The organism is Moraxella bovoculi 237 (assembly GCF_000696305.2).
Classification (GTDB): domain Bacteria; phylum Pseudomonadota; class Gammaproteobacteria; order Pseudomonadales; family Moraxellaceae; genus Moraxella; species Moraxella bovoculi.
In genome coordinates this window covers 1-57,671 of the sequence record NZ_AOMT01000022.1, presented here as the reverse complement: position 1 = coordinate 57,671, position 57,671 = coordinate 1, and the positions used below count along the sequence as shown (strand labels likewise).

The window sequence follows — 57,671 nt, the reverse complement described above, 5'->3', positions numbered from 1 at the left end:
GCTTTTCCAAATCTCTTCTAAGTCATTGTATTCTTTGGTTAATTCGTCAATTTGGGTTTGCAACTGCTTAACCTGTGCAAGGCTACCTGTATCGTCTTCTTTTTTGACAGTTTCTAACTGCATTTTTAATTGAATGATACGTCTTTCAAGCTTGTCAAGACTTTCAGGCTTGCTGTCAAGCTCCATTTTTATGCGAGACGCTGCTTCATCAATCAAATCAATCGCCTTATCAGGGAGCTTACGGTCAGTGATGTAGCGGTGCGACATTTTGGCGGCGGCGATGATGGCACTATCAAGGATTTTGACCCCGTGATGTAGCTCATACCGTTCTTTTAGCCCACGCAAAATAGCAATGGTATCCTCTACGCTTGGCTCGTCCACCAGCACCTTTTGAAAACGTCTCTCCAAGGCAGGGTCTTTTTCAATGTATTGGCGGTATTCATCAAGGGTTGTCGCCCCCACACAGCGTAACTCGCCACGGGCTAGGGCAGGTTTTAGCATATTGCCTGCGTCCATTGCCCCACTGGTCTTGCCTGCCCCCACCATGGTGTGTAGCTCGTCAATAAATAGGATAATGTTGCCGTCTTGTTTGGCAAGGTCATTTAGCACGCCTTTTAGGCGCTCTTCAAACTCGCCATGATATTTCGCCCCTGCGATGAGCGAACCCATGTCAAGCGATAGCACTTCTTTATTTTTTAGGCTTTCAGGTACTTCGCCATTGACGATACGGCTTGCCAAGCCTTCGACAATGGCGGTTTTACCCACCCCCGGCTCACCTATTAAAACGGGGTTGTTTTTGGTGCGTCTTGACAAAACTTGAACAGTACGGCGAATCTCATCGTCCCGCCCGATGACAGGGTCAAGTTTGCCGTCACGGGCTCTATCGGTGAGATTGACGGTGTATTTTTCTAGGGCGTGTCTGGTGTCTTCGGCATTTTGAGTGTTCACGGTATCTCCCCCACGGATATGATTAATGATAGCTTGTAATTTTTGGGTATCTACGCCTGCATCTGTCAAGACTTTTTTGGTGTCGCCTGTCTGACTTAGGGCGAACAGCACCCATTCGCTTGGCACAAAGCTGTCGCCTGCCTTGGTGGCGAATTTATCGGCAAGGTTTAGCACCTGTGCCAAATCAGGAGCAAGATTCGCTTGACCTGTGGGCGTGGATAAGGTCGCCAAATCGTCTAATTTTTTGGCGGTGTCATGATTTAGCCTGTTGATGTCCGCCCCTGCTTGGCTTAGCATGGCGACATTGCTCTCATCTTGGAGCATGACGGACAATACGTGCATGGCAAAAATCGCTGTATTATCACGCCCCACCGCTAGGGATTGGGCGGATTGCAGAGTTTTTTGGGCTTTTTGGGTGAGTTTATCAAAATTCATGTTTTACCTTTTTTCGTTTATTTTTTGCATTTGGGAAAAGTTTTTCCCGCTTGTCAAATATATGCTTGACAAATGCAAAATTTTCAATAACAAAAAATTATCTAAACCATAAAATTTCTATAAACTATTGATTTTTATATAAATTTATAAATTTTTAAAAATCCCTTGTAATTTTTACACCCATTCCCATATAGGTTTTGTTACTTTAACTCAACTCAAAACATGAATTGCTTCTGCCAAAGTTAAGAAGCAATGAATTAGGAGAACTACATGACTCGTCTAGCCCTACATACCGTTGATACCGCCCCCGAAAAAGCCAAAGAGCGTGTTGAAGCGGTACAAAAAGCCAACGGCTTTATTCCAAATCTTATCGGCGTACTTGCCAACTCACCGCAAGCCCTTGAAATGTATCAAGAAGTGAGTAAACTAAACAGCAAAAACTCGCTGACTGACGAAGAGATTGAAGTCATCCAAATCACCGCTGCTGTTCATAACGGCTGTGATTTTTGTGTGGCAGGACACACCAAGATCGCCGAAGTTCGCCTACAAATGTCGCCTGAGGTCGTAGAAGCCCTGCGTACTCGCACGGGCATTGACGAAAACGCCAAATATCAAGCCCTAGCCCAGTTCACCATGCAACTTATCGACAAACGTGGTCAAGTCTCTGACGAAGAGCTAGAAGCCTTTAAATCAGCCGGCTACAATGACCAAAATGTCCTAGATGTCATCATGGGCGTGGCACTGTCCACTCTGTGCAACTACGCTAACACCGTTGCCAAGACTGACATCAACCCAGAGCTGGCTGCCTTTGGCCCAAACCGTTAATTCATTGATTTATCAATACATTTAACTAAAAAAATAAACCTGCTCATTGGCAGGTTTATTTTTTGTGTACTTTTAGTCGAATACGACAGTCTTATTACCATCGACGATGATGTGATCTTCTAGATGCCATCTGACAGCGCGCGCCAATACATCACGCTCGATATCACGCCCGATCTCACGAAGCTCAGGCACACTATAAGCATGGCTCACACGCTGCACGCCCTGCTCAATGATGGGGCCTTTATCCAGTTCGCTCGTCACATAGCGCGCGGTAGCACCGATGAGCTTCACCCCTTTATCAAATGCTTGCTTATATGGATTGGCGCCCACAAAGGCAGGTAAGAACGAATGATGAATATTAATCACTCTACCCGCCCAAGTATCGACGAATTTTGAGCTTAGGATCTGCATATAACGCGCCAAGACCAAAAGATCATTACCCTGCATCACCTCAGTGATCTTATCATAGGTTGATTCTTTGTCGTCTTTATTGATAGGAAGGCGCAGCGACAGTGCGCACGAAAGTCTCAGACAATGTGGCTTTTTTATTTGCTAAATCTTCTAAATGAAACTCTACACGCATGAAATATTTACCGCCACAAGCCTTGTTCGTGTGCTAATCCAATGAAACGATATTCGCCCCATGATGATACAAAAATCCCGATACCGCCTGCACGATGCCAGAACGATCCTGACAAGTCACCAACAGACGCACGAGATTGTCATCACATTCAAAACAATTCGTCATAATTACTCTATTTTTTGGCTATGTTAATCATAAAAATAAAATTAGGTTTGGCAAATACCAAACCTAATCCTTGGAAAAATCTCATCACATTTCACGCTCAGTGCGGATGAAAAAGCTCAAAATGATAAACCAGCGCCAAGCCGATCGCCCACACTAATGCCTGAAAGATTAGCACGAAGCGTTTTTGACCTTGGTTAGCATTCACCATTTTATTACCTGTCTTGATGCTGATAAAATCAGCCAGCACCGACAGCACCCCGCACAGCGCGAACGCATGATAGGCATAGCCATTATTCTGAGTGATGCTAATTGCAATCGCCATCACGCCAATAAAGAACAAAGTCAAAGACAGCACATTGGCAAAACGCTTATTCATAAAAATCCTTTTATCGCTCGCTTATCCTAACAATAGCGCATCATCCGCCACTTTCTCACCACGCGTGCGCTCAAACATATCCAATAGATCCTGAACCATCATGCCGCGACGCTCTTCACCTGAGACATCAAGCACGACCTGACCTTGGTGCAGCATGACTGTGCGCGTACCATGAGTCAGCGCCTGTTGCATGGAGTGAGTTACCATCATCGTGGTTAGTTTGTTGTCATTGACGATCTTATCGGTCAAATCAAGCACGAAAGCCGCTGTCTTTGGGTCAAGTGCAGCGGTGTGCTCATCCAAAAGAAGAATCTTCGAAGGCTGTAAGCTTGCCATTAGCAGGCTCACCGCTTGACGCTGACCACCTGATAACAAGCCCATGCGGTCGGTCAGACGATTCTCAAGACCGAGCTTTAGCACGGATAATTTTTCGCGGAAAATATCACGGTTCTGACCATTTAGCGCGCCTTTTAGGGTGCGAGGATTACCACGTTTGAAGGCAAGCGCCATATTCTCTTCGATGGTTAGTGCTTCACACGTACCCGCCATTGGATCCTGGAACACTCTTGCAACCAGATGGCTGCGCTTATGTGTTGGTCGATTGGTCACATCAACACCATCGATCACCACAGAACCACTATCAGGGCGAATCGCCCCGCTCACAGTATTTAAGAAGGTGGATTTACCTGCACCGTTGGTGCCGATGACGGTCACAAACTCGCCCTCAGCGATGTTTAAACTAATGCCGCGCAAAGCTGGGTTCTCAATCGGTGTGCCTTTATTGAACGTTAAACGTAAGTCACTTGCTTGCATCATAAGAATTTTCTCCGTTAACATTCATTTATTGGATTGATTTTTTACCAAATTTTGCAAACAGTCTGGCACGAAACTTAGGCAACATGAGCACAATCACCACAAGCAATGCCGTGACAAGGTTCAAATCTTGTGGCCCAAAGCCAATGCTACGCAGTGTCTGGCTAGATAACGCAATCTGAATGAACAGCTTATAAAGCACCGCACCAATTATCACTGATAAGGTAATCCAAAAAGTACGCTTCGCGGTCAGCACAGTCTCACCAATGATGACCGCAGCCAGACCAATGACGATCGTACCAATACCAATCGACACATCGGCACCGCCTTGAGTCTGTACACGAATAACGCACCCGACAGCGCAATCAGGCCATTACTGATCGCGATACCAAGCACGATCATCCATGAGGTGTTAATGCCTTGCGCTTGTGCCATCTTGGTGTTAGAACCTGTGGCGCGCATGGCAAGACCTGTCTGGGTGCTAAAGAACCAATCCAAGAACAGCTTAGCAATCACCACCACACCCAGCGCCACAAGCACTCGCACCCACACGCCATTACTGCCTTGGATGAACGGCGCAAATACGGTCGGCTCACCCAAGAGCGATAGGTTTGGCGCGCCCATGATGCGCAAATTCACCGAATACAATGCTGTCATCACAAGGATGCCCGACAACAGATGCAAAATGCCTAATTTGACGTTTAATAATGCCGTGACTGTTCCTGCTGCCGCACCGGCAAACATCCCTAGGATACAAGCCATCCAAGGATTGATGCCCGAGACGATGGCAAGCGCTGCCACCGCGCCGCCCAAAGGAAAGCTGCCGTCAGCGGTCAAATCTGGAAAATCCAAAATTCGAAAAGAAATCAGCACGCCAAGCGCCATCAGCGCATAAATCAAGCCACTTTCTAACGCCCCAAAAAAGGCAATCATCGACATAAAAACGCCCCTAAACTAAATAAAAACACACACCACGAGCGTCTTCGGGCGTGTGTTCTTTAAAAAACGTGCAATATTTTACCATTTTACGACATATTTTTGTATGTTAAATTTATCAGATGCACGAATGACTTGTCCATCATGTCACGCATCGTCATACAAAAATATTATTCAACAACTTTCTGCGCGCGATCAATGATAGATTGTGGCACGGTGATGCCTTGTTCAGCTGCGTATTTTTTGCTAACGAACAGATCTAGCTTTTGGGCTGCATATACAGGGATGTCGCCTGCTTTTTCACCTTTTAGGATGCGCGCTGTGATTTTACCTGTCTCACGTCCTAGGTCTAGATAGTTTACGCCCAGCGCCACAGCAGCACCACGCTCAACCGTGCTTGGCTCAGATGACAAAAGTGGAATCTTAGCTTCTTTGGCAACTTGAGCCAATGCTTCATAAGCGGTGATGACGTTATTGTCAGTTGAGGTGTAGATCACATCAACTTTACCCACCAGACTTTGGGTTGCCATGGCGACGTCGCTTGATTTTTGGGCAGGTGCTTCAACGATATTAATGCCTTGATTGCTTGTGATGGCTTTTAGGTTTTTAAGAGTTACGGTTGAGTTGACTTCACCTGGGCTATATACAAAGCCGATGTTCTTAACGTTAGGCAGTAGTTCTTTGATCAGATCAACTTGTGGCTCAAGTGGCAATACGTCTGATGCGCCAGTTACGTTCGTGCCAGAACCGTCTAGTTTTGGCACAAGCTTGGCTTCAACTGGCTCTGTCACCGCTGAGAAAATCACAGGAATGTCGCTCGTGCCTGATACAACTGCTTGCGCTGATGGTGTAGCGATGGCAATGATGGCATCGGGATTATCCGCAACGAACTGCTTAGCGATCTGACCTGCTGTTGCCATGTTACCTTGGGCTGATTGGAAGTTGATGGTTAGGTTCTCACCTTCTTTATAACCTGCCGCACCAAGCTCTTCGATGGCACCTTGACGCACCGCATCTAAGGCAGGATGTTCAACAATGGCAGTGATGGCGACAGTTTTTGCATCTGCTTTGGCATCAGGTGCAGCTGCCTTGTCATCATTACCGCAGCCAAACAATGCCGCACTTAATAAAGTTACGCCCAATAATTTAGAAAATCCATTAATACGATTTGGGTTGAACATCTCCATCTCCATAGCTTTGCCCACTTGGGCTGTTAATCAAAAAGTGATTCATGATAAACAAAATATCACGAAATTTCAATCATCGATCAGCAAAATCACTCGTAAAGCAGCTAAGGCGACGAACATTTGTTAAAAAAACCTACAATCCGCCGCCAGCTCATGGATGTCTTAGTGTGAACGTGGTGTCGCATCCACGTCGATCGCGTCTTTCTTAACTTCATCGGTAAGAGTCACGCCTTGATCGACAGCATGTTTTGGGCTGATGTACAGTGTTAGTGTGTTCATGACTTCAGGCGTGATGTCTGCTGGGTTTTTTCCATCTAGGATGCCTGCGACCAGCTTAGCGGTCGTCACCCCAAAATCAAAGTCATTCACGCCCAAGGCAGCCGTTGCGCCGCGACGTACTGAGAATTCATCGGACGCAATGATCGGCAAATCAAGCTCATTAGCCACCTGCACCATCGCTTCCATCGCTGACGCGACGTTATTATCCAAAGACGTATAGATAAGATCAGCACGTCCATCTAATGCGCGTGTCGCACTTGCCACGTCAGCAGAGCGGTTGGCAGGAATGTCCACCAAGCTCATGCCATACTTAGGCAGAATCTTGATCAATTGATCTTTTAGAGCGACCGAATTCGCCTCACCTGGGCTATAGACATAGCCGATACGCTTGGCATCAGGCTTAACTTTAGTGAACAGCTCAATCTGTGGCTCGAGTGGTAGCTGGCTTGATAGGCCTGTGATATTCGCCTGTGTGGCGACGTTGTTGTTATCGATCAGCTTAGCCGCGACAGGGTCTGACACAGCAGTATATACCAAAGGAATGGTTTGAGTGGCAGCAGCCAGACTCTGCGCGGTTGGCGTAGAGATAGCGACGATCGCATCAGGATTCTCGGAGGCGAACTGCTTGGCGATTTGGCTTGCGGTTGCCATGTTGCCTTGAGCTGATTGGAAATTGACGGTTAGATTCTGACCATCTTTATAGCCCAAATCCGCCAAGCCTGAGACGATGCCACGACGAATATCATCCAACGAAGGATGCTCAACGATGGCAGAGATGGCGATGGTTTTGGGTTGTTTGGTGTTGTCTTGGGTGGTTTTGTCCGCTGCGGCTGGTTGGGCGGTTGTTTTTTCTTGATTGCAGCCAGCCAAAGCGAGAGCTGTTAATGCAATGGCTGATAATTGCAGTTTAAAAGTTTGCATCTTTTTCTCCAAAAGGAATCTGCCTAGGCAAATTCGACACTATGAAATTATTCCGTTGTGCTAATACGTTTTGACAAACTGCCATTTTATCATATTATTAAGACAATTTTAAAAACACCCATAAAAAATCCCGAATATTATTCGGGATTTTTGGCATTGCTAAATCAATAAGTGTCGTTGCTCTCAACGATTGTCAGTTCGACATTCTCATCAGCAACCGACTGTTGAGCCGGTGCAGGTGCAGGATCTGGCTCAGCTTGCTTCTGTGGTCGTGCAGCTTGACTCGGTGCAACCGGTTCAGCCTTAGGACGTGCCTGCTCTTGGGTTCTTTGGCGCGGCGTCTCTTTCTTTGGTGCTTCTGCTTGATCGCGTGGTAGTGACTCAGGACGAGATTGGGTGCGTGGCTCTGCTTGAGCTGGACGCTGCTGTGGCTGTTCTTGATGAACCGTTTGGGTAGGTCTTGCTGTTGGCGCCGTCTCTTCACGCTCTTGGATGCGTGGTGCAGCGATCGGTTGGACAGGCTCTAGGCGTACAGCTGGGGCATTTTGTGCATTGGCGTGCGATTCACCTGCCATGCCATGAACAGCCGCCACCAAAGTCTTAGCCACCAGACTTAGCACCGCGTTATCGGTACCGATGACTGCTTTATTATCCTCGATGGTATATGCAAAGTCCTTGGCAATCAGGCGGTTACCACCGACCAATGCAGCACCTGCCTCTGCCGCCTGCTCATCAAGCTCAGTCAGACCATTATTCTTGAATGTGCTGTTGGCGTAAGCGATGTCTTGAGCTGGCAGTGTAAAATGCACGTCAGCACGGCACGTCGCACCCGATGCAGTGACATTCTGCAGATTGATGTCCACGCCAGTGAGCTTTTGGCGAACCTGCTGCTCAAGTCCTAGGCGCGTCGCATCATCATAACCTTGCACTTCAAGTAGTGCGCTGTCAAGCAGACCAACCTGCAATGAATCCACCAAGCGATTGCGCAGGCTTGGCTCATCACATACCGCTTGAATCTCTTGGATGACAGGCTCTGCCACCACGATGTCCGCCTCTTGAGCGTTGTTTGGTTCTTCGTTTTTGGTACAAGCGGTCAAAGCAAGCGCCACCACAGAGGCGCCCACCGCATATTTTACTGCGCTTAGTGTTTTCATAGAATACCCGAATCTTTAAATTTAAGCATGGAGCTGGGCAAGTCTGCAAGCATCTTGGCATTTTTATGATAAAATAACGCATCAATCGCCCAACAAAATTGTCGGCATTATATCACAGCTATTGTCACTTTTTAAGCAAGCAACAAAGCAAAAGTATGCCTGCTTAACAGTTATCCAATTATTTTTTATTCATTTTTACAAAATACTACCAAATCATGACAATTCAATCAGCCAATTTGCACCACTCTGATCGCAATTTTGACCCCATCGCCGATCATTTCGCCAAAAAAGTCTATGGCGGTTTAAAAGGACAGATCCGCCTTGCCGTCCTTGAGCGTGACATCAGCCAAATGTTAAGTGCGCTGGCTGGCACGTTAAATCGTCCGCTTAGAATACTGGATGTGGGCGCAGGACTTGCCCAAATCAGTCTAAATCTCGCCAAACATCATCACTGCACGATCAATGACATCTCTGCCAACATGATCGATAAGGCAAAACAAAGCTCTGCCGACCAAGGCCTAAATGACATTCGCTTTATCGTCTGTCCTTATCAAGAGCTGCCATCTGCCATTCAGGGTGAGAAATTTGACCTCATCTTATGCCATGCAGTATTGGAGTGGCTCGGGGAGCCTGAGCAAATCATGGATTTTTTTGATGAATTTTTGGTGGATGGTGGCGCGCTGTCTTTGTGTTTTTATAATCCTGCCAGTTTGATTTATCGTAATTTGGTGATGGGTAATTTTTATCAGCTGGACAAACCAAAACCCGCTGACAACAAGTCTCTCACCCCGAATAATCCTGTCAGTAGCGATGACGTTGAATCATGGCTATCCGCTCGCCATTATCATATAAAAGCACGCTCTGGCATTCGCGTGTTTTCCGATTATGCACCCTTAAAGCGCGGCGGTCTGAACAACCCTGATGACGTCATCGCGATGGAGCTGAAATACTCAACGCAGCTGCCATTTCGCCTAATGGGGCGATATCTGCACATCATCGCCACCAAATTTACTAAGACAGATACCGACCAAGCACAGCATTGACCGCGCTTTCGGTGCGAAGTATGCGCTGTCCTAGCCCTAACGCTGTCACACCAACCGACGCCAACAGCTCAATCTCATAAGGGATGAATCCGCCCTCAGCGCCAATGACGATCAAGTCTGGCAACCCATGCACTTGACTGTATGCATAAAAGTTCTCATCCGCATAAGGATGACACACCACCGCACGATCTCGTATCAGGCTGGGTAATTCATCCTGCACAAAGGGCTTAAAACGCTTCGCTAGAGTAATCTTCGGTGCGATGGTGTCCACACCCTGCTGCAACCCTTCTTGGACAAATTCATCTAGGCGCGCCAATAATGGCGACCCCCAATAGCTCTTATCGGTTCGATAGCTGTTCACCAGCACGATATGGTTCACACCTATGGCAGTCATGTCCATGATTAGGCGTCTTAGCACCTTAGGACGCGGCAAAGCAAGCACGAGCGTCACACCTAGCTTTGTCGGAGGCGGTGCATCAAGGCGCACTTCCCTTAACACAACTTTATCATCAATAAAGTCAATCACACCCGTACCAAGCTGTCCGCCCAACTCGCCAATCTTTAAGGTATCGCCAACATCTGCATTTAGCACGTGCTTGATGTGTTCGACTTGGGCGGCATCTTGCATCATAGCTGTCTGACCATCGATGTCATGAGCACTTAGTAATAATACATTCATCTTACACCTGCCAATATGTCAAGCAGAACCTGAGTTTGCTTATCAGCGGCGTGCTGCTTATCCATCACAAGATCCCTGCCGGCTTGACCGGCCTTGACCGCTAAGTCCTTATCGAATAACCATTTGCTTAAGGCTTTGGCAATATCATCCACAGAATCATCCGTCTGTACTAGTGCGCCAACGCCTGATAATTCTTGCACCAATATCTCACAGTTCTTGGTATACCGACCCATAACCACAGGCCTGCCAAGGCTCGCAGGTTCGATTGGGTTGTGTCCGCCTTTATCCACCAAAGACCCCGCCACGAGCGCAACATCAGCCACCTGATACCACCCTAGCAGCTCGCCCATACTATCCGCTAGATATACTTGGGTGTCATAATGGATGGTGTCATTCTTTGAGCGTCTTTTTGTGTTAAATCCCATCTCATCGCACAGGCGCGCAACTTCATCAAATCTCTCAGGATGTCTAGGCACCAAGATCAACAAAGCTGATGCATTCATCGCCATCAGCTCCTGAAACACCTGTAGCACCAAACGTTCCTCGCCTTCATGGGTGCTGGCGGCGATCCATATGGGTCTGCGCCCGTCCTTATGATCACTTAGCTGCCAAGTGTTCGCCTCGGCTGCCAGCTCGTCATGCTTATCATCAAGCTGACCAAAGCTAGACCATTTTAAAGAGTCAATCACAACAACCTTATCATCCGATGCGCCAAGCTGTCGGAATCTCTTAGCAGATTCTTCATCTTGGGCGATGATGGCGCTAAGGTTTGCCATCATGCTACGGCTTAATTTGCTGAATCTGGCATAGCCTTCATAGGATTTTTGGGTCAGTCGTGCATTCACCATGACACTAGGAATGTCTTGCTGGCTTAGCTCATGTAGCATCGTCGCCCACAGCTCAGTCTCAATAAATATCGCCATCACAGGACAGACATGATTGATGAATCTCTGCACAACAGCTAAGTTATCCACAGGCACGAAGCTATGATTGACTACCACGCCCAGCTTATCTGCGAACAACTGCGATACACGATTAAATCCCGTCTGCGTGGTACTCGTAATCCATAGTTTAAACCCTTGATTTATTAGGTTTTTTAATAGTGGGTAAGCGGTGTTTAGCTCGCCAAGACTCACCGCATGACACCAGATGACACCTCTTGAAAAGTCTTGATTGATGGCATCCGAACCAGACTTATCCACAGCCTTATCAACAATAGTTTGCGATGAACCATTTGGCACAGGTTGATAATGTTCGCCAAAACGCTCATTCAACTCTCTATCCAAAGTCGGCAAATGGCGTGATTTTTTTTTGACCATCTGGCGGTAAATCGGCATGGCAAGACGTATGGCGATGGGGTAATAAATGGGCGGCTTCATTATGTTATTCATTCTACTGTAAACCATGTCATTGTAAAAGAAACTTCACCAATAAGCAAAAAATATACGGCAAGAATGACCTGCCGTATATTTTAAATGAGTCTCGCTGGCTTATCATGCATTAATGATGCTGCTCAGCGACTCTAGAACGTTCTTAGATTTTACGAATTTTTGCAGATTTGTGAGTGCTTCTTTTACCATAGCCTTATCAGTTTCGCCAAGCGTGTACCAACGCGACAGTGACGACACCATACGCGCTGCCAATGTTGGGTTCAATGCGTCCAGTGATGCTATCGCGGTCAAAAATAGCTCAATGCCTTCTTTTGTCCATAGCTGGGTTGGTTTGGCTGCTAAGCCCAGCAGTGTGCTACGGACTCGGTTTGGTGTATTCCAATCATAATCCTCTCTGGTCATGAGCTGCTTAATGAATCGTACATCACGACTGTCAGCGCGCGCCTGCACACTAAACCATGAATCAATCACCAAATCTTCATCGCTAAATCGATCATAAAAATCAGCCACATAATCATCACTGCGCGCCAAATCAAACTCGACCATCGCGGACAGCGCGCCTAAGCGCTCACTCATGCAGCTGGCATTGTCATACTGCGCATATGCCCAGTCTTCTGCCTCTGCCACACTTGCCGCTAGGGCGATGTTTAGCAGGACATTTCTTAGTTGACGACGTCCTCTCGCTTCAGGCTCATCTTGATAAGTCTCAATAGGCAGTGCCTGATACCAATCACCAACGAAGTCTTTTAGGCTTGCCGCGATTGATTGTTTAAGAGCGTCGCGTTTTTGCTTGACGAGTGTCGGCTGATAATTCGACTCGTAAGCTGCCGCAAGCTCTTGCTCACTTGGTATGTCAAACAGACGCGCCGCCAGCATGGCATCCGTTTTCATAAGCTCAGGGATGACCTTGGGCAGAGTTTGGGTTAGTAGTGATACATTATCAGATTTGCCAAGCAATAGGCGATTGACCAATGTCTGCAGCGCCTGCCAACGGTTAAACCCTTCAGTCTCAAAAGCCACCAACTTCACCAGATCTTCATCACTATATTCAAAGTCAAGCTTCACAGGCGCAGAGAAATTGCGCAGCACTGAGACAATCGGACGCGCACCCGATGATAAGTTAATGTCTTCAAAGACAAAACTGTCGCGCTCTTTGGTCAATAACAGCATTTTTTGCGCCAATAATTTACCAGTATTGCCATCAAAAATCGCTGTATCCACAGGGATTGGTAATGCAGCAGGTGCATCATAGCCAGCCACATGGCGAGTTTTTTGGGATAGATTGACAATCACACGACTGTCATTCACCACAAAGCCACCCGACACCTCGGGCGTGCCAGGCTGACGATACCAAGCCAAAAAGTCGAGCACTCTTTCATCGCCGATTGATAGCGCTGATAAGAAATCCTCAATCGTCACTGCTTGCCCATCATGGCGACGAAAGTACTCATCCGTGCCTTGGCGATATTTATCCTTGCCCAGCAGATTCGCGATCATGCGTACAATCTCTGCGCCTTTTTCGTAGATGGTCAAGGTGTAGAAGTTATTAATCTCCACAAAGCTCTCGGGGCGCACAGGGTGCGATAATGGACCTGCATCTTCAACGAACTGATGCGCGCGCAATACAGCAACATCTTCGATGCGCTGCACAGCCTTTGAGCGAAAATCGCCCGAGAAACTCTGATCTCGAAATACAGTCAAGCCCTCTTTGAGACAAAGCTGAAACCAATCACGACACGTCACGCGATTACCCGTCCAGTTATGAAAATATTCATGCGCAATGACAGACTTCACCTGAAAAATTCGCTCATCCGTGGTCGTCTCGGGACTGGCAAGCACGCATGATGTATTAAAGATATTTAAGCCCTTATTCTCCATCGCACCCATGTTAAACTGACCTGTCGCCACAATCATATAGCGATCTAGATCATACGCACAGCCGTAATTATCCTCATCCCACTTCATCGAATCCTTAAGCGCCTGCATGGCAATGTGGCACTTATCCAAATCATGCTTGGTGGCGTAGATTTCTAGTAGTACTTCGCGACCTTCACTGGTCGTATAATGATCCTGCATGACCTCAAGATTAGCGATCACACAGGCGAACAGATAGCTTGGCTTTAGCGTAGGATCGTGCCAGATGCTATAATGACGATCACCCAGCTCACCACTTTCAATTAAGTTTCCGTTGGCAAGTAAAGTTTTGTATTTTTTGTCAGCCTCCACGCGAGTGGTAAATTCAGCCAACACATCAGGGCGGTCAGGATAGAAGGTAATTTTGCGAAAACCCTCAGGCTCACACTGTGTGACGAACATCACCTCATCGCCCGTACCCGCTTGATACAAGCCTTCTAGTTCGGTATTGGTCTGCGGCCAGATTTTTACCGAAGTCTCAATCATCGCCTCATCAGGCAACTCATGGATAATCAGCTGCTCATCGTCCAAACTGTATTGGTCATCAGACAATGGCGCACCATCTACTGATATCTCTAATAGCTCAAGTCCGCGACCCAATAGTACAAGCTTACCATCATGTTCACGCTTTACGGATAAGCGAGCATCCACGGTGGCATGATCATCATACAGCTTAATGTCAAGGTTAATGGCCGTCACCTGATAAGCAGGTGGCGTATAATCTTTAAGATAAACTTTGGTCAAGGCGTTGTCAGTCATCATAAACTCCATCATCAAAATCCCACCATACTACCAAAAATCCAACACCAAAAAAAGCCTTCATTGTTATTATTTTATTAATCACTACGATCAATTTTATCTTTAAGATCAGCACCTAACAGCAATACAAATCCATGCCAATCACCAACCACCACAAAAAAGTCACTTGTAAAATTTTCTTAACTTTGTCATCATAAGCATACCATTTTAAACATTCATTCACATTGGAGTTACCATGTCATCACGCATTAAGGCAGCCCTATTGGGCGCAGCCATCATTGCACTAACTGCAGGCTGTGCCAACAAGCCAAAAAGCCAAGAAGTTCTCGTTGCCCCTATCAGCATCTCAGGCTATACTGGTCCTGCCTATCATGGCGGCAAACTTGTTAATAACAGCGATGAAATCAAAGCTGTCGCTGCCAACTTGCAAGGCGTGGTGTATTTTGACTTTGATTCAGATGCCATCCGCACTTCTGCCGCACAAACATTAAACGCCCAAGCTGACTTTTTGAAAGCCAATAGCGGTGCTCGCGTGCTGATCGCAGGTCATACTGACGAGCGCGGTTCACGTGAATATAACATCTCACTGGGCGAGCGTCGCGCTGCTGCGGTGCGTGCTTACCTAGCTGCTCAAGGCGTCAATCCTTCACACATTGAGATCATAAGCTTTGGTGAAGAGCGCCCTGTAGCTGTGGGCACTGGTGAAGCCAATTGGTCACAGAACCGCCGCGCTGAATTGTCTTACTAAGTTAAAGTAACAACAAATAAACCCAAGAGATTATCTTGGGTTTATTCTATTGCACAAAGTGCATTTCTTAGAATGCCAAAAAAACAGCCCGAATTAACGGGCTGTTTTTTATCAAAAAGTCTGATTAGAAGCGGTAAGTTGCACCAACTTTGACGATTGGGAACCAGTTTGCATAGTCTTTAGCTTCGATGTCACGCTCTGCTTGAGCGGCTAGAGCATTCGCTCTTGCTTGAGAAGCCTCTGTGCCATCGCCACTTGCGGTGATATTAGCATCTGCTTTACCTAGATAGGTAGCACCCACTTCACCAAATACACCCCAGTTATTGCCGATGTTTGGACGGAAGCCAACGGTCAAATAAGGCGCTAATTTGTTGCGGTGCTCAAGGGTACCTTTCAAAGTGCCAACTTCATTTTGATCATAATCCACACCACCGATACGATAAGTACCATTGCTACTTGGATTAGCACGTACTTTGATTTCGTTATCAGGGACAATCACACCTGCACCAACGGTAAACCAGTTCGCCGCTGGACGAAGCTGTACGCCCAAGTATGGGTTAGAAAAATCAGTCTCTACTTGGTAGTTTACGCCATTAGCATCGAAGTTATCGTTGATGGCTTCTGCGATGTTACCACCAGCCCAACCGGCTTGCAGTTCAACGCGATCGTTGGCAGCCCAAGCGATGTTAGCACCGTAGCCTAACGAACCTACTTCTAGGCTCACTGCTGCAGGGTTGGTTGCAGTTTTAAAGAATGTCTTGGTGCCATCCACCAAAGTTGTACCAGTATCGGTCACAATATTTGCCATCGCGCTGGTTGATAGCAGTACAGCTGCACCAAACATTGATAGTTTAAGGGTTTTCATAGATTTCTCCTAAAATACAAACCATGTAAGCCTAACTTATTTAAGCTTACATTTAGCGTGTTGCTTGTTGTGAGTTTATTTAAAACGATTTTAGCGAATTTGTCCAGAGATGTTATTGATGGTTTTGTATAGTTTTGTATAGCTTTGTATGATTTATAATCAGTGTTGTACGCAGTCGGGTAACAAAAGCCAAATCACTTACATAAGCTATACAAAGCTCATAATGCTCAAGCCTACCGCGATCGCTATCAGAAAATTATATTTTTTATAACCCAATAAGCCTTTATTTAAAATTCAACCAATCAAAAAATCTATTCTTAATAATTATCGCCTATATTTCGTACATCATACCAACGTGTCGGACGAATGGTGCGAAGTATTTGTATGGCAAGCGAGTTATTCTCAGCATTGGACTCATCAAAATCATTCATATCAACGCCATCAATATTCAATCGATCATCCGCACTTGGGCGCAATAATTGCCAAGACATCACGCCGCTATGGGCATTTACCATCGCGCCTGCCGTCCAGCCGCCTTGAATGATGGGTGATATCAATGCACTTTGATTATTGATTGGTACATCATTCTGATTGGAGAGTAACGACGTATCGCGCGAGCACACACCAAATGGCAAACAATAAGTCTGTAGCTGACTTATCGTGTCAGACGGGCAAGTCTTAGGCTGAATCACACTTAACTGATACATACCATGCACGCCGCGCTTAGATGAGCGTTTGGATGTTGGTACAACAACCCCTGCGCCCATAACAGTCACCGCATCATTGCCGTTAATCTGAAGCTTATGATACCAGCCTGCAGAATGTGCGATGGATCTTTGTGATGGTGCGCTTGCAGGGCTGATGGGTTCGAGCTGATTTTTTGAGATGGTAGAATAACGCTTACGATTGATCAATCCTTTATCAAAGATGCCATAAACATGATTTGGCTTGCCATCTACGATACTTTGATCATTTGAAGCGACGGTTATCAGCGCAAATCGCTTAGCGTCCATTTGTGCAGCGTAATCGCCAGAGGGGTAAATGCTGACGATGGGTTTTTGATAAAAATGGGCGCGATTTTTATCAAATATCGGCAAGTTGTTATTATTGACATGAAAGATACGCATTGCTTGCGCATTCATAAAATCAGCACCGACATCAATACGAAAAATTTGCCCGCCCAAATCTGCGGCATAGACATGGTCAAACATACCATCGCGCTGTCGATCCACCAAGGTCAGCTCACCGCCGAAGCTGTGGCGCATGTCTTGAAGATTCAAGCTGTCATTTTGCCATTTGGCTATTTTCTGACCAGTTACTGCATCGATAACATAAATGACGGCACCATTCGCGGCAGACTTTTGGCAACTCGCTACATTGTTCTCATAGCAGCCATCCACGCCGCCACCAAAGACAAATACCGCACGGCTCTGATCCGTCTGTCTAATATATCCCAAAGAAATGGGCGCATGAATATAGCTTAGACGATCGAAGCTAGCATTTGGTGCGATGTCATAGAGCACCTTGGGCGAACCGCCTTTGGTGACATCAGTTACATCCAATGCCATCATTCCTGAGGCACTCCGACCAAAACCACCAATTGCAATTAGTCTTGATTTATCATCCGTGCGCACCTCATGCAGCGACCATTGCGCATCCACACCAAGTTGCGCACCAAGAATTCGGCGAGGCATGTACGCCATGATTTGCCCACCTGTCGACGCATCCACCATGCGCAGCACGCCCAATGAATCACCATAGATCATCACACCTGTAGGCGCATGAATGCTCGGCGGGTAGATAACCGCACCAATCGGTACGGTGGACGAATCAATACCGACAGCGCGCCTGATGTGTTGCAATTCATCATCTGTATAGCCTGATGGCAAATTGACACTGTCGGGGGACACCTTGATAAGCTTGTTGCTACTTTTATCAGCAGACATCCACAAATGACCATCCGACTTATGCCGCGACAGCATGCCTTTAGCGCCAAATTGATCAAAGTTCGCGCCCACCGCCCAAAGGTCAGCACTCAAAAATACGGACCCATTACGATAAATGGGTAGATTATTTCTATCCATAATAACGCCTGATTGGGTTCGATATTTTAGAAGATTGCCCTGCGGACCATATTTTGTAGGATACACTGTAGTGACATAGGCATGATTGTCATGCGTCATCATACTGGTTAGTGACGGAGCGCTCAGACAAGATTCATCCGCCAATACACTTTGGGTGAATAACTGCGCCCAACTCGTCGAGATGCCAAAGATCATTATCAAGACCGCCAAACTAGCCTTAACAAGCCGATTATTCATAACCATAATAAAACTCCTGCACCAACATCTGATGCATGACACCTTCATCCGTAAGACATCGCTTGACTTGCATCGGCTCGCCAGTACAGCTGGCACCTATCTGTCGCTCAGCTGCAAACGCATGCATCGTAAGATGATAATTGGTCAAATCAACACCATCCACCATCTGCAAATCATCCAATGGCACACCTGATGGCACATGACTAAAATCATCCGCATCGCCCGTACTTGCACGCAAAGACAGCCAAAGCAATACTTGATTATCTTGGCATGTCATGGAAGCAGGCGCTATCACCATTCTAGATGGCACAAAATTACCCCGACCTAACGCTAGGTCATAGCATAAATGCGCAATCACAAGGTTGTCATCGCTTGGTAGATTCTGATGGTAAGAGATAAGCTTATCAAGCATGCCTTGATCGACGGTTAATATCCATCCATCTTTTACCATCGCCAATGGCGCATCTGCCGCCACAAACAGCTCATTTGCTTTACCTGTGGTAAAAGACAATCGTGCATCATTAAGGCTTTGGCGAATGGCTAACGCAGAGATACCGACAACCAACAGCACTGCCACCAGTACAATTAACAGCACAAACCCGCCCTCTTGCCTGCGATACCCATATCTCATGGTGCATCTCCTGCATACTTGGCATTTCTTAGGGCGATACTTATCTGATGGAGCTGTCTGTCGTAATTGGCGACGCCCTCGCTTACATGAACCATCGTGCCAAATACATCAAACGATTGTGCTGGTGCCTCACCATCAGACAATGGCGTTACCGAACGGCTCAGCAGTGCCAGATTGATCGTCACAATCGGTTCTTGTATTTTTGATTTTTGATAATCTGCTATGGTCATCAGGCGAATACCGTCGGGCATTTGGACGCCCAATTGCACCCACAATCCCTCCACGTGACTCGCCATGATTGCACCTTGCCTGCCCAGTCCGTATACGACATTAGCCTTTTTGGTATCTTTGGCATCAGCGTCGATGATGGCATTAATGTAGCTTGTTGAACTTTGGGAGAATTTACGATCTCTTGTGCTGTCGCGCTTAATACTCTCAGGCGCAAACCGAGCGGCATCACAGCGTAGATTCATCACACCATCATCTGCCTGCACAAAATACCGCTCTATCACCACTTGCCCATCCACCTGCGCCATCTCGCCACCCTTTAGACGCACACGTCTAGGGCCTAGCGCAATATCACCCTCGCAGTCCCACATGTCCTGCGGTGCACGATAGATGATGGTAAGCTGTTCAGATGGGATATTGATCCGATTGACTCGGCTTGCCCTAGATGCGCCTGTCAGATAGCGGTCGATGTTGTTAGGGGTTTCTTGTCTTGAAAGCTGATCTGCATCAATCAGCACGCCCATAGGATTCGGACGATCTAGCACCGAGCCATCAATACCCAACCCAGCTAAGCGCACATTACTAATCATATTGGGCAACACAAAGGACTGATGATTAATCTCTTCGGCAGCGCGCTCTTGGCTTATCGCTGTGCGCATGCTTAATATGTATAATTGCCCTGCCATCAATGCAATCACCACACCAATGAATAGTGCCACCATCATCTCAATTAAGGTAAATCCACGCGCATGCTTCATCTAGTACACCACCATGGTCATGCACGTCGCACCTGGGTTGATGCTGCCATTTGCATTCATACAACCATCAGCGGCAATACGTGCAGGTGTCTCGCCCCACGCTGCGATGAGACATCGCTGATTATCACATGGTAAGATATTAAGACGAATGCCGTGCACGGCGGCAGCCTTGGCGATCTGCAATCCTTGATGTCGAATAAACATCTCTTCGCTACAGCTCTTGACATGACATGGCAGGCTCACCGCTAGGATGGATTTTTGATAATGGTTCATCTGATCAATCCCTGCGCCTTGGTTTAAGTGATTGAGCAGTCGCTCGTGCCCATCTCGAGCATCGTCCGACACATCTCTTAACAACTCTGCCTGAGCACTCATCGCTGATACTGCATGTGCGCGCATGGTAGCGCTTTGGCTTTGGTGCAGTGATTTCATTTGCACCATCAAAAAGCCAAGCACTACCATAGACAGAATCAATATCGCCACCAACACCTCAATTAGACTAAAGCCCTTCTGCGCGCGCATCATCCCTCCTTGGTCTGTAGCAGCGACATCTGTGCCGTACCATGTGCGACACACACTGCGATGATTCTTGTATCTGGGGAATGTCGCATGATTGTACCTGCAGCCGCTTGAATCGTCGTACCCGTGGTCGCCACGTCATCAAATAATATCAGCTGCCTGACAGGCGGCGCATCATTTAACACAAAAGCATCTTGAATATTGTCAAGTCGCGCCTGCCGATTCAGACCTCGCTGACGATTACTGTCAGCGATACGACCCAAGCCCTGCCAGATCGACAACCCCCAATGGTGCGCCAGCCATTTGGCGAGCACCATCACAGGATGAAAACCACGCTTGACCAAGCGCTTATCAGTGGTCGGCATGGGGACGATGGCGGTGTTCTTGGCATGACAGCCCACGGGTTTTGGCAATTGGCGCAGCGCATGAATCAATATCATTAACGCAGAGAGGCTCTCATGATCTTTAAATTGATTAAGCGCTTGATTGGTAGGATATTGATAATACGTGGCAAAATATAAATGAAAAAATGAAGGATTGTCAGAGACGCCAGTTAATGCTTTTAGACGAACAGGTGGCAGTCGCCATGTCATTAGTTGATGGCAAGTATCACACAACAGGTGGGTATTAGCCATACTTTTGAACAGTTTAAATCTACCAAGCTTAGCGCGATCATCTTTAGATGCATGGCATACATAAGAATAAACAGGTTCATGACATAAGGCACAAAGGCGATGCCATCTTTGCGCCTGTACTGCCAAAAAATAAGGAGGTACGCGCACCAATGTGGTACGCGCAGAGTGATTTAGGCGCCTATTTATAGACCCATCCAGTCGTTTAACATCACACCCACACCGATCGATGTGGCCTCGTGGTTGTAGTCGATCAGCGACTGACCATAACCTTGGAACAGCTGCACATAGCCGCTGATGCCTTTACCGATAGGATGTACGTAGTCTAGCTGTAGCGCACCTTTTCCTGTTTTTGGGTTGTAGCGCGCTGTGCCTGAGATGTTTTTGTTATTGTCCAGTTGATAAAGGAATTTTACATCGCCGTAGCCGTAGTAATCTAGGATGTCTGGGTTGTCGTCAGGCTGCGCGTCATTACCCTCTTTTAAGATGCGACCCCATAGACGCGGCATGACAGTCAGCTTACCCCATTCCATGCCTGCCATCATGTAGGCACGATTCCATGAGCGTGACAACCGCTCCCCTTCGCCATTAGAGTGATGCACCAAGCCACCACCAAGCATTCTTAGACGACCACCAAATGGCAGATCCGCCGATACAGGCTGCGTAACAAATACTTCTGGCTCATAGTCATGGGCGTGGAATGGGCGAGAATTATCCTCATTATAAACCTGCCAGTGCGCCAGGTGGGTATAGCCAAACCATAGGTCTGCATTCGTCCCAAAGACATCCTCCATCATTTTTGATTTCAATGATAATTGGAATTTTAGCTCCAGGGCGCGCTGCTCATTAGGTGTATAATGCCAGGTTTCTTGAGTTGGTGTGCCAGGATGACGGTTTGGCTTGCCATGAAGATACATCGGCAGGATATACACAGGGTTATGTGGGCGTGCACGCCACAGTCCTGCTTCACTGTTTTTGTCCAAATCATAGCTTAGTGACAGCGGTGTATGTTTGCTGGCCAGACGCTGCACTTCGGCTTCATTGATTGCTACATTGGCATTGCTATCAGTCGTGTGCTCAACAGTATCTTGGGCGAATGGCTCAGCGAACACCACTTGGCGCTTACCAGTAATGCTACGGATGGTCTCACCCAATGCGATTGGTTGTTTTTGTTGAAGCACGGCAGGCGTGTTGCCTTTAGCGATCGAATCAAAACACGCCAAACGCGCCGCACCACTGACCACCGCCATACACTCATAAAACAACGACTCGCTCTCAACACGACTCTTAATCGGCGCATCAATGACGTCGGTCGCCGCAACATCAACAACCTCTGTCGCTACTTCAGGCGTGGCAGTTAGTACGGTTTCAACACCATCGTTAGCAATCGCATTCATCGCAATCAATAGCGTCGCTGCGAGCGCTGTTTTTGTAAAGATATGAGTATTCATAATGATACCTAGTTTTAAAAAATCTTTGATTACGCTTATTCAAAGCGCTCACCTTGATGTTCGATATAGCCACCTTGATGACGACCCGCTGGATCATGATGCGTCCAATGCACCACACCGCCTTTATCGGTGTATTCATATTCACCATAAAACCCCACGTCATCGCCTTTTTTGAGCTTCGCCACTCGCGGTGCAAGGTCGATATTATGCGCAATCAGCACCGTGTGTTTGCTGTCTTCTAGGCGGACGATGAATTTTTGATGGCGAGAGCCCTTATTGTCATCAGGCAATATCGCTGCCACACCACCACAGCCTCGCACTTGGATGTCTGAACGCTGCTGATGATAGCTATCGATGATAAGCTGATTATTGCAAAATTGCTGTGCAGATGATTGCTGAGTCTTGGCAGAAATTGACTCAGCGACATGTTGCTTTTGGGTTGGGTTGTCTAATTCACAGCCTGATAGCGTCAATACGCCTAGGACAAATACAGACAACACCTTAGCCATTACATTCATAGGCATGTCATCATTGGGCAAAATAGGTATATTTTAGCTTGATTTTTATCAGTTTTATATCAAAACTTAGAGATTTTTAACAAATCACTACATTTAAATGTCGATTGACAGCGCTTTATCAAGTAAGATTCGCCCTTTTGGTGTGCGCTGAATGTAGCCTTGCTGAATCAAATAAGGCTCGATCACATCTTCTAGCGTCCCTCTGTCTTCTGCCATCGCCGCAGCAATCGCCTCCACGCCCGCAGGTCTGCCATCGAAGCGATCTTTTAGCATGAGTAAATAGCGTCTATCAAGATGATCAAGTCCTTGCTTGTCCACTGACAGCATGTCTAGCGCTGAACTTGCCATGTACTCGGTTACCAAACCATCGCCCTTCACCTCTGCATAGTCGCGAACACGACGCAGCAGACGATTGGCGATACGAGGCGTGCCACGACTTCGACGAGCCACCTCGATCGCCCCGCCTTTGTCCATGGCAATACCCATCAGTCTCGCCGCACGCTCAACAATGGTCGTCAAATCAGCCACATTATAAAATTCAAGTCGCTGCACGATACCAAATCGATCTCGTAAAGGCGCGGTCAACAGCCCTGCACGTGTGGTCGCTGCCACTAGAGTAAAAGGCGGTAAATCAAGCTTAATCGAACGCGCGGCAGGGCCTTCGCCAATCATGATATCAAGCTGATAATCTTCCATCGCAGGGTATAGTATCTCTTCGATGACAGGACTTAGCCGATGAATTTCATCAATGAATAACACATCGCCTTCTTCAAGATTGGTCAGCATCGCCGCCAGATCCCCAGCCCGCTCAAGTACAGGACCTGATGTTGAACGTAGATTACCGCCCATTTCACGAGCGATGATGTTAGCAAGCGTTGTCTTACCCAACCCTGGCGGTCCAAAAATAAGCGTATGATCAAGAGCTTCTTGGCGTTGTCTGGCCGCTGTAATAAAGACCTCCATCTGCTCACGAACCTTAGGTTGTCCGATATAATCAGACAAAGTTGCAGGGCGTATCGCACGATCTAATGCGTCGTCTTTTTTTGGATTGGGGTCGATTAGGCGGTTTTGACTCATTGTGACTCTTGTTCTTAGCGTGTTCTAAAAATAACAAATAGTATAAAGGATTTTTGGTTTTTTGTCGCCACCATTCTTGGCAAGGCATTGTCCGTATCGCACTTTATGGATAAAGCCAAATCTGTCAAATTGTAATCATCTGTTAATGTATAAGACAGATTGTCGCCATGGTGATTATTTTTAAATCATAAAATAATCATAACTTTCAATGATTTATCAATAAATGATTAAAGTTAATATTACCAAATTTACACTCGTGTTGCTAATTTTTGAGGAAATAAACAATAACACAACACTTTCACCAAGGATTTTATATGACTTTTTTGGCGTGAAGATTTATTATATACGCAGCTTAAATTTAGCGTATTTTTTGCATGGTCATCACTAAAGTCTCAAACGCCTTGTCATCGCCATCCATCGCGCGCTCATTCGGCGTTGTTCGTACTCATCTTAATGTGAAGTCAATCATATGCATGATGATGGCTTTGGCGAGCGTGATGAATTTTGCCCACGCCAATCCACGCTTCATGGCGACTCACGGCACGTCTTATCAGTCATCTGAGCCGGATTTGGCGGTGACGCATTATGAGCTTGCTTTGGTGCAGGTGTTGTCTGAGATCTGTCCGCCCATGCTGACTGCCAATCAGCGCATTGCATTTACCCGCGCTTATAACCAACAATTACGCTCATTCATTCCAACATCCGCCAGCCCAAACGACACACTGCGCCGAATGCATTCACAGCGCAATTATCGCAGTGCCCTAAATAGCGTGCGCGCATGGACAGCAAGCTATCCAAAAGCCCAAAATCGCAAATTATGCCTACAGTTCGCTGAAGTTGAATTCTAAATCTATTATTATAAGAAGCCGTCTAAAAGTCGGCTTTTTTATTTGTCAAAATTTTGATAAGATAAGCAAAAAATAATCACATAACAATACTGAGAATCATCATGTCAAATCACACCTTTAATCGTCAATTCCCCCTGACTCGCATGAGACGCCTGCGCGTGTCTGATGGCATTCGAGACATGGTCGCTGAGACACACCTAAAGCCTTGTCATCTCATTGCGCCGCTGTTCGTGATCGAGGGCAAGAACGAACGCCAAAGCATCAAAAGCATGCCTGACGTTGAGCGATTGTCGATTGATCTGACCATAGATTACGTCAAGCAGCTATATAATGAGGGCGTGCGCATGGTGGATATTTTCCCTGTGATTGACCCTGTATTAAAAAGCCCTAATGGCGAAAATGCCTATCACTCAGACACGCTTGCTGTGCGCGCCGTTCGCAAGATTAAAGACGCCTGTCCTGATATGATTGTCATGACCGATGTCGCCCTTGACCCTTATACCACACACGGTCAAGACGGCATCATCGACACCACAGGGTATGTGCTAAATGATGAGACCATAGAAGCTTTGGTCAAACAAACTCTGACTCATGCAGCAGCAGGGGCAGATGTAATCTCGCCAAGCGACATGATGGACGGTCGCATTCGTGCGATGCGTGAGGCACTGGAGTCTGAGGGTCATCACAACACCGCCATCATGGCATACTCTGCCAAATATGCTTCTGCTTATTATGGACCATTCCGTGATGCTGTCGGCAGTGCTGGCAATCTTAAAGGGCATAAAAAAGGCTATCAGATGAACCCTGCCAATCGAAGCGAGGCTCTGCACGAGGTGGCTTTGGACATCAGTGAAGGGGCAGACATGGTGATGGTCAAGCCTGGTCAGCCCTATTTAGATGTCGTGCGTGAGGTCAAGGACAACTTCGGTGTACCGACTTTTGCCTATCAAGTCTCTGGCGAATACGCCATGCACATGGCAGCCATTCAAAACGGCTGGCTGGCTGATAGCGTGATTTTAGAAAGCCTGCTGGGATTTAGGCGTGCAGGTTGTGATGGCATTTTGACTTATTTTGCCCTAAAAGCAGCTCGAATGATGAATGCCTGATTTTCACAATGGGTGCTGATGGCACACCAGCTTTTGCAAGCTGTCTGATTCGTCAGCCCTACTCACTTGATTTATCCTTCGCTGGTCTTAATGAGCCAGACTTATACCCACATCACCTCTATTTTTTTATTTATTAGGAAAGAAACATGACCGCCATCGTGGTATTTTTTGTGATTTTTTTTGCCATTCGTTTGTATTTTTTGAGCATCTCCATCAAACATGAAAAGGCTCTCATCAAAAAAGGTGCAACCCAAGTTGGTGAACGCCATTCCAAATTGCTTGCTACTGCACACATCGTTTATTATTTTTCTGCGTTGGTGAGTGCTGTCGTCGCTGGCGTACAGTTTAATGTCATCTCTGCCGTTGGTGCAGCGATGGTGGGCGCTTCTTTGCTTGTGCTTTGGTTCATCATCAAGGCACTTGGCGAGATTTGGACAGTCAAAGTCTACATTTTGCCCAATCACACCATCAACCGCTCATGGTTGTTTCGCACTTTCAAACACCCCAATTATTTTTTGAACATCATACCAGAACTCATTGGTATCGCCCTGCTTTGTCAGGCTTGGTGGGTTTTATTCATCGGCTTGCCCATCTATGGCGTACTGCTTTTTATTCGTATTCGTCAAGAAGAACTGGCGATGAAGCATCTGTTTTGATTCAGCTGCGAATCACGTAGCTTATCAGTTCACGCTTGTATCACCCCCACGGCCTAGTGCTGATGGGGGATTTTTTAAAGGCTGAGGTTTTAAAAAAAAGAACAAACGCATCATGGCGTCTGACACAGGGCGGCTTTGTGATGCCAAACCCATCAATCACTGTCATCATGCCAAAAGCTGGGGTGAATGCGTTGATTTTTGTCTTTTTGATGTACTACTTTCTTGGACAAGTGGCATCTTTTTGCCATCAATCAGACCTAGCACCACTCCAAAAATCATGCTAGAATAAACCCGTTAATTTTCACAAAAAATCAGGAAAACTCCATGTCCCAACAAAATGTCTCAAATCAGGACAAAACACAAGATACCGCATTTCAATCTGACGTTGATGCTCAGCGTTTACAATTCGAACAAAACGCCCTGCATTATCACGAAAACCCTCGCCCAGGTAAAATCTCCGTCACTCCAACCAAACAAATCGCCAACCAGCGCGACCTAGCTCTAGCCTACTCTCCTGGCGTCGCCGTGCCATGTCTTGAGATCGAAAAAGATCCAAAACTTGCCGCTAAATACACCGCTCGCTCTAACTTAGTTGGCGTCATCACCAATGGTACCGCTGTACTTGGCTTAGGCAACATTGGCGCACTGGCATCAAAACCTGTGATGGAAGGTAAGGGCGTACTGTTTAAGAAATTCGCAGGCATTGATGTATTTGACATCGAAATCAACGAAAACGATCCAGATAAATTCATCGAGACCGTTGCAAGCTTAGAGCCAACCTTTGGCGGTATTAACCTAGAAGACATCAAGGCGCCAGAATGCTTTAAAATTGAGCGCGAACTTCGTAGCCGCATGAACATCCCTGTGTTCCATGACGACCAACATGGCACAGCGATCATCTCGGCAGCCGCTCTACTTAACGCCCTAAAATTAAACGGTAAAAACATCAGCGACATCACGCTGGTCTGTTCAGGCGCAGGCGCAGCAGCCATCTCATGTCTTGATCTGGCAGTCGCTTTGGGCGTACGCAAAGAAAACATCTACGTACTAGACTCAAAAGGCGTCATCACCTCGAGCCGCGAGAACCTGGACGAATCAAAACAACGCTACGCACGCGACACAGATAAAGTCACTTTGGCAGAAGTTATGGTCAATGCAGACGTATTCTTAGGCCTGTCAGGTCCTGGTATCGTCTCTCAAGACATGGTGCGTTCGATGGCACGAGATCCAATCATCTTCGCGCTAGCCAACCCAACCCCAGAGATCATGCCAGAGCTTGCCCACGCGGTACGTTCAGATGTGATCATGGCGACAGGTCGTTCAGATTATCCGAACCAAGTAAATAACGCGCTTTGCTTCCCGTATATCTTCCGCGGTGCGCTAGATGTAGGCGCAACAGTTGTGAACGAAGAGATGAAGCTTGCCTGCGTGCACGCCATCGCAGCCATGGCACACACAGAATCTACCGAACTAGAAGATGACGGCAAATCTGCCAAATCATTCGGTCGTGAGTACCTAATCCCTGGCCCGCTAGAGCCAAACCTAATCCTAGAGATTGCCCCTGCCGTTGCAAAAGCGGCGATGGATACAGGCGTTGCGACACTGCCTATCAAAGACTTCGATGCGTATCGTCAGACGCTGTCTGAATTCGTGTACAACACTGCACTTGCGATGAAGCCTGTATTCAATAAGGCCAAACGCAATCCAAAACGCATCGTCTATGCAGAAGGCGAAGACATCAACGTACTGCGCGCTGTGCAAGTTGTGGTTGATGAGAAGATCGCTACGCCAATTCTTGTTGGCCGTCCTGAGGTTATTAAGCAAGAAATCAATGCACTTGGTCTGCGTCTGATCGACGGTGAGAGCATCACCATCATCGATCCGAACAACAACCCACGCTACGAAGAATACAGTCAGCATCACTACACTACCAACCAGCGCAACGGCATCAGCCTAGAACTGGCTCGTCGTGATGTACGTCGCAAGACAACACTGATCGCATCGTTGATGGTAGAGCTTGGTGACGCTGACGGTCTGATTTGTGGTACGTTTGGTTTCTACCATCTGCATCTAAAATACCTAAACCAAGTCATCGGCAAAAAAGAAGGCATCAGCAACTTCTACGCGATGAGCGCCGTATTAATGCAAAACCGCAACCTATTCATCGCCGATACCTACATCAATGACGACCCAACCGCAGAAGAGTTGGCTGAGATGACCGTCTTGGCAGCCAAGAGCGTGCGCCGCTTTGGCATCACACCAAAAGTTGCCCTGCTGTCACATTCAAACTTCGGCACGTCAGACCGTGAATCTGCTGTGAAGATGCGTAAAGTTCATGACATCCTAACTCAGATGAATGTTGATTTTGAATTTGATGGCGAAATGCACGGTGACATCGCATTGGATGAGCGCATGCGTAAGCAAAGCTATCCATTTAGCTCACTCCAAGGTTCAGCGAACCTGCTAATCCTACCGACGCTAGATGCTGCAAACATCGCTTTCAACCTTCTAAAAACTGCCACAGGTTCGGCCGCACTAGGTCCGATTCTACTAGGTGCAGACAAGCCTGTACACATTCTTACCCCATCGGCCACCGCACGTCGTATCGTCAACATGACGGCACTGACTGTGAACGATGCTCAAGAAATGCAAGCTTAAGCATACCCATAGACGAAAAGACCTTGCCACACAGGGTCTTTTTTCTATGTCAGAAAAAACAGTACAATCAAACAAATTTCAATGGTGATTCATCGATGCAAATTTATCTGGTAGGCGGTGCGGTGCGCGATACCCTGCTAAACCTCCCTATTAAAGACAAGGATTTTATGGTTGTGGGTGGTTCGGCTGAGCAGATGCTGGCGCAAGGCTTTGAGCAGGTGGGGGCAGATTTTCCTGTATTCTTACACCCCATCACTCACGCTGAATATGCCCTAGCCCGTACCGAAAGAAAAAGCGGACACGGTTATCAAGGCTTTAGTGTAAGCACGAATAACGTCAGCCTAGAAGACGATCTCATGCGCCGAGACCTTACCATAAATGCAATGGCGATGTCTGTGCGATCGCTTTTTGATGATGCATTGACAGGTCAGATTGTAGACCCTTATGGCGGGCAAGACGATCTTGGCAAAAAAGTCTTACGCCACATCTCGCCTGCCTTTAGCGAAGATCCGCTTAGGGTGCTTAGGGTAGCGCGGTTTTATGCGCGGTTTTATGACATAGGCTTTGTGGTGGCAGATGAGACCGCCGCACTCATGCAAAGCATCGCCAAAGATGGCGAGCTAAACCACCTAAGTCGCGAACGCATATGGAGCGAATCTGCGCGCGCCTTAGGCGAGAAGCACGGATACGCGTATTTTAAGCTGCTATTAGAGCTTGGTATTTTAAAATACATCTTGCCAGAACTGTCTGACAGCCTGCAAGACAAAGTGCGACGAGAATCCGCCTTTGCTGCACTTGAATACCATTCAGATGCGTCTTTAACAATCAAATTCGCCTTGCTCATGTCGGTATTTTTGGGCGACCCTGATGCCTTGGACAAACTACAACACACCACCAATCGCCTGATGACTCCCAATCACATCAAGAACTTTGCCAAGGCGTTCATTACGCATCATGGCAACATCCTAAAGCTGCCAAATATCGATGCAGACACCCTGCTGTCTTTGATCGAGCAGACACGCGCGCACAAAGATGATGAGACGATACGCCTATTGATACAGACAGTAAATGCACTTCATAAGACCAACATATCAATGGATTTCATGATAAACGCCATCAAAATCTACAATAAAATTGGCATTAATGACGTCAATCCCACCCTAAAAGGCAAAGCAATCGGTGATGAGCTGACACGCTTAAGAAAAATCCAGCTCGCAGATGATATAGATCAGTATTTAGAAGATACAACAAGGAAGCACTCATGAATTCATCTAAAGTCGCCTTAATCACAGGTGGCGCCAAGCGTATCGGGTGCGCAATCACTCAGGCATTGCACACAAAAGGCTATGATGTCATCATTCATCACAACCACAGTCAAGATGCTGCCAAAGCACTTCGCGATGAGTTAAACGCCATCCGCCCAAATTCTGCCAACACCATCCAAGCCAACCTTAGCATCATTAATGACAGTGTTCTACTGAATCAATTCACCAACGATGCCATATCACTGTTCGGGCGGCTGGATCTGTTGGTAAATAACGCGTCTAGCTTCTATTCGACCTCACTGAATGACGATCATGCAACTTGGCAGTCGCACTGGGATGATTTATTTTTGACCAACACTAAAGCGCCGCTTTTTTTGAGCTTAACTTTTAAAGATGAGCTTGCCAAGCAACACGGCGCCATCATCAGCCTGCTGGACATTCATGCGCGCGATAAGCCCTTTGTCGGCTACCCGATTTATAACATAGCAAAGGCTGCCCACCACATGATGGTGCAAAGCCTTGCGCTTGAGCTTGCGCCCAACATTCGCATCAATGGCGTATCGCCAGGCGTGAACATTTTTCCCCATGATAACCAAAACAGCGAATTAAATGACAGCACAAAACAAGCCCTGACCGACTCTGTGCCACTCGGTAAAATCGGCACGCCCGAAGACATCGCAAATGCTGTGGCGTTCTTGGCAGACGCAGACTACATCACAGGTCAGATACTCGCCATCGATGGCGGTCGCAGCTTAACCTTAAAAGGTGGTTGATTAAAATTATCCTATCAGCTTTATCGGTTAAAATGTCCAAAAGTTGTAAAACCTTTGTAAAAATAAGGATTTAAAATAAGCAAAAATCTGGCTCAAGTTACAAAATTGTTGCCAAATGTGGCTTATTTTTATCAAAAACAGCTGACAATGCTAATTTTTTGCGGTACAATGCGCTTCTATTTTTCATCTGAAAAATCCCAAATCTGCCACATTGGCGTTTTTGGGTTTTATTTTGTAAAAAATTCTTGGAGTTGATAGCTTAATCAAATCTCAAACACGCCCAAATCAGATTGCCCCAATCTGTCATTAGCACGTTTGAAACAGTATTACGCACCCCAACGCCTTTTCTCTTTTTTGCGTTTACGCACGCTTTTGGAGGATAATACGTTGAGTATTTCACCTGTTCCTGCTAATGCTGCCAAGTTGCAGCGTAATCTTGGTCTATGGCACGTCATCATTATTGGTCTTGCCTACATTCAGCCGATGACACTACTTGATACCTTTGGTATGGTATCTCGCGACAGTGGTGGTCATGTGCCGATGTCTTATATTTTTGCACTGTTTGCTATCTTGCTTACGTCCATCAGCTATGGTCACATGATCAGAGCGTATCCTTCTTCAGGTTCTGCCTACACCTATACCCAAAAAGCAATCAACCCATCAATGGGCTTTATGGTTGGCTGGTCAAGCTGGCTAGACTACCTGCTTTCGCCGATGGTTAATATCATCTTGGCGGTGCTATATCTTGAAGCTCTATTCCCTTCGGTGAACCATTGGGTTTGGGTAATTGGTCTGACAGGTCTGATGACCATCGTCAATATTTTTGGCTCAAAGACCGTTGCCTACTTTAACAGCTGGATCGTAGCGGTGCAGTTGGTGGTTATTGCTGTATTCACCTATTTGATCTATAGCAAGCTACAAATGGCACAGTACGCTGCCAACACTCGCCCTGAAGACATCTATGAGCTGTGGAGCTTGAAGCCATTTTGGGATGAGATGACCAGCGTTGGTGCGTTGATCACAGGTGCGACCATTCTATGCTTCTCGTTCACAGGCTTTGACTCGATTTCTAGCCTTGCTGAAGAGACCAAAGACGTTAAAAACACCCTGCCAAAAGCAATGATTCTAACAACGCTGATCGCAGGTATTGTATTCATCATCAGCGGCTACTTCATGCAAGCCTACCTACCAAGTAGACCTGAACTGTACTTTGAAGCGGTGGATGAGACTCAAGCAGAGATCTTGCTACTTGTGGGTGGTTCGGCATTCCAAGCGATCGTGCTGGGCTTTGCGATTGTCACAGTAATGGCGTCTGGTATCTCAGCTCATGCTGGCGTATCTCGTCTGATGTATGTGATGGGTCGTGACGGCGTGATCAGCAATAAGATTTTTGGTCAATTAAGCCCGAAATTCTTCACTCCAGTGAATAACATCCTGATCGCAGGTGGCGTGGCATTGACCGCAGGCTTTATTAGCCTAGAGACAGTGGTAAACCTAATCAGCTTCGGTGCGTTGACTGCATTTAGCTTTGTGAACTTATCGGTAATTTTCCGCTATGCGGTGCGTGATAAGATGGTTGAGACACCTAAGCAAATCCTAAGCTACGTGATCGTACCTGTGGTTGGCTTTATCAGCATCTTCTTGATGTGGCTAGAAGTGGACAGCACCACCTTTGGTGTGGGTGTCTTCTGGGCATTTCTGGGCTTTATCTGGCTAGGCATCAAGACAGGCGGCTTCAAAAAGCCAGTACCTCAATACCGTGAAGACGTGTAATATGTTTCGCATCCAAAAAACCCTGTCAAGTTGGCAGGGTTTTTTGTTAAGATAATCATACAATTTTCCTTAAAAATCGTATTATAATAACAAAATAATCCCACCCTTAGGTGACATCATGAAAAAACCAATAATGCTGTCTGCATTCGTCCTAGCCCTCGCCATGACAGGCTGCACCACCAAACAGCCACAGTTCAACGTCAATGACTGCGCAAGTGCAGACTGGCAGAATATCGGTATCAAAGACGGTCAAAACGGCTACAGCGCCCAACGCATCCTAAGCCATCAAAAAATCTGCCAAGCAGCTGGCATCAGCCCAAACCGAGCCGCCTGGGAAGAAGGTCGTCAAATCGGTCTAAAAAGCTACTGCACGAAGTCGAACGCCTACGAGATGGGCAGGCGTGGCTATGAATTGACCGGTGTCTGCGATCATAACTTAGAAGAGCTGCACCATGCCAACATGATGGGGCTTCAACAATACGAGATGAGTCAGCGCATTCACCACCCTTATGGGCATGGCTATTACGGTGGTTATCCGTTTTTGCCTTGGTATTTTTATTGATCCATACAAAACCCCAATGGTATTCATTGGGGTTTTTCGTTTGTAGATGATTTTTGCAACCTTGCTCTTTATGGGGAAATTATAAACTCTTAAATCTCAACTAAGCTGCTTGATATTAAGCATTGAATGCCTTAACAATAACACTCACAAGAACAATCGCAAGCATCACCCACTCCAGTCGCTTTGCAAATTTATCAATCTTGGTTAAATCCACGCCATGCTCTAATTTTATCGCAATCCAGCGCCTCGTCAGATATCCTGACACCATCTCAAATACTGCCAAACATAATCAACGCATGAAGCGCATGCCAAGCCCGCGCCCAGCGTCAAGAATGCGCTTATAAGTCTCATCTGAACGGTTCATTATTCACCCATCCCCATGATCTTTGAATAAAATTTAAGAACAATTTGCAATGGTTTGATACCACAAACTACCGTCATTTTAACATGAAAAAATTTTAAATCTTATGCTAAAATATTGAATAATTTTAAATCACTAGGTTAAGATTATCATGCTAGAAATCCGTCACCTACAAATGCTCTCTACGCTGGCTCGTCATGGCTCGCTGGCGACCACCGCCGATGAGCTGAATCTGACCGCATCGGCGATCTCTCATCAGCTCAAAGAACTTGAAAGTTTTTATGACATATCTTTGGTGAATCGTCGCACGCGCCCTGTGAGCTTCACGCCTGCAGGCAAACTCTTACTGCAGCTGGCCGGCAGCATTCTACCGCAGGTCGCCCGCACCAAATCCGACATCAAACGACTGGCGCACGGTCAAGCAGGGCAATTAAGGCTTGCCAGTGAATGCCATAGCTGTTTTGATTGGCTAATGCCAATTTTAAACGTTTATCGTAAAGAATACAGCGATGTTGAGCTGGACTTTACCTCAGGGTTTGAGCCTGAACCACATCAGATGCTCATTGATGGCGACATTGACTTACTGATCACCGCAAGCAATTTACCCATTGAAGGCATCCTGTACGAGCCGCTATTTACTTATGAAAGCCGTCTGGTGCTCTCGCCTTCGCATCTGCTCGCCAGTCATAACACCATCGAACCCAAGGACCTCATCGATGAGACTCTCATCGCCTATCCTGTAGAACAAAAACGCCTAGACATTATCGCTAAATTCTTAGAGCCTAATGGCGCCATGCCAAAACAAATCCGCACAACTGAACTTACTGCCATGCTCATACAGCTGGTCGCCAGTGAACGCGGTGTGGCGGCACTACCTGACTGGGTGGCAAGCGAATACGAGAAAAAAGGCTGGGTGGTCAGCCGCCCACTGGGCGCTGGCGTGTACTGCCAACTGTACGCCGCGATTCGTAGCGACAGTCAGGAACTGGCTTATATGAAAGGTTTTCTAAGCTTACTAGAAAACATCCAAAAACCCTAAACAACTAAATGATGATAGACAATTTAAATGATAGTATTTTTTAAATAAATTATAATAGCAGTTTTATAATCCAAACAATATAGTTATGCATCCGTCAAAGGTGGTATAATAGCTACGCGACAAATGGATTTAGTTGCAAGTCATCCGCTTGCAGCGATTGAATGGTGTGTGACATTAGGCGCATCAACCATTCACCCTATTTATGAGACAATAACATCGGAGTTTTTATGAGCAAGTCCACCATCATCTATACCTATACTGATGAAGCCCCTGCCCTAGCCACCCATTCACTACTACCTATCGTACAAGCCTTCACTAAAAGTGCTGACATCGAATTTGTAACCAGCGACATCTCTCTAGCCTCACGTATTTTGTCACAATTTCCAGAATATCTGACCGAAGAACAGCGCACAGCTGACGCATTGGCTGAGCTTGGTGAGCTGGTAAAACAACCTGACGCCAACGTCATCAAACTACCTAACATCTCAGCTTCTGTACCACAGCTACTGGCCACCATCAAAGAGCTACAGGGCGATGGCTATAACGTGCCAAACTACCCAACCGAAGCAACCACCGACGAAGAAAAAGAAATCCAAGCACGTTATGATCGCGTTAAAGGCTCTGCGGTAAACCCTGTACTTCGTGAGGGCAACTCTGACCGCCGCGCACCTAAAGCTGTTAAAAACTTTGCTAAGAAATTCCCACACTCTATGGGTGCATGGACTGCCGACTCTAAGACGCACGTAGCGACGATGACGGACAATGATTTCTTCCATAACGAAAAATCGTTCACCGCACCGACCGCATGCAGCGTATCTATCGTATTTACCGACAACGCTAGCAACCGCAGCGAACTTCGTAAGCCTGTTGCACTACTAGAAGGCGAAGTATTCGACGCGACCGTACTGAACAAGAACGCCTTAGTAGCTTTCCTAGAGCGTGAAATCAAAGACGCTAAAGACAAAGGCGTGCTGTTTAGCCTACACATGAAAGCTACCATGATGAAAGTCTCTGACCCAATCATCTTCGGTCACGCGGTTAAAGCATTCTTCGCACCAGTCTTCGAAAAATTCGGCGACAAGCTAAGCGCAGCAGGCGTGAACGTGAACAACGGTTTAGGCAACCTATTTGCCAACCTAGATAAGCTAGATGCCCAGACTCGCACCGATGTTGAGACGCTGATCGCCAAGTCTTACTCTGAAGGTCCTAGCATCGCCATGGTTGATTCTAACAAAGGCATCACCAACCTACACGTACCAAGTGATGTTATTATTGATGCATCTGTCCCTGCGATGATCCGTACCTCAGGTCGCATGTGGAACCGTGATGGCGAACTACAAGACACCAAGATCGTCATCCCTGACAGCACTTATGCGCCACTATATGAGACCGTAGTATCATTCTGTAAAGAACACGGCGCATTCGACCCTGTTACCATGGGCACTGTACCTAACGTTGGTCTAATGGCCCAAAAAGCTGAAGAATACGGCTCACACGACAAGACCTTTGAGATCCCTGCTGACGGTAAAGTTGAAGTGATCGATGAAACTGGCAACGTTCTACTAAGCCACGAAGTACAAGCTGGCGACATCTGGCGCGCCTGCCAAACCAAAGACGCTCCGATCAAAGACTGGGTACAACTTGCCGTGAACCGCGCTCGTCTGTCTGACACTCCTGCTGTGTTCTGGTTGGATGAGAACCGTGCACACGACGCTCAGCTTATCAAGAAAGTTAATGCATATCTGGCTGAGCTTGACACTGAAGGTCTAGACATCCGCATTCTAGCGCCAGCTGATGCTACTCGCTTCACGCTAGAGCGCCTAAAAGCAGGTCAAGACACCATCAGCGTCACTGGCAACGTATTGCGTGACTATCTGACCGACTTATTCCCAATTCTAGAGCTTGGCACTTCAGCGAAGATGCTGTCTATCGTACCGCTAATGAATGGCGGCGGCATGTTCGAGACTGGCGCAGGCGGTTCTGCACCTAAGCACGTTCAGCAGTTCAACGAAGAGAACCACCTACGTTGGGACAGCCTAGGCGAATTCTTGGCATTGGCAGTATCGCTTGAGCACCTATCACAAAAAACTGGCAACGCCAAAGCTCAAGTACTGGCTGACGCACTAGATGCCGCCACAGAGAAGCTTCTACTAAATGACAAGTCGCCTAAGCGTAAAGCAGGCGAGCTTGACAACCGTGGCAGCCACTACTATCTAGCAACTTACTGGGCGCAAGAGTTGGCAGCGCAGAACACCGATGCGCAGTTGGCGGCTGAGTTTGCACCGATCGCCAAGGCATTGACCGAAAATGAAGCCACCATCGTGAATGAACTCAACAGCGTTCAAGGCAAAGCCATTGACACTAAAGGCTACTACTCAGCCGATCGTGACGTACTAACCCAAGCGATGCGCCCAAGTGCAACATTTAATCAAATCATTGCACAACTTTAATTCATCCTCACAAAATGCCATCTTTTTAGGTGGCATTTTTATTTTTGTATTATGAAAAACATCACCTTAAGCACATTAAAATATTTACTGATCTTCATCGTCATCTATATGGCGGTGAATCTTTGGCGCGCACCCACTCTGCCCGACACACCAGAGCTTCGCTATCAGACCAATCAAGGTCAGATCATTGATGCCGTCGCCCAAAGTCATGATGCACCTGTGTTGGTGTATTTTTGGGGTACATGGTGCTCGATCTGTCGCATCACCACGCCGAATGTCGAGACATTACACGAGAATGGCACGCCTGTGATTACGGTTGCCACACGATCGGACAGCACGGCCGAGTTGGCAGATTATCTCACCAAAAATCAGCTTGATTTTATGGTGATTAATGACTTGGATGGTCAGGTTTTTCAGGACTGGCAAGGCAAAGTAACGCCATCGTTTGTCATTCTAAAAGACGGTAAGATCCATCAAAGCTTTACCGGCATCGCGCCACTTTGGTCGTTAAAATTAAGGCTTTGGATGGCGCGCTTTTAATGAGATTAACATTAGGCGGCGTTTTAGGCTTATGTTATAATAATCGTTTTTATTCTGTATTCATCAAGAGCACCCCATGAGCGTACAAGGCACATTATTCATCATCACCGCCGCATCAGGCACCGGCAAAACCAGCCTCGTCAAAGAGCTACTCGCCACTACGGACAACCTAAAGGTCAGCATCTCGCACACCACCAGACAGCCACGACCTGCTGAATCTGATGGCGTGCATTATTATTTTACTGACAAGACGGCTTTTGAGCAGCTGATCGCAAAAGGTGCTTTTTTTGAATATGCTGAAGTCTTTGGTAATTACTATGGTACAAGCAGGCAAGCTGTAGATGATTTACTTAACCAGGGCATCGATGTCATTTTAGAGATCGATTGGCAAGGCGCATTACAAGTCAAAGAAAAATCCCCGCAAGCTGTGATGATCTTCATCTTGCCACCAAGTCGTGACGCGCTGCGCAGCCGATTGTCTAATCGCGGGCAAGACAGCAAAGATGTCATCGAGACACGTCTAGCGGGTGCGGTCACTGAGATGAAGAACTACCACCACTTTGATTATGTTGTGATTAATGATGACTTTAGTACCGCATTGGGCGATCTACAAACCATCATCAAAGCACAGCGCCTAACCCTAACGCAGCAGACAGCTCGTCAAAACGCACTCATCAAATCATTGCTAAGCGACTGATCGCCCATGATGGCTCGCTTGGTACTGCTTGGGCTGCTTGCAGGGTTATTTTTTAGTACAACGTTTGTACTTAACGAACTGATGGCAAGCCAAAACAGTCATTGGTTCTGGTCGGTAAGTGGTCGCTACATCTTTATGTGGTTCATATCAAGCGTGCTCATCGCCCTAAAAGACGGCGTTAAGACCTTGGTTGGTCTTAGTGCGCTGTTCATGGATTATTGGAAATTCTGGTGTGTGGCAGGCGGCATTGGCTTTGGTGGGTTTTATGCATTTTTGTGCTTTGGTGCAGATTGCGCACCCATCTGGATCATCGCCGAGATTTTTCAATTCACCGCTGTGGCAAGCTTGATTGTCTTGGCTGTATTTGGCGAGCGTCTGAGCAAGCGCATCATTGGCACAAGTCTGCTGATATTCATCGGTGTTCTAATTGCCAACCTTGGTGAGGGAGCGAACCACACGACAAGTAGCACAAGCACTTTATTGCTGATGAGTGCACTGCCAGCATTCATTGCAGGATTTTGCTTCCCTGTGGGTAATCAGCTGGTCTGGTATGGTGCTACTAAGCCCACGCATCACATCGCACTCACCCAAGCCATCCTACGCATCACATCGCCACTCATGCGCAGCGCCTTAAATAAAGCATGGCTGCTGACCACAGGCTCTTTGTCGCTATGGCTTGTGCTCGGCTTTGTCATACAGCCAGATTTGCCAAGTACATCTCAAGTATTTAATACGTTTTTGGTGGCGTTATTTGCAGGTGTGATCGCAACGAGTATTTTTCTGTTAGCACGCTGCAAAGCCACAACCACAGATCGCCGCCATCGATGCCACACAAGCAAGCGAAGTGCTATTTGCCATCTTAGGTGGCATGGCTTTATTAGGTACAACAACACCGTCGCTGATTAGTATGATTGGGGTATTGATGATCATGGTGGGATTATTTGGCTTTGCCAAGATGCAGGCTTAAGTTATGATGAATATTATCTTTGAGAACATCACGCCTGATTTTATGATTTACCTGCTGGATATGGTGGGCGTGGTGGCATGTGCGATCGCAGGCACGACACTGGCGCTGCATAAGAAGTTTGATTTTTTTGGTTGTATCTTGGTGTCCATGGTGAATGCCATCGGTGGCGGTACGATTCGTGACGTCATGCTCGATCGCCATCCGCTATTCTGGATGACTGATTTGAACTATGTCATCGTGATTACATTGACATCGCTTATTTGCCAGGTATTTTTTAATTATTATCAAAAAATCGATTGGACGCTCAAGTTCTTCGATGCGATCGGGTTGGCGGCATTTAGCGTGATCGGGCTCAAAGTCGGACTTGCACTCGGGGCACATCCGATGATCGCTGTGATGATGGCGGTCTTAACCAGCATCGCCGGCGGCATCATGCGCGACATGATTTGTAATGAGATTCCGCTCGTTCTACAAAAAGAAATCTACATCAGCGCAAGCATCACAGGCGCTTTGCTGTATTTTGCACTTGAGCAAATTGGCGCATCAGATGTCATCCAAGACACCTTAACACTCGTTACCATCTTCGGGGTTCGAATGCTGGCGGTTCGCTTTGATTGGCATTTGCCCTCCATTCGCCTAAATTCCGACGTATAATAAAGAAAACCTACCAAATTTAGCAGGTTTTCTTTATTACAAATATCGTCCGACCACATCCGCCATCAGCTCAATGTGTAGCGCATCGGTGTTCAGCGCAGGGATATACTCATAAGACTTGCCGCCTGCATTCATGAAGTTATCACGGTTCTCCACCGCGAGCTCTTCCAAGGTCTCCAAGCAGTCAGCCGAGAAAGCAGGACTTAGCACCTGTACAGACACCCCTTTAGCCCCCCACTCACCAAGCAGCTCATCGGTATAGGGCTTAAGCCACTCTTGCGCGCCGAAACGTGACTGGAAACTCACCGCCCATTCATCAGCGCCCAATCCTAACTCGCTGGCGACCAGCACGGCAGTCTTACGGCATTGCTCAGCATAGGGGTCGCCCTTATCTGCATAAGGCTTAGGAATGCCATGAAAGCTCATTAATAGTCTATCAGCTCGCCCATGCTCCGCCCAGAACTTACGAATGCTATCGGCAAGCGCCTTGATATATAGCGGATGATCATGATAATCGCGTGTGAACTGAATGGCAGGCATGTTGCGCTTATCCATGCAGTATTCCGCCACCTTATCAAATACTGCTGCCGTAGTGGTCGCCGAATACTGTGGATAAAGAGAGAAGATGATAAAGTCATCATAGCCTTTATCTTGAAGTTCCTTCATCACATGCTTAATGTTCGGATTACCATAAGTGGTAGCAGGGAACACAGGGGTTGGCGTGCCATTTTCGATGAGTTTGTCTTGTAGTAACGCGGCTTGCTGTTTTAGGATTGCAAACAGCGGCGAACCGTCTGCCGTCCACACACTCTCATAAGCATGAGCCACTCGCTTGGGGCGTGTGGTCAATACGAATAGATTTAGGATGATTTGCCAAATGAATGGCGGAATCTCAATCACACGAGTGTCGGACAAGAACTCACGCAAATAGCGGCGCACACCTTGAGGCGTAGGCTCGTCTGGCGTACCTAAGTTCACAAGAATAATGGCAGTTTTCATGAATGTTCATCATTTAAAAATTTGGCTTAGTTTAGCATTTTTTGGCAAAAAATAGCAGTTAATTTTCTCAATTAAAGAATTTATAGATAAAAAATATTCTTATTTGCATTGTTAAGTAGCATCACATTCTGCTTGCAATTTATATTGTTATAGAATAACATAAGCCAAATTTTTTATACTCTCGCAGGATATTTTTATGAAAACAAACACTTGGCTACGCCCCACCGCCCTTGCCATCGCGCTCATCGGCTTGACCGCCTGCGGTAATGACGACAAGGCAACTACCGCCACAGACAATGCCACGCCTGCCACGAGCGATAAGACACTCACGGTCGTTACCCCTTGGGAGATTACCAATGCTGACCCTAGTACGTCAGGCTTTGTCTATCAGCGTATGGGTATTGGCGAAACCTTGGTAGACGTGGACGAGGCAGGGGCGATTATCCCTGCCCTAGCCGAAAAATGGGAGACAGCCGACAACGGCAAAACATGGGTGTTTACGTTGCGTGATGATGTCAAATTCCATGACGGCACACCGATGACCGCCAAAGAAGTGGTAAACAGCCTGACGCTTGCCCTAAACAAGCCCACCGCCCTAGAAAGTGCTAATATCGAGCTTATCAAGGCAGTTGATGATAAAACGGTAGAATTCACTCTTGCCGAGCCTTTGACCACCCTACCGTCTTATTTGACACACGCCACCGCCATTATCCTAGCCCCTGCGTCTTTTGATGACAAAGGGCAAGCCACCAAAATCATCGGCACAGGCGCGTATCAGGCGGATAAGGTTGAGCCACCACAAAAGATTGAGCAGTCCGCTTATGCCGACTATTGGGGACAAAAAGCCCACATTAATCGCATTCACTACCTTGCCAACTCTCGCAGTGAGACCCGCACCCTGCTTGTCGAGAGCGGCGATGACCATTTGGTGTACACCCTAGACAGTGCCAGCCTAAAACGCCTACAAAACAACAGCGACCTACAAGTGGCAACCCAAACGCTCGCTCGCACCATTGTCATTAAGATGAACATCGCCAATCCGCTCTTTGCCGATAAGACCACTCGTCAAGCCCTATCCGATGCCATAGACCGTGAAGCCATTGCCAAATCGGTGCTACGCATTGGCGATGCGGGAGCGTATGAGCTACTACCGCCCATGTTTGGCGGTTGGCAGGCAGGCGTGGCAAAATCCGCCCCTGATTATCCTGCCATTAAAGCCAAACTGCTCGCCAATGGCTTTACCGAAGGGGCAAACGGCGTGCTACAAAAAGACGGCAAGCCCTTTACCATATCGCTCATCACGTTCTCCGACCGCCCAGAGTTACCGCTTATCGCCACCGCCTTACAAGACCAATGGCGTAAAATCGGTGTGGATTTGCAAGTTAATATCACCAACTCATCAGAGATTCCCAAGGCTCATCAAGATGGCTCACTGCAAATGGCTCTGTACGCTCGTAACTACGGCAACACCCCAGACCCATTGGCGTCACTACAATCCGACCTAAGCCCACAAGGCAGCGACTGGGGCGTGATGAATTACCAAAACTCTGCGCTTACCCAAGCCTTGCATGACATCGCCACCACAGCCGATGATGTCAAGCGAGATGAACTCAAAAAACAAGTCGCCACCATTTTGGCAGATGAGCGTCCGCTTATCCCTGTCGTGTACTACCAACAAAGTGCGTCCGCTCACAAGTCTCTACAAGGCTTAACCCTTGACCCCTTTGAGCGTAAATACAACCTAAATCAGCTTAAATGGTAAGTCCATAAAGACCGTGTTATGCGGTCTTTTTATATTGTCAATGTTGCAAATTTTGTTTAAAATTTCTTTAAAGATGCCCCATTCTCAGCTTTATATCAGCGATTGACCTATCAAGGGTAAATTGTATTCCTGCCCTTGCAACTTAAAAAACATCAAACACCCTGATCATCTCGTCATTTTTTTCATCATTGGAGCTTGTCATGAGTGAGTAAAGCGTGAACAAAAAAGGCAGAGCCAAATTCAAGCCCACCCCCAAAGCCAAAACCGCAGGGCGACAACCTGAAAAAATGGTTTAATATCTTTTGTGGATTGTGGCGATAATTTTTGCCAGCTTTTTAATTGGGCTGGGGAGTAAAATCGTGGCGGATTTGCTGATGATTAGTACCGACCCTGTGGAATTAGCTGATTTTGTCGCCGACCGTCCTGCCTGCGACCAGCTAAAGACGAGCTGACCCAAGCCGAACAACAAGAGCAAGACATCATTCACGAATGGGAACAAAAAAGCCATGAGCTAACCCAAAAACAAAGTTAAAACACAAACGCCCGTGGGACTTTTGACAACTGGCTTGGTGCTCGTTCTGTTACCTAACAATCTGACCAAAATCCCGAAGTCATCAAACGCACAAGCGAGCTTGATGAGCTAAAAGCCCAAGAACAAGCCTTACAAAGTGAGCTGTCCACCATAGAAAAACGTCAACTAGGCAGACGGCAGAGAACATCGAAACCCAAATCATGCTCATGGAAGCGGACGCTATGGACGGCTACAACCGCCATAATAACCGCACCGAATTGCAGGTATTTATTTGTCGCTTGATGATTACCTTGCCACTGTTGTTGGCAGGTTATCTGTTTAAACGCTACCGCCATACCAACGCATGGCCGTTTGTGTGAGGCTTTGTATTTTTTGCCTTGTTTGTGTTTTTTGTGGAATTGGTGCCATATCTACCCAACTATGGCGGTTATGTTCGCTATGGCATGGGGATTATCGTAACGGTCGTCATCGGCAAATACGCCATTGGGGCGATGAGCCCCTATCTAGAACGCAAACGAGTCGAAGAAGCCTTATCTAGCAACGAACACCAACAACATATGGATTATGATGAAGCCCACGTCAAAATCGGCAAGGGCATTTGTCCAAGCTGTGAACGCTCGCTCGATTTTAATAACACCAATTTGGACTTTTGTCCGCATTTTGGGATACATTTGTTTGAATATTGTTCAAATTGCACCACTCGCAAAAGCACCTTTAATCCTTATTGCTTTAAATGCGGTCTGGCAAGTCGCACGGAGCGTTTGGACGAACAGGTCTTTAGCCCTGCAAATCCCAACACTCCACCCACCCAAATCTAAGCACCAAACCCCATGTCATGCGTGGGGTTTTCTATTTTAAAAAATATTATGTTATTACATTTGCTTTCATCATCAATGAAAATTATAATAGCCCAATTTTGCTTATCATTATTATCATGCTAAAACTACTCACATCACGGCTTATCCAACTGCTCTTGGTCGTCTGGTCGGTCGGCACTTTGACCTTTGTTCTTATGCGAAGCCTGCCCGGCGACATGGCGTATCGTATCGCTGCGTCTCGCTATGGCTACGACCAAGTCACCACAAGTTCTGCCGACCAAGTGCGAGCCGAACTGGGACTTGACTTGCAGTGGTATGAGCAGTATATAGCATGGTTTGGCGACCTGCTCCGCTTGGATTTGGGAAACTCGCTCGTCAGTGGGGCAAGCGTGTGGGACGAGATAGCCCACCAGTTTGGGCACACGCTGTCGCTGGCGTTTGTCGCTTTGATTATCTCACTCATCATCGCCCCACCGATAGGCATACTCTCTGCCCTGCGACCCAATGGGGTCTTTGACCGTTTTACCTTATTTATCGCCACCTTACTCCGCTCCGCCCCTGCCTTTATCATTGGCGTGCTACTCATCACCATTTTTGCGGTGCATTTAAAATGGCTACCTGCCATCGGCTACGGCAAGCCGATTAACTACATCCTGCCTGCTCTCACACTCGCCTTGGGTCTGTCGGCGGTCTCCATTCGGGTCAGTCGTAATGCGGCAGTGGCAGTGCTTGACTCTACATTTTATGAATTTGCCAAATTAAAGGGGCTAAGCCCTTGGCAGGCATTTAGACGACATGGCGTGCGTAACATTGCCATTCCCATTGTCGCCTATCATGGGGTACAGCTCATCTATCTCATCGAAGGCGTGGTCATTGTGGAGAGCCTGTTTGCATGGCCGGGTATCGGTCACGCCCTAGTTCACGCCATCATCGCCCGAGACATTCCAATGATACAAGGCTCGGCTTTGGTCATGGGTGGGCTGTTCGTGGTGTTAAACGCCGTCTTGGATGTCATCAATCGCTACATTGACCCCCGTTATCAAGCTCACTAAGCCTTATCAGTACTTGCCAAACTTCGTTATCAATTTGCCAATATTATGATGAAATACTTAAAAAACCTAACCCCCACTCAGCTTATCGGAATTATCATCTTGGCGGCACTCCTCATCTTTGCCTATGGCAGTCCACTCATACGCCCCCATGACATGGCACTGCAAAACCTAGATGTTATCCTATCTGCCCCCAGTGGCAAGCACCCCTTTGGTACTGACCATCTAGGGCGTGATATGATGGCTCGCCTTGCGTCCGCCATTCGCTTGTCTTTTTCGCTCATTGTCGGCTCGGTGGGGGTGTCGCTCATCTTTGGGCTGCTGTTTGGCTTGCTGGCGGGAATTTTTGGAGGGATTTTGGATAACTTTTTTAACTTTATCTGTGATTGTATCATGGCATTGCCTGGTTTATTGTTTATCCTACTGTTTGCGTCTATCGCCCCCAACAGTTTTTGGTCGCTGTATCTGGGCGTATCACTTGTCATGTGGGTGGAGTTTTTTAAGATGACCCGTGCGATGAGCCTAACCTTGCGCAAATCAAGCGAAGTACAAGCCAGTACACTCATGGACATGGGTCTGTGGTACATCATCAAACGCCACTATCTGCCACGGCTCGCCCCTGTCATGTGGACACTCTCAGCATTTGGGGCGGGTAATGCGGTGCTAGCCCTTGCCACGCTTGGCTTTGTCAATGTCGGTCTTAAACCGCCGACCGCCGAGCTGGGTCTGATGATGACCGAACTATTTCCTTATTATTATGAAGCGCCTTTGGTGTTCTTTTTGCCGATTATTACCGTGTTTTTACTCGTGCTTTCTTTTCAATTATTATCAGGCAAACAGGACGGCTAATCATGCAAAACACCCAATCATCACAAGATATCTTAATTCAAATCAATAACTTATCCGTCCACACTAAAGACGGTGCTACCTTAGTCGAGCCCATTAGCCTTAGCATAAAAAAGGGGCAAAATTTGACCATCTTAGGTGAGACAGGGTCGGGCAAAAGCCTGCTTGCCCAAGCGGTCATGGGGGCATTGCCTAAGGGCTTGACGGTCAAAGGACAGATTCTCATCAACGGCAAAACGCTCCATGACGGACAAGGCAAGCTTGATGAACATCAATTTGCCAAGCTGTGGGGGCGTGATTTGACCATGCTCCCCCAAGAGCCAGTGCGTTCGCTTGACCCCACCATGACGGTGTTTCGCCAGATTTGGGAGAGTCTGCATTTTGTCAAACGAGTCGATAACTCTGCCGCCAAAGACACCACCTTACGCACCTTAGAGCAACTCTCCTTAGCCCACGCCAAAGACTACTATCCGCATGAGCTGTCAGGGGGCATGGCACAACGTGCATCCTTTGCGTCTGCTACCGTGAGTGGGGCGTACATGGTTATCGCCGATGAACCCACCAAAGGGCTTGACCACACCAATAAAATCGCTGTCGTGGACATGCTCGGGCAAGTCACCAAACAAGGCGGCTGCCTTTTGACCATCACGCATGACATCGAAGTCGCCAACGGTCTAAGCACTGATAACGGCCTGCTTATGGTCATGAAAAAAGGTAAGCTCTTAGAGCAAGGGCAAGCCACCGATATCCTACAAAATCCCAAATCCGACTACGCCAAAGAGCTGATGAGTGCCAACCCTGCCACATGGACAAAGGCGGACATCACGCCTGCTAAGACACCCCTTTTGACCTTAAAAGACGTGGCCATCAGTCGTGGCAACAAAGAGCTGTTTAGTGGGCTAAACATCACGCTCCATGCAGGGCAAGTGGTGGGACTCATCGGTGATAGCGGTATCGGTAAAAGCTCGCTCGGGGACGCCATTTGCGGGCTTATCAACCCGTCCAAAGGGGTGATGACATGGCACACCAAACCCAAACGCCACCAAGTGCTAAAACTCTACCAAGACCCACCGTCCGCTTTCGCCCAAAACATCACGCTTGGCACGCTCATCGATGACGTGGTCAAACGTCATCATCTTGATAAAATCCAAATCACCCCGCTCATGGAAGCCTTACAGCTCCACCCTGACCTACTACACCGTACAAGCGAGAACGTCTCAGGGGGCGAGCTTCAACGCATTGCCATCATGCGAGCTTTGATGGTGAAACCTGTGCTACTGTTCGCCGATGAAGTTACCAACCGCCTAGACCCCATTACCCAAAAAACCACATTAGATTTACTCACGCACGCCTGTCGCACCCAAAACTGTACACTGGTTGTGGTCAGTCATGACCACGATTTGACACGGCATTACTGTGATACGGTGGTGGACTTGACGGATTATCGTTAGTCTGATGTAGAGAGTTTGGCATTTTAGCGACAAGAATTTTTGTCAAAATTATGCTAAAATAAATAGGTGTCAGTTACCAGCTGGCACCTATTTATTTTATTAACAAAAACAACAATGAACGGAACGATCGTGAGCGAACAGGATAATAACACACCCACCCTTTTAGACCCCGCATCAGTCGGAATCGTAACACCCCAAACCTTGCATTTTGATGAGCCATTGACCTTAGAATGCAAGCGGGTGTTGCCGTCATTTGACTTAGTCATCGAGACTTATGGCGAGCTAAATGCCGACAAAACCAACGCCATTTTAATCTGCCACGCCCTATCAGGCTCACACCACGCCGCAGGCTATCACAGTGAGAGCGACACCAAAGCAGGTTGGTGGGATAATCTGATTGGCAATGGCAAGGCGATAGACACGAGCCGATTTTTTGTGGTGTGCCTAAACAACATCGGCTCATGCCACGGTTCCACAGGCCCCACCACCATCAATCCTGCCACAGGCGAGATTTGGGGGGCGGATTTTCCACTCATCACGATAAAAGACTGGGTAAAAACCCAAGTCATGCTATCAGACCGCCTAGGGATTGCCAAATGGCACGCCATTGTCGGTGGGAGTATGGGCGGCATGCAGGCGTTGCAATGGTCGGTGGACTACCCCGACCGCTTAGAACGCGCCGTCATCATCGCAAGCACACCCAAGCTCTCCGCCCAAAATATCGCCTTTAACGAAGTCGCTCGCCAGTCTATCCTATCCGACCCCGATTTTCATGACGGCTGGTATCTCAAACACGGCACTTATCCTAGACGTGGGCTGATTTTAGCTCGTATGGTGGGGCATATCACCTACATCACCGAAGAGGCGATGAAAGCCAAGTTCGGACGGGACTTAAAATCAGGTAAATTCATGTACGGCTATGATGTGGAATTTCAAGTAGAAAGCTATTTGCGTTATCAAGGCGAGCGATTTAGCAAAAATTTTGATGCCAATACTTACCTACTCATGACCAAAGCACTGGATTATTTTGACCCGACACGGGATTATACGAAAGATGAGCTGGGCGAAAAAGAAGCTCTCAAACAAACGCTTGCTCGCACCAAGTGCCAATTTCTCATCGTCTCGTTTACCACCGATTGGCGGTTCACGCCTGAGCGGTCGGTTGAGATTGTGGACGCTTTAATTGCAAACGACAAGCGAGTCAGCTTTGTCAATGTGGACGCACCGCACGGGCATGATTCGTTTTTGTTTAACATTCCCCGTTATACGACTGCCGTTCGGGGCTTTTTGAACGCTCCTGTCATCAAACGACAAACAGGCGACATCACGCCCCAAGAGATTTCACAATTGGCAAGACAATAAAATAAGGAAACTCATGAACAACATCGACCACCAACTTGCCGAAAAATGGATAAAACCCAACTCAAAAGTCCTAGATTTGGGCTGTGGGGACGGCACACTATTGGCTCACCTGCAAGAACGTCTGGGCGTGTTTGGCTATGGCATTGAGATTGACCCTAACAAAATCAATGAAGGCATTACCAAAGGGCTAAACATCGTAGAGCAAGACCTAAATGACGGCTTGGCTCGCTTTTCCGACAACAGTTTTGATACCGTGGTGATGGCTCGTGCCTTGCAAGCGGTCAAAAATCCTGAAACCTTGCTAAACGATATGCTAAGAGTAGCTAAATTTGGCATTGTAACTTTTCCAAACTTCGCCTATTGGCAAAACCGCATTTATCTTGGCATTAAAGGCATTATGCCGATGAGTGAGACCTTGCCCCACCAATGGTACAACACGCCCAACATTCATCTTTGCACCTTTAAGGATTTTGAACGACTGTGCCACGACAACAACATTCGCATTTTAGATACGGTCGCCCTATGGGACAACCCCAATCCCAAAATCCCTGCCTTTGTTCGTGATAAAATAGTCAAAAAAGCCCCCAACCTGTTGGCGGACGTGGCGGTGTTTCGAGTGGCGCGCACCTAAAATAATATGCTTAGTAGGCATAGAAATGCAATTTAGTAAGTTTATTTGCCATTTTGTAACATCTGTTTGATTGAGTTTATCGAATCAAGATGTTAATATAGTTCGGGTATGCTTAAATATTTAGAGCACCCCATCTTAATGACTTATCATCCATTAAGTCATTTTTGTTTTAAAAAATCAGTGGAGTTACCATGAAAGTCCTAAAAGCTATCCTACTTTCAACCATTCTAGGATCAGCGACGCTTGCAAGCGCACAAAACCCATCATCTACTTCGCGCTTTGAGACCATGGACATCGCAAGTCTAACTTCACAAGCCTCTCAAGGCAATCATCACGCACAGTTTTTCTTAGCCAAACGCCTACAAAAAGGTGAAGGCGTACAAAAAGACGCCAATCGCGCTGCCTACTGGTACATGCGTGCCGCCGAACAGAATATTGCTCCTGCACAGCTAAACCTTGGCATCATGTATCTGCGTGGTGAAGGCGTCAAGGCCGACATGGCAACTGGTCGTAAATGGCTAGAGAGCGCAGCACACCTAGGTGACAACCGTGCAAGCTATGCCCTAGCGATGATCGACGAAAGACAACAGCAACTTGTTGATGCCTACAAATGGTACGACCTATCTAGCCGCGACGGTATGCTAGACGATAACATCCGCGGTAAAGCTCAAGCCAAGATCGGTCAGCTCGCCCTAAACCTATCATCAAGCGACATCGAAAAAGCCAAAAACAGCGCCAATCATTGGTTTCAAAATCAATGATTTTATGATGGTAAAATGACACCTAACACCCACACCTGACCAATGATTAAAACAAGCTGCCCTGACCCATCAGACAAGGCAGCTTTGTTTCAAAACCTAACCGTGCCAATTTTTCTTTTAACATCACGATATTATAAAAAGAATGGGCGTTGGTCGTATTTTGAAAATAAATGAACAATTCATCAAAGTATTGCCTATTGGCAAAAATCTCATCGGCGATTTTACTAAGTTCATCATCGCTATAACGATAATCGTGTCGCTCTTTGGCAGTTTTTTCGTCCCACCAGCGTGGATTGTTGCCGTGTAGGCGATAATACGCCGTGCGTGCATTCGCCCAAAAAGGCGTGTTTGGCAGTCCGATATTTTTTGGATAATCAGCGTTTACCCAAATCAAATTGGGCGATTTGGCAAAATGGGCAAATACAGGGTCAACATGCCAACTGGGGTGGCGAAACTCTATGGCAAGCAGATGTCCATCAAACCATGTTGCCAGCTCGCCCAAATACTGGCGATTGGTGATGGTTCGTTCAAAGCTGTGGGGGAATTGCAATAACAGCGGAGCCAACTGCTTGCTAAAAGGCGTTAAAATGTGTAAAAAATTTTTGGCGGATTGGGCGGTAGCAGTACGAGCATGGCTAAAATCTTGGTGTAGTTTGAACGAAAATTTTAGCCGTTTATCAGCTTTGGCAAACATACCTTGCACAGTCTTTTGACCAATGGGTGCATGAAAACTGCTGTTTATTTCTACACAATCATAATGATTGGCATAATGATGTAAAAAATCATTCGGCCGTGCATTGTGCGGATACAGCACTCCAATCAAATCATTGTCGCCATATCCGCCTGTGCCAATATGAATACGCTTCACCAACTTAATCAATCGGTGGCGTGTAAGTGCCGTTTTTGATGTCGTCTTTGATGCGTTCTGCCTCTTGTAAGACTTGGGTAAGCAATGCTTGAACATTGTCAAGCGTGGCAATGGGGCTTAATGTCGTCATCTTTAAGGACTGTACATCACGGTTTTTGTCAATCACACGAGTTACCCCAATATTTGCCTCACCACGAGCAAACAGTTCATCTGCGACATTTTGATTAAGACTATCAATCAAATGCGTTGGATACTCTTTTGGCACAACACGAAACAGCACGCTGGCAAATTGCGGTTCAATAAGCAACTCCAAACCGTCCGTTGCTTTAATATAATCCGCCACTTGACGAGTTAATTTCACGCCATGGTCAATCATTGAACCATACAACTCTTCACCCAGAGCTTCAATGGTCATCCACAGCTTTAACGCATCAAATCGGCGAGTGGTCTGCAAAGACTTTGACACCAAATTTGGCACGCCGTGTTCTTCATCATAGGCAGAGTTGAGGTACTCAGCTTCATAGTGCATAAAGCGGTAGTTTTGTTCGTCTTTTAATAAAAACGCGCCGCATGAGATGCTTTGGAAAAAATGCTTATGAAAATCAAGCGTGATCGAGTCGGATAACTCAATGCCGTCAAGCATATCACGGTATTCATTGGACAAAATCAATGCTCCGCCCCATGCCGCATCAATATGCAGCCACGCCCCAAAGTCATCACACAGCTTGCGAATGGCTTTGATGTCATCAATCGCCCCTGCGTCCGTTGTCCCTGCTGTTGCCACCACGCACGCCACGATTTTGCCGTCCGCTTTTAAATCCGCCATGGTTTTGGCAAGGGCATCTGTATCCATCTTGGCATTATCGTCCACAGGCACGGTAACGACAGATTGAAAGCCCATGCCCATCATTGCCATGTTTTTTTGCACGCTAAAATGAGCATTCTCTGAGCAAATCACTTTGACTGCTTGCATGGCGTCTGCTGGAATGCCGTCTTTTTGTACCGACCATTCTTTGCCGTCTGCATTTTTCCAGTACTTCGCAATTGCCCAGTCTCTTGCTAATAGCACGCCCATCAAATTGGACTGCGTACCTCCTGATGTGAACACGCCTGCCTGCCCTGCCCCATAGCCGACCTTTTGGCGTAGCCAGTCAATGAGCTGTACTTCCATCAGCGAGCCTGCTGGCGACTGGTCCCACGAGTCCATGGATTGGTTGGTGGCATTGATCAGTACTTCGGCAATTTGTGAAGTTACCATCGTGGGACAATGCAAATGAGCGAGCGAATGTGGGTGATGAACTTTCAAACTTTTGTTTAAAAACAGCTCCACCAGCCGCTCCAATGCCTTATCCACACCCAAACCATGTTTTTGTGGATTAAAACTGATTTGAGAGCGTAACTCTTTAATGCTGCCGCCTGTGTACATTTTGTCGTTTTTAAGCCATGCCGTTACCGCTTTGACAGCGTCCGTCATCGCTTGTTCATAGTCTGCTATGGACTGGCTATCATTACAAAGTAAGGCTTGGCGGTGTTGTTCAAAAGTTGGCATGGCTCCATCCTAAAAGTAAAAAATGCTTTATTTTAGCATATTTGCATCATTTAATATACCTTATTATTTTCGGTTAATTCATTGATTTTTTGCACCACTTGATAGCCTACTTCATCATTTATTTCAAAAAATCTTTTGGCACAAGCAATCTTAAACCGCTCTTCCCACTTCAATTTATCAACCACCACCCCATCTTGAATGGATTTATCGCCTGTATTTTTGGTTTCGGCAATAAAATAAACCTGCTCGCCATTTTTATTGATGACAACCGCCCAATCAGGATTATAATTACCGATTGGTGTTGGGATTTTAAACTTTTTGGGCAATTTAAAATAAAAATCTACTTGCTCATCATAATTTTGACACTGTGTGGCAAATGTTTTTTCTGTACCTGAATCCAAATCCAATACACTATTGTAAATGGTTCGGTGCATTTTACCTTTATCCACTTCAAAAGTATAATCATTAACAAAAATCGGATAAGTCTCAAACAGATTTTGTTCATACATTTCATCCAATTTTTGATAATGAATGCCGTTTTTCATCAAATCGTACAGTTCATTATTGATGAGTTCTGCCACAATTTCAATAAAGCGTTGTGGGTTATTTTTAATCTCATCAATTCTGCCAGATTGCCTTAAAATCTCTACCAAAGTCTGACGAGTTAATCCCGTTTTATTTTGCAATGCCTTTAAAATATCAGGTATGGCAATTTTTTTGTCCAGATACTGATAATCAGAATAAACCTCTTTTGTCTGTACGCCTGTTTCGCTATTTTGAATGAGTCGTGCTTTTTTAATTTCAATTTTTGGTTTGGCAATGGCTGGCATTTTGTTTAATGCCTGACTTGCCAATTTAATCAATTCATCGCTATCAAATGCAACACGATATTTGGTTTTTTGACGGATACGCTCCCAAATTTGTAAAAATAGTGGGTCGGTAAACGCATCAAAACGGTAAGTTACCGTGCGTTCATTTTCGGCATTTTTAATATGCGTTTTTTCAAATTTCACACCACAATCATCGATATATTCCTGCTGTAAACTGCTGGCAAATTGCTCATAGCTTTCATTGGGAATCACGGTCAAAATATTAACCTGTTCATCATAAACTCTCTCGCCATTTTGATTGACACACAGTCTTAGACCACGCCCTAGCTCTTGGCGTTTTTTGATTTGTGAAGTGGTTTCATTTAAAGTACAAATCTGAAAAACATTGGGATTGTCCCAACCTTCTTTTAAGGCTGAATGACTAAAAATAAATCGCACAGGTTCATCAAGCGACAATAAACGCTCTTTATCCCTCATAATCAATTCATAAGCATCATTATCATCTTTGGTTGTGCCGTTACTATTTTTGGCATTGCCTTTTTTGTCTTGGCTAAAATAGCCACTATGTACGCCAATTGCTGATTGCCCTGTTTCTAATTCATACAATTCTTCAAACCAATGATAAAATTTACCGATTTCACCTTGTGCATTGGTGCGATAGTTTTCCACTTTATCAATAAAAAATAGCGATAATACTTTAATACCTAATGGATTTAACTGCTTTTCACGCTGTAAATGTACTTTAATCGTGGCGTGAATTTGCTGTTTCATAATATCATCTTTAAGATAATCCAAATTGACGCCACGGGCAATTTCTATACCATTAGAAAATCTAACTATCTGGTTTTCCAAATCAATGCCTGTAACCATAGATCCTTGATGGTTGGGATTTTGTTTTGATTTTTCATATAAATTATCGCCCGTTTTTACTGTAATAGTCTTTCTTTTTAATTTTCTATTTTCATTTATATCAATGATAATTTTGGCTTTTAATCCGCCTTTATTAACGACTTCTTTTAATTCAATAAAAGCATTATTTTTATCCTGCGACACTACAGAATTGACCACGATTTGTTTTACCAAATTCTTTTCAAATGCTTGTACAGGATTTAGGCTATATACTTTATTGATAATTTCTTTATGCGTTGCTGAATATCCAATCGTAAATAATGGATTTAAATTATCAATGGCATTTTTGCGTTTATCACTGCTGATATTTTGTGGTTCATCAATAATAATGATTGGATTCGTTGCTTGGATTAACTCCATCAATACGCCATTTTCTCGCTGTTGATTGATGATATTGCTTTCTTTTTCAAAAGATTGAATATTCATCACCAAAATTTCGATATGTGTACTTGTCGCAAAATGTTTTAACAAGTTTGTTTTGCGTCCGCTATATTCATAATAATGATAAATCGGCGAATTAAATTCATCTTTAAAATATCCTTTTGTGCTATTTAAAGTTTGCAATACACCTTCACGAATGGCGACACTTGGCACAACAATGATAAATTTTCGCCAGCCATAGCGTTGATAAAGCTCAAAAATGGTATTTAAATAAACAAAAGTTTTACCTGTACCCGTTTCCATTTCTACACTAAAATACAAATTATCCAATTTATCAGACAAAGAAAGCTGATTTTGCGTTTGGATATTTCTTAAATTATCAAAAATATCATCTTTGGATAATGATAATTCATTGGCAATGACACGCATATTGTCTTTATCCGACAAGCTAAAATCATCTTGATGATGTGTGATTTCGCCCTGAAATAAATTCACAATACTGTCAATCGCCTGTTTTTGATAATCTAAATGCTCATATTGAATTTGCATCACCCATTCCCCCAATAATTAAATGCTTTCAAAATTTAGTCCAGCATCTTTAAATTGCAAAATCACATTGGATTTTTCGCTGTCATTTAAAAATACTTTGTCTAGGACAACGGTTTTGGCAGGTTTTTTGTCAATAATGGCGTTAAACTCATCTTGGGATAATGAATTTAGTACAATGGCGTATGATTTATTTTCACAAGTTAGCCAATAAATGCCGTTATCAAATTTAATATCAGCCGTTAATTTTAATCCCATCTTTAATAGCAGTTCATAGACAATATCCATCTCATTGGTATTATCTTTTAAGGGGTCAATATACATCTCTAATTGCTTGGCAATATCGTCATCGTCAATTTGCCACGCTTTAAAATTACTATCACTTAATTTAAATACCTTAAATCCTGTATCAAGGGTTTTATCGGGATTTTCGGCCTTGATTTTTGCCCCTGCACGGCGAATGCGTTCTTTGGAGATTTCGCTAATGGTTTTAAATCCAGCTTTATAGGCTTCGCTTTTTTCATCGGTGAGTTCAGGTAATTGCACCATTATAAACTGACGATTGCCGTTATCTTCTGCGTTTAATTGCATGACAGCGTGGGCGGTCGTTGCCGAACCTGCGAAAAAGTCTAGGATAATGGAATTTTTGTTGGTTGATATTCCTAATAAATGAATAATCAATTTTGCAGTTTTTGGAAAACTAAAATAACTAATATTATCAAATAGTTCTTTTAGTTCAATTTTTCCATTTTGAGTACGGCCAAAACGAGTATCTACTAATAAATTTCTAGGTTTCGCCCCTAATTTTTCATAACTTTTAGTATAAACATAGCCATTCTTAAATACCAATTCATTATATCTTTCTTTTACTAATTGTTCAGACCATCTCCAACGAGCAGTAGGATTATCTGGATTTGGCTGTTCAACTGTATATATTGTTCCATCAGGTGCTGTGATTGGATAGTCTAAACTTTTGATATACCCCAATGCTTTTTTATCTAATCTATCTAAAGCATATTTTCCAAACTCATCTTCATATTGATAGTTTGTTGTGGTTTCAGCTTTCAAATCATCAAACAGTTCAAATTGATTGGCATCTTTAGCATAAACCATTACATACTCATAATCCGATGAAAAGAATTTTGCATCATTTCCACCGCCATTTTTACTTTTCCAAATTAAACAATCAACAAAATTCTCTCCCCCAAAAATCTCATCACACAACAACTTTAATTGAGCCTGTTCATTATCATCAATACTGATAAATATCACGCCATCATCAGAAAGCAAAGTATGAGCCAAATGAAAGCGTGGCAACATCATATTAAGCCAATTAGAATGATAATGCCCATTGTCTTTGCTGTTCTTTTTAAAGGATTTTAACAATTCACCATTAATATCCCTATCACCTGTGGCAATTTCATAATCTTTTTTGCTTTGGCTAAAATCATCGTGATAAATAAAATCATTGCCCGTATTATAAGGCGGGTCAATGTATATCATTTTGATTTTGCCTGCATAGGATTTTTGTAATATTTTTAAGGCTTCTAAATTATCACTTTCAATAAAAATGTTTTGTGTGGTATCAAAATCCACGCTCTCGGCAGGACAAGGCATAAGCGTGTTATTGGTAGGGGCTTGCAGGGCTTGATAGGCGGTTGATTTGCCTGCCCAATTCAAGCCGTAGCGTTCGTTTTGGGCAAGGTGGTCGCCCAGTAGGGTTTTGAGTTTTTCTAGGTCTAGGGCGTGTTCGCTAAAAATTTCAGGCAGGATTTGACGAAGTTTGGCTAATTTTTCACCAAAAAAAGTCGGTATTATGGGCGGTTTTTAGGCTGTTGGTTGGTTGGTTGGTTGGTTGGTTGGTTGGTTGGT

The 57,671-nt window shown here is 46.0% G+C and carries 50 protein-coding genes and 3 pseudogenes (1 of these 53 running past the window's edge); 28 read left to right on the top strand and 25 right to left on the bottom strand.

Annotated elements, in window-relative coordinates:
• Positions 1-1,383 carry the 5' portion of an ATP-dependent chaperone ClpB gene (gene clpB / locus MBO_RS04910; RefSeq protein WP_036364543.1) on the bottom strand. 1,191 nt of this gene lie to the left of the window's left edge, so 1,383 of the gene's 2,574 nt are visible here — the first part of the coding sequence; its start codon is at positions 1,381-1,383; the stop codon falls past the left edge of the window.
• A gap of 270 nt (positions 1,384-1,653) precedes the next feature.
• On the opposite strand from clpB, the gene MBO_RS04905 reads away from it, so the two are divergent.
• Positions 1,654-2,208 (top strand): carboxymuconolactone decarboxylase family protein, encoded by a 555-nt coding sequence (locus MBO_RS04905; RefSeq protein ID WP_036364540.1) that lies wholly within the window; start codon positions 1,654-1,656, stop codon positions 2,206-2,208.
• Positions 2,209-2,280: 72 nt separating this feature from the next.
• On the opposite strand, the pseudogene MBO_RS04900 reads toward MBO_RS04905, so the two are convergent.
• The 7 genes and pseudogenes from MBO_RS04900 to MBO_RS04870 all read right to left on the bottom strand — a co-directional run bounded on the left by MBO_RS04900 (position 2,281) and on the right by MBO_RS04870 (position 8,622).
• Positions 2,281-2,956 (bottom strand): annotated as a pseudogene (locus tag MBO_RS04900) (formyltetrahydrofolate deformylase).
• A gap of 97 nt (positions 2,957-3,053) precedes the next feature.
• Entirely contained in the window at positions 3,054-3,332 is a 279-nt protein-coding gene (locus MBO_RS04895; protein WP_036364537.1) for a hypothetical protein, read from the bottom strand.
• 21 nt (positions 3,333-3,353) lie between these two features.
• Entirely contained in the window at positions 3,354-4,148 is a 795-nt protein-coding gene (locus tag MBO_RS04890) for an ABC transporter ATP-binding protein (protein WP_036364535.1), read from the bottom strand.
• A gap of 25 nt (positions 4,149-4,173) precedes the next feature.
• Positions 4,174-5,084, bottom strand: a pseudogene (locus MBO_RS04885) (ABC transporter permease).
• Positions 5,085-5,251: 167 nt separating this feature from the next.
• On the bottom strand, positions 5,252-6,262 hold the full coding sequence (locus tag MBO_RS04880; RefSeq protein ID WP_036364532.1) for an ABC transporter substrate-binding protein: 1,011 nt from the start codon (positions 6,260-6,262) through the stop codon (positions 5,252-5,254).
• A gap of 168 nt (positions 6,263-6,430) precedes the next feature.
• A complete protein-coding gene (locus MBO_RS04875; protein WP_036364529.1) occupies positions 6,431-7,468 on the bottom strand; it encodes an ABC transporter substrate-binding protein in 1,038 nt (345 codons plus the stop codon).
• 164 nt (positions 7,469-7,632) lie between these two features.
• A complete protein-coding gene (locus MBO_RS04870) occupies positions 7,633-8,622 on the bottom strand; it encodes a hypothetical protein (RefSeq protein WP_036364526.1) in 990 nt (329 codons plus the stop codon).
• Positions 8,623-8,837: 215 nt separating this feature from the next.
• On the opposite strand from MBO_RS04870, the gene MBO_RS04865 reads away from it, so the two are divergent.
• Complete coding sequence (locus tag MBO_RS04865) at positions 8,838-9,665, top strand: methyltransferase domain-containing protein (protein WP_052585311.1); 828 nt, start codon at positions 8,838-8,840, stop codon at positions 9,663-9,665.
• Here MBO_RS04865 and MBO_RS04860 read toward each other — a convergent pair.
• From MBO_RS04860 to pepN, 3 genes are all read right to left on the bottom strand, one after another.
• Positions 9,634-10,344, bottom strand: a complete 711-nt coding sequence (locus tag MBO_RS04860) for a 16S rRNA (uracil(1498)-N(3))-methyltransferase (RefSeq protein ID WP_036364523.1) — start codon at positions 10,342-10,344, stop codon at positions 9,634-9,636. The two genes, MBO_RS04865 and MBO_RS04860, sit on opposite strands and share 32 nt — an antisense overlap.
• Positions 10,341-11,735, bottom strand: coding sequence for a 3-deoxy-D-manno-octulosonic acid transferase (locus MBO_RS04855; RefSeq protein WP_036364520.1), 1,395 nt, complete (start codon positions 11,733-11,735; stop codon positions 10,341-10,343). Before MBO_RS04855 ends, MBO_RS04860 begins: the two co-directional genes overlap by 4 nt.
• Before the next feature lie 102 nt (positions 11,736-11,837).
• Complete coding sequence (gene pepN, locus MBO_RS04850) at positions 11,838-14,408, bottom strand: aminopeptidase N (protein WP_227712671.1); 2,571 nt, start codon at positions 14,406-14,408, stop codon at positions 11,838-11,840.
• A gap of 235 nt (positions 14,409-14,643) precedes the next feature.
• Here pepN and pal point away from each other — a divergent pair, with 235 nt between their 5' ends.
• The gene (gene pal / locus MBO_RS04845) at positions 14,644-15,156 is read left to right on the top strand and encodes a peptidoglycan-associated lipoprotein Pal (RefSeq protein WP_036364513.1); all 513 of its coding nucleotides are present in this window, start codon (positions 14,644-14,646) and stop codon (positions 15,154-15,156) included.
• A 124-nt stretch (positions 15,157-15,280) separates the two neighbouring features.
• Here pal and MBO_RS04840 read toward each other — a convergent pair whose 3' ends face one another.
• The 9 genes from MBO_RS04840 to ruvB all read right to left on the bottom strand — a co-directional run bounded on the left by MBO_RS04840 (position 15,281) and on the right by ruvB (position 24,156).
• Positions 15,281-16,021, bottom strand: a complete 741-nt coding sequence (locus MBO_RS04840) for a hypothetical protein (protein WP_036364511.1) — start codon at positions 16,019-16,021, stop codon at positions 15,281-15,283.
• Positions 16,022-16,338: 317 nt separating this feature from the next.
• A complete protein-coding gene (locus tag MBO_RS04835; protein ID WP_227712670.1) occupies positions 16,339-18,348 on the bottom strand; it encodes a PilC/PilY family type IV pilus protein in 2,010 nt (669 codons plus the stop codon).
• Positions 18,335-18,973 carry a hypothetical protein gene (locus MBO_RS04830; RefSeq protein ID WP_036364506.1) on the bottom strand — a complete coding sequence of 213 codons (639 nt, stop codon included), beginning with the start codon at positions 18,971-18,973 and terminating at the stop codon, positions 18,335-18,337. The genes MBO_RS04835 and MBO_RS04830 overlap by 14 nt, the downstream gene beginning before the upstream one ends.
• Positions 18,970-19,959: a PilW family protein gene (locus MBO_RS04825; protein ID WP_036364504.1), complete on the bottom strand. Its 990-nt coding sequence runs from the start codon at positions 19,957-19,959 to the stop codon at positions 18,970-18,972. Before MBO_RS04825 ends, MBO_RS04830 begins: the two co-directional genes overlap by 4 nt.
• Complete coding sequence (locus MBO_RS04820) at positions 19,960-20,481, bottom strand: type IV pilus modification PilV family protein (RefSeq protein WP_036364502.1); 522 nt, start codon at positions 20,479-20,481, stop codon at positions 19,960-19,962. It abuts the gene before it with no gap.
• Entirely contained in the window at positions 20,481-21,113 is a 633-nt protein-coding gene (locus tag MBO_RS04815; protein ID WP_152545102.1) for a ComF family protein, read from the bottom strand. Before MBO_RS04815 ends, MBO_RS04820 begins: the two co-directional genes overlap by 1 nt.
• A gap of 182 nt (positions 21,114-21,295) precedes the next feature.
• Positions 21,296-22,561: a phospholipase A gene (locus tag MBO_RS04810; RefSeq protein WP_052585309.1), complete on the bottom strand. Its 1,266-nt coding sequence runs from the start codon at positions 22,559-22,561 to the stop codon at positions 21,296-21,298.
• 35 nt (positions 22,562-22,596) lie between these two features.
• On the bottom strand, positions 22,597-23,079 hold the full coding sequence (locus MBO_RS04805; protein WP_036364499.1) for a DUF3465 domain-containing protein: 483 nt from the start codon (positions 23,077-23,079) through the stop codon (positions 22,597-22,599).
• 93 nt (positions 23,080-23,172) lie between these two features.
• The gene (ruvB, locus tag MBO_RS04800; RefSeq protein WP_036364498.1) at positions 23,173-24,156 is read right to left on the bottom strand and encodes a Holliday junction branch migration DNA helicase RuvB; all 984 of its coding nucleotides are present in this window, start codon (positions 24,154-24,156) and stop codon (positions 23,173-23,175) included.
• Between the two features lie 374 nt (positions 24,157-24,530).
• Here ruvB and MBO_RS04795 point away from each other — a divergent pair, with 374 nt between their 5' ends.
• The 15 genes and pseudogenes from MBO_RS04795 to MBO_RS04725 all read left to right on the top strand — a co-directional run bounded on the left by MBO_RS04795 (position 24,531) and on the right by MBO_RS04725 (position 40,505).
• Entirely contained in the window at positions 24,531-25,004 is a 474-nt protein-coding gene (locus tag MBO_RS04795; RefSeq protein WP_052585308.1) for an MCR_0457 family protein, read from the top strand.
• Positions 25,005-25,105: 101 nt separating this feature from the next.
• Positions 25,106-26,110 (top strand): porphobilinogen synthase, encoded by a 1,005-nt coding sequence (gene hemB, locus MBO_RS04790; RefSeq protein WP_036364495.1) that lies wholly within the window; start codon positions 25,106-25,108, stop codon positions 26,108-26,110.
• Positions 26,111-26,256: 146 nt separating this feature from the next.
• Positions 26,257-26,766, top strand: a complete 510-nt coding sequence (locus tag MBO_RS04785) for an isoprenylcysteine carboxyl methyltransferase family protein (protein ID WP_036364493.1) — start codon at positions 26,257-26,259, stop codon at positions 26,764-26,766.
• Positions 26,767-26,878: 112 nt separating this feature from the next.
• Positions 26,879-27,055 (top strand): hypothetical protein, encoded by a 177-nt coding sequence (locus MBO_RS04780; protein ID WP_160169664.1) that lies wholly within the window; start codon positions 26,879-26,881, stop codon positions 27,053-27,055.
• 35 nt (positions 27,056-27,090) lie between these two features.
• Positions 27,091-29,424: an NADP-dependent malic enzyme gene (locus MBO_RS04775; protein WP_036364488.1), complete on the top strand. Its 2,334-nt coding sequence runs from the start codon at positions 27,091-27,093 to the stop codon at positions 29,422-29,424.
• A gap of 95 nt (positions 29,425-29,519) precedes the next feature.
• Positions 29,520-30,689 carry a hypothetical protein gene (locus MBO_RS04770; RefSeq protein ID WP_036364485.1) on the top strand — a complete coding sequence of 390 codons (1,170 nt, stop codon included), beginning with the start codon at positions 29,520-29,522 and terminating at the stop codon, positions 30,687-30,689.
• Positions 30,686-31,462, top strand: coding sequence for a pteridine reductase (locus MBO_RS04765; RefSeq protein ID WP_036364482.1), 777 nt, complete (start codon positions 30,686-30,688; stop codon positions 31,460-31,462). Before MBO_RS04770 ends, MBO_RS04765 begins: the two co-directional genes overlap by 4 nt.
• Positions 31,463-31,849: 387 nt before the next feature.
• Positions 31,850-33,235, top strand: coding sequence for an APC family permease (locus MBO_RS04760; protein ID WP_036364477.1), 1,386 nt, complete (start codon positions 31,850-31,852; stop codon positions 33,233-33,235).
• Positions 33,236-33,353: 118 nt separating this feature from the next.
• Positions 33,354-33,797 (top strand): DUF2799 domain-containing protein, encoded by a 444-nt coding sequence (locus MBO_RS04755; protein WP_052585307.1) that lies wholly within the window; start codon positions 33,354-33,356, stop codon positions 33,795-33,797.
• Positions 33,798-34,309: 512 nt separating this feature from the next.
• A complete protein-coding gene (locus tag MBO_RS04750) occupies positions 34,310-35,197 on the top strand; it encodes a LysR family transcriptional regulator (RefSeq protein ID WP_036364474.1) in 888 nt (295 codons plus the stop codon).
• Positions 35,198-35,424: 227 nt separating this feature from the next.
• Complete coding sequence (locus tag MBO_RS04745) at positions 35,425-37,647, top strand: NADP-dependent isocitrate dehydrogenase (protein WP_036364471.1); 2,223 nt, start codon at positions 35,425-35,427, stop codon at positions 37,645-37,647.
• 51 nt (positions 37,648-37,698) lie between these two features.
• On the top strand, positions 37,699-38,187 hold the full coding sequence (locus MBO_RS04740) for a protein disulfide oxidoreductase (protein WP_036364468.1): 489 nt from the start codon (positions 37,699-37,701) through the stop codon (positions 38,185-38,187).
• Between the two features lie 76 nt (positions 38,188-38,263).
• A complete protein-coding gene (gene gmk / locus MBO_RS04735) occupies positions 38,264-38,884 on the top strand; it encodes a guanylate kinase (RefSeq protein WP_036364465.1) in 621 nt (206 codons plus the stop codon).
• 6 nt (positions 38,885-38,890) lie between these two features.
• Positions 38,891-39,851 (top strand): annotated as a pseudogene (locus tag MBO_RS04730) (multidrug resistance efflux transporter family protein).
• Positions 39,852-39,854: 3 nt separating this feature from the next.
• The gene (locus MBO_RS04725) at positions 39,855-40,505 is read left to right on the top strand and encodes a trimeric intracellular cation channel family protein (RefSeq protein ID WP_118873305.1); all 651 of its coding nucleotides are present in this window, start codon (positions 39,855-39,857) and stop codon (positions 40,503-40,505) included.
• A gap of 36 nt (positions 40,506-40,541) precedes the next feature.
• Here MBO_RS04725 and hemH read toward each other — a convergent pair whose 3' ends face one another.
• Entirely contained in the window at positions 40,542-41,504 is a 963-nt protein-coding gene (hemH, locus tag MBO_RS04720) for a ferrochelatase (RefSeq protein WP_036364461.1), read from the bottom strand.
• Between the two features lie 196 nt (positions 41,505-41,700).
• On the opposite strand from hemH, the gene MBO_RS04715 reads away from it, so the two are divergent.
• The 10 genes from MBO_RS04715 to MBO_RS04670 all read left to right on the top strand — a co-directional run bounded on the left by MBO_RS04715 (position 41,701) and on the right by MBO_RS04670 (position 50,716).
• On the top strand, positions 41,701-43,266 hold the full coding sequence (locus MBO_RS04715; protein WP_036364458.1) for an ABC transporter substrate-binding protein: 1,566 nt from the start codon (positions 41,701-41,703) through the stop codon (positions 43,264-43,266).
• 311 nt (positions 43,267-43,577) lie between these two features.
• Entirely contained in the window at positions 43,578-43,718 is a 141-nt protein-coding gene (locus MBO_RS04710; protein ID WP_187648940.1) for a hypothetical protein, read from the top strand.
• 280 nt (positions 43,719-43,998) lie between these two features.
• Positions 43,999-44,157: a hypothetical protein gene (locus MBO_RS04705; RefSeq protein ID WP_187648939.1), complete on the top strand. Its 159-nt coding sequence runs from the start codon at positions 43,999-44,001 to the stop codon at positions 44,155-44,157.
• 33 nt (positions 44,158-44,190) lie between these two features.
• A complete protein-coding gene (locus MBO_RS04700) occupies positions 44,191-44,616 on the top strand; it encodes a hypothetical protein (protein ID WP_187648938.1) in 426 nt (141 codons plus the stop codon).
• Positions 44,617-44,732: 116 nt separating this feature from the next.
• Positions 44,733-45,668, top strand: coding sequence for an ABC transporter permease (locus MBO_RS04695; protein WP_036365238.1), 936 nt, complete (start codon positions 44,733-44,735; stop codon positions 45,666-45,668).
• A gap of 45 nt (positions 45,669-45,713) precedes the next feature.
• Positions 45,714-46,514, top strand: coding sequence for an ABC transporter permease (locus MBO_RS04690; RefSeq protein ID WP_197971990.1), 801 nt, complete (start codon positions 45,714-45,716; stop codon positions 46,512-46,514).
• A 2-nt stretch (positions 46,515-46,516) separates the two neighbouring features.
• The gene (locus MBO_RS04685; RefSeq protein WP_036364452.1) at positions 46,517-47,962 is read left to right on the top strand and encodes an ABC transporter ATP-binding protein; all 1,446 of its coding nucleotides are present in this window, start codon (positions 46,517-46,519) and stop codon (positions 47,960-47,962) included.
• Positions 47,963-48,076: 114 nt separating this feature from the next.
• Positions 48,077-49,324 (top strand): homoserine O-succinyltransferase MetX, encoded by a 1,248-nt coding sequence (metX, locus tag MBO_RS04680; RefSeq protein ID WP_046697889.1) that lies wholly within the window; start codon positions 48,077-48,079, stop codon positions 49,322-49,324.
• 13 nt (positions 49,325-49,337) lie between these two features.
• Positions 49,338-49,955, top strand: a complete 618-nt coding sequence (metW, locus tag MBO_RS04675; RefSeq protein ID WP_036364449.1) for a methionine biosynthesis protein MetW — start codon at positions 49,338-49,340, stop codon at positions 49,953-49,955.
• Between the two features lie 191 nt (positions 49,956-50,146).
• Positions 50,147-50,716 (top strand): tetratricopeptide repeat protein, encoded by a 570-nt coding sequence (locus MBO_RS04670; RefSeq protein WP_036364446.1) that lies wholly within the window; start codon positions 50,147-50,149, stop codon positions 50,714-50,716.
• Between the two features lie 46 nt (positions 50,717-50,762).
• On the opposite strand, the gene MBO_RS04665 is transcribed toward MBO_RS04670, so the two are convergent.
• Genes MBO_RS04665 through MBO_RS04650 form a run of 4 tightly spaced genes read right to left on the bottom strand, consistent with a single transcriptional unit; the run spans position 50,763 to position 57,395 of the window.
• A complete protein-coding gene (locus MBO_RS04665; protein WP_036365228.1) occupies positions 50,763-51,584 on the bottom strand; it encodes a DUF72 domain-containing protein in 822 nt (273 codons plus the stop codon).
• Positions 51,585-51,588: 4 nt separating this feature from the next.
• Positions 51,589-53,133 (bottom strand): pyridoxal phosphate-dependent decarboxylase family protein, encoded by a 1,545-nt coding sequence (locus MBO_RS04660; RefSeq protein ID WP_036364444.1) that lies wholly within the window; start codon positions 53,131-53,133, stop codon positions 51,589-51,591.
• A 50-nt stretch (positions 53,134-53,183) separates the two neighbouring features.
• Positions 53,184-55,802, bottom strand: a complete 2,619-nt coding sequence (locus MBO_RS04655; RefSeq protein ID WP_036364439.1) for a restriction endonuclease — start codon at positions 55,800-55,802, stop codon at positions 53,184-53,186.
• Positions 55,803-55,820: 18 nt separating this feature from the next.
• Positions 55,821-57,395, bottom strand: a complete 1,575-nt coding sequence (locus tag MBO_RS04650) for a site-specific DNA-methyltransferase (RefSeq protein WP_036365226.1) — start codon at positions 57,393-57,395, stop codon at positions 55,821-55,823.
• Between the last annotated feature and the right edge of the window lie 276 nt (positions 57,396-57,671).

Excerpts from the sequence above, each read along its gene's own strand:
- MBO_RS04825 (WP_036364504.1), bottom strand. The coding sequence starts at position 19,959 with ATGAAGCATGCGCGTGGATTTACCTTAATTGAGATGATGGTGGCACTA.
- MBO_RS04815 (WP_152545102.1), bottom strand. The coding sequence starts at position 21,113 with ATGGCTAATACCCACCTGTTGTGTGATACTTGCCATCAACTAATGACA.
- pepN (WP_227712671.1), bottom strand. The coding sequence starts at position 14,408 with ATGACTGACAACGCCTTGACCAAAGTTTATCTTAAAGATTATACGCCA.
- metW (WP_036364449.1), top strand. The coding sequence starts at position 49,338 with ATGAACAACATCGACCACCAACTTGCCGAAAAATGGATAAAACCCAAC.
- MBO_RS04725 (WP_118873305.1), top strand. The coding sequence starts at position 39,855 with ATGATGAATATTATCTTTGAGAACATCACGCCTGATTTTATGATTTAC.
- MBO_RS04890 (WP_036364535.1), bottom strand. The coding sequence starts at position 4,148 with ATGATGCAAGCAAGTGACTTACGTTTAACGTTCAATAAAGGCACACCG.
- ruvB (WP_036364498.1), bottom strand. The coding sequence starts at position 24,156 with ATGAGTCAAAACCGCCTAATCGACCCCAATCCAAAAAAAGACGACGCA.
- MBO_RS04860 (WP_036364523.1), bottom strand. The coding sequence starts at position 10,344 with ATGAATGTATTATTACTAAGTGCTCATGACATCGATGGTCAGACAGCT.
- MBO_RS04715 (WP_036364458.1), top strand. The coding sequence starts at position 41,701 with ATGAAAACAAACACTTGGCTACGCCCCACCGCCCTTGCCATCGCGCTC.
- MBO_RS04685 (WP_036364452.1), top strand. The coding sequence starts at position 46,517 with ATGCAAAACACCCAATCATCACAAGATATCTTAATTCAAATCAATAAC.
- MBO_RS04905 (WP_036364540.1), top strand. The coding sequence starts at position 1,654 with ATGACTCGTCTAGCCCTACATACCGTTGATACCGCCCCCGAAAAAGCC.
- MBO_RS04875 (WP_036364529.1), bottom strand. The coding sequence starts at position 7,468 with ATGCAAACTTTTAAACTGCAATTATCAGCCATTGCATTAACAGCTCTC.
- MBO_RS04765 (WP_036364482.1), top strand. The coding sequence starts at position 30,686 with ATGAATTCATCTAAAGTCGCCTTAATCACAGGTGGCGCCAAGCGTATC.
- metX (WP_046697889.1), top strand. The coding sequence starts at position 48,077 with ATGAACGGAACGATCGTGAGCGAACAGGATAATAACACACCCACCCTT.
- gmk (WP_036364465.1), top strand. The coding sequence starts at position 38,264 with ATGAGCGTACAAGGCACATTATTCATCATCACCGCCGCATCAGGCACC.
- MBO_RS04880 (WP_036364532.1), bottom strand. The coding sequence starts at position 6,262 with ATGTTCAACCCAAATCGTATTAATGGATTTTCTAAATTATTGGGCGTA.
- MBO_RS04870 (WP_036364526.1), bottom strand. The coding sequence starts at position 8,622 with ATGAAAACACTAAGCGCAGTAAAATATGCGGTGGGCGCCTCTGTGGTG.
- MBO_RS04695 (WP_036365238.1), top strand. The coding sequence starts at position 44,733 with ATGCTAAAACTACTCACATCACGGCTTATCCAACTGCTCTTGGTCGTC.
- MBO_RS04750 (WP_036364474.1), top strand. The coding sequence starts at position 34,310 with ATGCTAGAAATCCGTCACCTACAAATGCTCTCTACGCTGGCTCGTCAT.
- hemB (WP_036364495.1), top strand. The coding sequence starts at position 25,106 with ATGTCAAATCACACCTTTAATCGTCAATTCCCCCTGACTCGCATGAGA.
- MBO_RS04810 (WP_052585309.1), bottom strand. The coding sequence starts at position 22,561 with ATGAATACTCATATCTTTACAAAAACAGCGCTCGCAGCGACGCTATTG.
- MBO_RS04835 (WP_227712670.1), bottom strand. The coding sequence starts at position 18,348 with ATGGTTATGAATAATCGGCTTGTTAAGGCTAGTTTGGCGGTCTTGATA.
- MBO_RS04770 (WP_036364485.1), top strand. The coding sequence starts at position 29,520 with ATGCAAATTTATCTGGTAGGCGGTGCGGTGCGCGATACCCTGCTAAAC.
- MBO_RS04745 (WP_036364471.1), top strand. The coding sequence starts at position 35,425 with ATGAGCAAGTCCACCATCATCTATACCTATACTGATGAAGCCCCTGCC.
- MBO_RS04705 (WP_187648939.1), top strand. The coding sequence starts at position 43,999 with ATGCTCATGGAAGCGGACGCTATGGACGGCTACAACCGCCATAATAAC.
- MBO_RS04690 (WP_197971990.1), top strand. The coding sequence starts at position 45,714 with ATGATGAAATACTTAAAAAACCTAACCCCCACTCAGCTTATCGGAATT.
- MBO_RS04830 (WP_036364506.1), bottom strand. The coding sequence starts at position 18,973 with ATGAGATATGGGTATCGCAGGCAAGAGGGCGGGTTTGTGCTGTTAATT.
- MBO_RS04670 (WP_036364446.1), top strand. The coding sequence starts at position 50,147 with ATGAAAGTCCTAAAAGCTATCCTACTTTCAACCATTCTAGGATCAGCG.
- MBO_RS04840 (WP_036364511.1), bottom strand. The coding sequence starts at position 16,021 with ATGAAAACCCTTAAACTATCAATGTTTGGTGCAGCTGTACTGCTATCA.
- MBO_RS04865 (WP_052585311.1), top strand. The coding sequence starts at position 8,838 with ATGACAATTCAATCAGCCAATTTGCACCACTCTGATCGCAATTTTGAC.
- MBO_RS04740 (WP_036364468.1), top strand. The coding sequence starts at position 37,699 with ATGAAAAACATCACCTTAAGCACATTAAAATATTTACTGATCTTCATC.
- MBO_RS04775 (WP_036364488.1), top strand. The coding sequence starts at position 27,091 with ATGTCCCAACAAAATGTCTCAAATCAGGACAAAACACAAGATACCGCA.
- MBO_RS04895 (WP_036364537.1), bottom strand. The coding sequence starts at position 3,332 with ATGAATAAGCGTTTTGCCAATGTGCTGTCTTTGACTTTGTTCTTTATT.
- MBO_RS04780 (WP_160169664.1), top strand. The coding sequence starts at position 26,879 with ATGGCGTCTGACACAGGGCGGCTTTGTGATGCCAAACCCATCAATCAC.
- MBO_RS04785 (WP_036364493.1), top strand. The coding sequence starts at position 26,257 with ATGACCGCCATCGTGGTATTTTTTGTGATTTTTTTTGCCATTCGTTTG.
- MBO_RS04795 (WP_052585308.1), top strand. The coding sequence starts at position 24,531 with ATGGTCATCACTAAAGTCTCAAACGCCTTGTCATCGCCATCCATCGCG.
- pal (WP_036364513.1), top strand. The coding sequence starts at position 14,644 with ATGTCATCACGCATTAAGGCAGCCCTATTGGGCGCAGCCATCATTGCA.
- MBO_RS04660 (WP_036364444.1), bottom strand. The coding sequence starts at position 53,133 with ATGCCAACTTTTGAACAACACCGCCAAGCCTTACTTTGTAATGATAGC.
- MBO_RS04855 (WP_036364520.1), bottom strand. The coding sequence starts at position 11,735 with ATGAATAACATAATGAAGCCGCCCATTTATTACCCCATCGCCATACGT.
- MBO_RS04755 (WP_052585307.1), top strand. The coding sequence starts at position 33,354 with ATGAAAAAACCAATAATGCTGTCTGCATTCGTCCTAGCCCTCGCCATG.
- MBO_RS04820 (WP_036364502.1), bottom strand. The coding sequence starts at position 20,481 with ATGCGCGCGCAGAAGGGCTTTAGTCTAATTGAGGTGTTGGTGGCGATA.
- hemH (WP_036364461.1), bottom strand. The coding sequence starts at position 41,504 with ATGAAAACTGCCATTATTCTTGTGAACTTAGGTACGCCAGACGAGCCT.
- MBO_RS04655 (WP_036364439.1), bottom strand. The coding sequence starts at position 55,802 with ATGCAAATTCAATATGAGCATTTAGATTATCAAAAACAGGCGATTGAC.
- MBO_RS04805 (WP_036364499.1), bottom strand. The coding sequence starts at position 23,079 with ATGAATGTAATGGCTAAGGTGTTGTCTGTATTTGTCCTAGGCGTATTG.